General features: G+C 49.9%; 49 protein-coding genes (1 of these 49 only partly in view). 35 read left to right on the plus strand and 14 right to left on the minus strand.

Annotated features, from left to right (window positions below; all coding sequences use genetic code 11):
* Window positions 1-488 precede the first annotated feature (488 nt).
* The 20 genes from leuO to lpxC all read left to right on the plus strand — a co-directional run bounded on the left by leuO (window position 489) and on the right by lpxC (window position 23,672).
* Window positions 489-1,433, plus strand: coding sequence for a transcriptional regulator LeuO (gene leuO, locus GC128_RS14650; protein ID WP_151994942.1), 945 nt, complete (start codon window positions 489-491; stop codon window positions 1,431-1,433).
* Between the two features lie 411 nt (window positions 1,434-1,844).
* Window positions 1,845-3,569, plus strand: a complete 1,725-nt coding sequence (gene ilvI / locus GC128_RS14655; RefSeq protein WP_151994943.1) for an acetolactate synthase 3 large subunit — start codon at window positions 1,845-1,847, stop codon at window positions 3,567-3,569.
* 2 nt (window positions 3,570-3,571) lie between these two features.
* A complete protein-coding gene (gene ilvN, locus GC128_RS14660; RefSeq protein WP_034460956.1) occupies window positions 3,572-4,063 on the plus strand; it encodes an acetolactate synthase small subunit in 492 nt (163 codons plus the stop codon).
* A gap of 175 nt (window positions 4,064-4,238) precedes the next feature.
* On the plus strand, window positions 4,239-5,243 hold the full coding sequence (cra, locus tag GC128_RS14665; RefSeq protein WP_064516171.1) for a catabolite repressor/activator: 1,005 nt from the start codon (window positions 4,239-4,241) through the stop codon (window positions 5,241-5,243).
* A gap of 563 nt (window positions 5,244-5,806) precedes the next feature.
* Window positions 5,807-6,265, plus strand: a complete 459-nt coding sequence (mraZ, locus tag GC128_RS14670) for a division/cell wall cluster transcriptional repressor MraZ (RefSeq protein WP_151994944.1) — start codon at window positions 5,807-5,809, stop codon at window positions 6,263-6,265.
* Between the two features lie 3 nt (window positions 6,266-6,268).
* Entirely contained in the window at window positions 6,269-7,210 is a 942-nt protein-coding gene (gene rsmH / locus GC128_RS14675; protein ID WP_064516175.1) for a 16S rRNA (cytosine(1402)-N(4))-methyltransferase RsmH, read from the plus strand.
* Window positions 7,207-7,572, plus strand: a complete 366-nt coding sequence (gene ftsL, locus GC128_RS14680) for a cell division protein FtsL (protein ID WP_134187112.1) — start codon at window positions 7,207-7,209, stop codon at window positions 7,570-7,572. The genes rsmH and ftsL overlap by 4 nt, the downstream gene beginning before the upstream one ends.
* A 15-nt stretch (window positions 7,573-7,587) precedes the next feature.
* Complete coding sequence (locus GC128_RS14685; protein ID WP_064516179.1) at window positions 7,588-9,354, plus strand: peptidoglycan glycosyltransferase FtsI; 1,767 nt, start codon at window positions 7,588-7,590, stop codon at window positions 9,352-9,354.
* On the plus strand, window positions 9,341-10,828 hold the full coding sequence (murE, locus tag GC128_RS14690; RefSeq protein ID WP_151994945.1) for a UDP-N-acetylmuramoyl-L-alanyl-D-glutamate--2,6-diaminopimelate ligase: 1,488 nt from the start codon (window positions 9,341-9,343) through the stop codon (window positions 10,826-10,828). The genes GC128_RS14685 and murE overlap by 14 nt, the downstream gene beginning before the upstream one ends.
* Complete coding sequence (gene murF, locus GC128_RS14695; protein ID WP_151994946.1) at window positions 10,825-12,183, plus strand: UDP-N-acetylmuramoyl-tripeptide--D-alanyl-D-alanine ligase; 1,359 nt, start codon at window positions 10,825-10,827, stop codon at window positions 12,181-12,183. Before murE ends, murF begins: the two co-directional genes overlap by 4 nt.
* On the plus strand, window positions 12,177-13,259 hold the full coding sequence (gene mraY / locus GC128_RS14700) for a phospho-N-acetylmuramoyl-pentapeptide-transferase (RefSeq protein WP_151994947.1): 1,083 nt from the start codon (window positions 12,177-12,179) through the stop codon (window positions 13,257-13,259). The genes murF and mraY overlap by 7 nt, the downstream gene beginning before the upstream one ends.
* Before the next feature lie 2 nt (window positions 13,260-13,261).
* Window positions 13,262-14,578: a UDP-N-acetylmuramoyl-L-alanine--D-glutamate ligase gene (murD, locus tag GC128_RS14705; protein WP_151994948.1), complete on the plus strand. Its 1,317-nt coding sequence runs from the start codon at window positions 13,262-13,264 to the stop codon at window positions 14,576-14,578.
* Complete coding sequence (gene ftsW, locus GC128_RS14710) at window positions 14,578-15,822, plus strand: cell division protein FtsW (protein ID WP_064516187.1); 1,245 nt, start codon at window positions 14,578-14,580, stop codon at window positions 15,820-15,822. The genes murD and ftsW overlap by 1 nt, the downstream gene beginning before the upstream one ends.
* A complete protein-coding gene (gene murG, locus GC128_RS14715; RefSeq protein ID WP_151994949.1) occupies window positions 15,819-16,886 on the plus strand; it encodes an undecaprenyldiphospho-muramoylpentapeptide beta-N-acetylglucosaminyltransferase in 1,068 nt (355 codons plus the stop codon). The genes ftsW and murG overlap by 4 nt, the downstream gene beginning before the upstream one ends.
* 67 nt (window positions 16,887-16,953) lie before the next feature.
* Window positions 16,954-18,429, plus strand: coding sequence for a UDP-N-acetylmuramate--L-alanine ligase (murC, locus tag GC128_RS14720; protein ID WP_151994950.1), 1,476 nt, complete (start codon window positions 16,954-16,956; stop codon window positions 18,427-18,429).
* Entirely contained in the window at window positions 18,422-19,342 is a 921-nt protein-coding gene (locus GC128_RS14725) for a D-alanine--D-alanine ligase (protein ID WP_151994951.1), read from the plus strand. The genes murC and GC128_RS14725 overlap by 8 nt, the downstream gene beginning before the upstream one ends.
* Window position 19,343: 1 nt before the next feature.
* Window positions 19,344-20,180 (plus strand): cell division protein FtsQ, encoded by an 837-nt coding sequence (gene ftsQ / locus GC128_RS14730; protein ID WP_151994952.1) that lies wholly within the window; start codon window positions 19,344-19,346, stop codon window positions 20,178-20,180.
* Window positions 20,181-20,182: 2 nt separating this feature from the next.
* Complete coding sequence (ftsA, locus tag GC128_RS14735) at window positions 20,183-21,439, plus strand: cell division protein FtsA (protein ID WP_034460940.1); 1,257 nt, start codon at window positions 20,183-20,185, stop codon at window positions 21,437-21,439.
* Window positions 21,440-21,502: 63 nt separating this feature from the next.
* Window positions 21,503-22,654 (plus strand): cell division protein FtsZ, encoded by a 1,152-nt coding sequence (ftsZ, locus tag GC128_RS14740; RefSeq protein ID WP_064539921.1) that lies wholly within the window; start codon window positions 21,503-21,505, stop codon window positions 22,652-22,654.
* 100 nt (window positions 22,655-22,754) lie between these two features.
* Window positions 22,755-23,672: a UDP-3-O-acyl-N-acetylglucosamine deacetylase gene (gene lpxC, locus GC128_RS14745; protein ID WP_034460936.1), complete on the plus strand. Its 918-nt coding sequence runs from the start codon at window positions 22,755-22,757 to the stop codon at window positions 23,670-23,672.
* 8 nt (window positions 23,673-23,680) lie between these two features.
* On the opposite strand, the gene GC128_RS14750 is transcribed toward lpxC, so the two are convergent.
* Entirely contained in the window at window positions 23,681-24,199 is a 519-nt protein-coding gene (locus GC128_RS14750) for a DUF721 domain-containing protein (RefSeq protein ID WP_034460935.1), read from the minus strand.
* Between the two features lie 22 nt (window positions 24,200-24,221).
* Here GC128_RS14750 and secM point away from each other — a divergent pair, with 22 nt between their 5' ends.
* The 3 genes from secM to mutT all read left to right on the plus strand — a co-directional run bounded on the left by secM (window position 24,222) and on the right by mutT (window position 27,955).
* Window positions 24,222-24,728: a secA translation cis-regulator SecM gene (gene secM, locus GC128_RS14755; protein WP_151994953.1), complete on the plus strand. Its 507-nt coding sequence runs from the start codon at window positions 24,222-24,224 to the stop codon at window positions 24,726-24,728.
* 67 nt (window positions 24,729-24,795) lie between these two features.
* Window positions 24,796-27,501, plus strand: a complete 2,706-nt coding sequence (secA, locus tag GC128_RS14760) for a preprotein translocase subunit SecA (RefSeq protein ID WP_151994954.1) — start codon at window positions 24,796-24,798, stop codon at window positions 27,499-27,501.
* Between the two features lie 64 nt (window positions 27,502-27,565).
* Window positions 27,566-27,955: an 8-oxo-dGTP diphosphatase MutT gene (gene mutT, locus GC128_RS14765; protein WP_151994955.1), complete on the plus strand. Its 390-nt coding sequence runs from the start codon at window positions 27,566-27,568 to the stop codon at window positions 27,953-27,955.
* Here the strand turns inward: mutT and yacG are convergent.
* The 3 genes from yacG to coaE are packed head-to-tail and all read right to left on the minus strand — an operon-like array spanning window position 27,952 to window position 29,522.
* The gene (gene yacG, locus GC128_RS14770) at window positions 27,952-28,149 is read right to left on the minus strand and encodes a DNA gyrase inhibitor YacG (RefSeq protein ID WP_034460927.1); all 198 of its coding nucleotides are present in this window, start codon (window positions 28,147-28,149) and stop codon (window positions 27,952-27,954) included. The genes mutT and yacG overlap by 4 nt on opposite strands.
* Window positions 28,150-28,158: 9 nt before the next feature.
* Window positions 28,159-28,902, minus strand: coding sequence for a cell division protein ZapD (gene zapD, locus GC128_RS14775; RefSeq protein WP_151994956.1), 744 nt, complete (start codon window positions 28,900-28,902; stop codon window positions 28,159-28,161).
* Entirely contained in the window at window positions 28,902-29,522 is a 621-nt protein-coding gene (coaE, locus tag GC128_RS14780; protein ID WP_151994957.1) for a dephospho-CoA kinase, read from the minus strand. The genes zapD and coaE overlap by 1 nt, the downstream gene beginning before the upstream one ends.
* 309 nt (window positions 29,523-29,831) lie before the next feature.
* Here coaE and GC128_RS14785 point away from each other — a divergent pair, with 309 nt between their 5' ends.
* Window positions 29,832-30,875, plus strand: a complete 1,044-nt coding sequence (locus GC128_RS14785; protein ID WP_151994958.1) for a GMP reductase — start codon at window positions 29,832-29,834, stop codon at window positions 30,873-30,875.
* A 39-nt stretch (window positions 30,876-30,914) separates the two neighbouring features.
* Here GC128_RS14785 and hofC read toward each other — a convergent pair whose 3' ends face one another.
* From hofC to nadC, 4 genes are all read right to left on the minus strand, one after another.
* Entirely contained in the window at window positions 30,915-32,120 is a 1,206-nt protein-coding gene (gene hofC / locus GC128_RS14790; RefSeq protein WP_151994959.1) for a protein transport protein HofC, read from the minus strand.
* Complete coding sequence (gene gspE, locus GC128_RS14795) at window positions 32,113-33,492, minus strand: type II secretion system protein GspE (RefSeq protein ID WP_151994960.1); 1,380 nt, start codon at window positions 33,490-33,492, stop codon at window positions 32,113-32,115. Before gspE ends, hofC begins: the two co-directional genes overlap by 8 nt.
* A 3-nt stretch (window positions 33,493-33,495) precedes the next feature.
* A complete protein-coding gene (gene ppdD / locus GC128_RS14800) occupies window positions 33,496-33,945 on the minus strand; it encodes a prepilin peptidase-dependent pilin (RefSeq protein ID WP_151994961.1) in 450 nt (149 codons plus the stop codon).
* Window positions 33,946-34,133: 188 nt separating this feature from the next.
* On the minus strand, window positions 34,134-35,024 hold the full coding sequence (gene nadC / locus GC128_RS14805) for a carboxylating nicotinate-nucleotide diphosphorylase (RefSeq protein ID WP_151994962.1): 891 nt from the start codon (window positions 35,022-35,024) through the stop codon (window positions 34,134-34,136).
* 82 nt (window positions 35,025-35,106) lie between these two features.
* On the opposite strand from nadC, the gene ampD reads away from it, so the two are divergent.
* Both ampD and ampE read left to right on the plus strand, forming a co-directional pair.
* Complete coding sequence (gene ampD / locus GC128_RS14810; protein WP_151994963.1) at window positions 35,107-35,670, plus strand: 1,6-anhydro-N-acetylmuramyl-L-alanine amidase AmpD; 564 nt, start codon at window positions 35,107-35,109, stop codon at window positions 35,668-35,670.
* A complete protein-coding gene (ampE, locus tag GC128_RS14815; protein WP_151994964.1) occupies window positions 35,667-36,521 on the plus strand; it encodes a beta-lactamase regulator AmpE in 855 nt (284 codons plus the stop codon). The genes ampD and ampE overlap by 4 nt, the downstream gene beginning before the upstream one ends.
* A gap of 18 nt (window positions 36,522-36,539) precedes the next feature.
* On the opposite strand, the gene GC128_RS14820 is transcribed toward ampE, so the two are convergent.
* From GC128_RS14820 to aroP, 3 genes are all read right to left on the minus strand, one after another.
* A complete protein-coding gene (locus GC128_RS14820; protein WP_151994965.1) occupies window positions 36,540-37,496 on the minus strand; it encodes a glycoside hydrolase family 43 protein in 957 nt (318 codons plus the stop codon).
* A gap of 10 nt (window positions 37,497-37,506) precedes the next feature.
* The gene (locus GC128_RS14825; protein ID WP_151994966.1) at window positions 37,507-38,907 is read right to left on the minus strand and encodes a glycoside-pentoside-hexuronide (GPH):cation symporter; all 1,401 of its coding nucleotides are present in this window, start codon (window positions 38,905-38,907) and stop codon (window positions 37,507-37,509) included.
* 176 nt (window positions 38,908-39,083) lie between these two features.
* Window positions 39,084-40,445, minus strand: coding sequence for an aromatic amino acid transporter AroP (gene aroP, locus GC128_RS14830; protein WP_134187047.1), 1,362 nt, complete (start codon window positions 40,443-40,445; stop codon window positions 39,084-39,086).
* Between the two features lie 548 nt (window positions 40,446-40,993).
* On the opposite strand from aroP, the gene pdhR reads away from it, so the two are divergent.
* The 4 genes from pdhR to lpdA all read left to right on the plus strand — a co-directional run bounded on the left by pdhR (window position 40,994) and on the right by lpdA (window position 48,099).
* On the plus strand, window positions 40,994-41,758 hold the full coding sequence (pdhR, locus tag GC128_RS14835) for a pyruvate dehydrogenase complex transcriptional repressor PdhR (protein ID WP_151994967.1): 765 nt from the start codon (window positions 40,994-40,996) through the stop codon (window positions 41,756-41,758).
* A gap of 149 nt (window positions 41,759-41,907) precedes the next feature.
* On the plus strand, window positions 41,908-44,571 hold the full coding sequence (gene aceE, locus GC128_RS14840; RefSeq protein WP_064516237.1) for a pyruvate dehydrogenase (acetyl-transferring), homodimeric type: 2,664 nt from the start codon (window positions 41,908-41,910) through the stop codon (window positions 44,569-44,571).
* A 15-nt stretch (window positions 44,572-44,586) separates the two neighbouring features.
* Complete coding sequence (gene aceF / locus GC128_RS14845; protein WP_151994968.1) at window positions 44,587-46,473, plus strand: pyruvate dehydrogenase complex dihydrolipoyllysine-residue acetyltransferase; 1,887 nt, start codon at window positions 44,587-44,589, stop codon at window positions 46,471-46,473.
* 201 nt (window positions 46,474-46,674) lie between these two features.
* Window positions 46,675-48,099 carry a dihydrolipoyl dehydrogenase gene (gene lpdA, locus GC128_RS14855; RefSeq protein ID WP_034460910.1) on the plus strand — a complete coding sequence of 475 codons (1,425 nt, stop codon included), beginning with the start codon at window positions 46,675-46,677 and terminating at the stop codon, window positions 48,097-48,099.
* 49 nt (window positions 48,100-48,148) lie between these two features.
* On the opposite strand, the gene GC128_RS14860 is transcribed toward lpdA, so the two are convergent.
* Both GC128_RS14860 and GC128_RS14865 read right to left on the minus strand, forming a co-directional pair.
* A complete protein-coding gene (locus GC128_RS14860) occupies window positions 48,149-48,997 on the minus strand; it encodes a DUF2950 domain-containing protein (protein ID WP_151994970.1) in 849 nt (282 codons plus the stop codon).
* Between the two features lie 12 nt (window positions 48,998-49,009).
* Entirely contained in the window at window positions 49,010-50,734 is a 1,725-nt protein-coding gene (locus tag GC128_RS14865) for a DUF3300 domain-containing protein (RefSeq protein WP_151994971.1), read from the minus strand.
* Between the two features lie 204 nt (window positions 50,735-50,938).
* Here GC128_RS14865 and GC128_RS14870 point away from each other — a divergent pair, with 204 nt between their 5' ends.
* The 4 genes from GC128_RS14870 (at window position 50,939) to yacL (ending at window position 56,708) form a co-directional block, all read left to right on the plus strand.
* On the plus strand, window positions 50,939-51,658 hold the full coding sequence (locus GC128_RS14870) for a GntR family transcriptional regulator (RefSeq protein ID WP_151994972.1): 720 nt from the start codon (window positions 50,939-50,941) through the stop codon (window positions 51,656-51,658).
* A 255-nt stretch (window positions 51,659-51,913) separates the two neighbouring features.
* The gene (locus GC128_RS14875; protein ID WP_151994973.1) at window positions 51,914-53,344 is read left to right on the plus strand and encodes a 6-phospho-beta-glucosidase; all 1,431 of its coding nucleotides are present in this window, start codon (window positions 51,914-51,916) and stop codon (window positions 53,342-53,344) included.
* A 248-nt stretch (window positions 53,345-53,592) separates the two neighbouring features.
* A complete protein-coding gene (acnB, locus tag GC128_RS14880; RefSeq protein ID WP_151994974.1) occupies window positions 53,593-56,190 on the plus strand; it encodes a bifunctional aconitate hydratase 2/2-methylisocitrate dehydratase in 2,598 nt (865 codons plus the stop codon).
* Window positions 56,191-56,342: 152 nt separating this feature from the next.
* Window positions 56,343-56,708 carry a protein YacL gene (yacL, locus tag GC128_RS14885; RefSeq protein ID WP_151994975.1) on the plus strand — a complete coding sequence of 122 codons (366 nt, stop codon included), beginning with the start codon at window positions 56,343-56,345 and terminating at the stop codon, window positions 56,706-56,708.
* 85 nt (window positions 56,709-56,793) lie between these two features.
* Here the strand turns inward: yacL and GC128_RS14890 are convergent, their stop codons facing one another.
* The gene (locus GC128_RS14890; protein WP_134187024.1) at window positions 56,794-57,141 is read right to left on the minus strand and encodes a YacC family pilotin-like protein; all 348 of its coding nucleotides are present in this window, start codon (window positions 57,139-57,141) and stop codon (window positions 56,794-56,796) included.
* A 144-nt stretch (window positions 57,142-57,285) separates the two neighbouring features.
* Between GC128_RS14890 and cueO the strand changes: the two genes are divergently transcribed.
* Window positions 57,286-57,671 carry the start of a multicopper oxidase CueO gene (gene cueO, locus GC128_RS14895; protein WP_151994976.1) on the plus strand. 1,192 nt of this gene lie beyond the right edge of the window, so 386 of the gene's 1,578 nt are visible here — the first part of the coding sequence; it begins with the start codon at window positions 57,286-57,288; its stop codon lies beyond the right edge, outside the window.

Genomic DNA, 57,671 nt, shown 5'->3' on the forward strand with positions numbered 1-57,671 from the left:
GACTGTTTACCGTTTTATGTAAAAATGAAATCGTCAGAAACAATTAAAAATAATATGTTTATTACCATCGTCATTCATCATAATTATGATTTGCGAGGGTTAATCAAGGCAAGAATCCTATTTTAGGAATTTATCTCCTTTCCTTATCACTCGATTCTCAGTAGAACTATTGTTTCCGACCAACGATGTCATCCATGGTTGATATATAATTCATTAGGTGAATCATTGTGCGATAAGTCATTTTGTGATTTCATTAGCATGTTCAGGAAATCAACTGACACAAAAAGTTATATACATCTTTATAGTTATACCAGACTTGTCAGTAGCTGAAGCCGTGTTGGCGTGTCAGGAAACGTGAATTAAAAATTTTATTTTTAAATAATGTTTTCAATTGTATTGATCAGCATGTTCTGCTTAGCAAGTGATAATAGGGATAGCCCGCAGAGTTAATCTGTGAAAAAGGACGAACCATCTTAGTGGAGTTTGCCATGTCTGATAATTATGTAGAACAACCAACAGTTCATGATGGGTTTAAACCTCAACTACGTTCTGTTGATTTAAATTTATTAACTGTATTTGATGCTGTTATGCAAGTGCAGAATATTACCCGTGCTGCTCAAACCCTGGGGATGTCTCAGCCCGCAGTGAGTAATGCGGTAGCCCGGTTGAAAATAATGTTCAATGATGAGCTATTCGTACGTTATGGCCGAGGCATACAGCCTACGGCTCGCGCCTTCCAACTGTTTGGCTCCATTCGCCAGGCATTGCAACTGGTACAAAATGAGTTACCAGGAGCAGGTTTCGACCCGAGCAGCAGTGAAAGGGTGTTTAACATTTGTGTTAGCAGCCCTTTAGATAATTTTTTAACCTCTGTTATCTTTAATAATGTGAAACGCTTTGCGCCAGGTATTCAGTTACTCTTTAAATCGTCTTTAAATAAAGATATTGAACACCAATTACGTTATCAGGAAACAGAGTTTGTTATTAGCTATTCTGAATTTCGTCGACCTGAGTTCACATGTATTCCACTATTTGAAGATGAAATGGTTCTGGTGGCGAGTAAGAAAAATCCACGCTTAGTTAAACCATTAACTGAAGAAGACGTTTATAACGAAAAACATGCGGTTGTTTCTCTGGATCGCTTTGCATCATTCAGTGCACCATGGTATCAAACAGCAGATAAACTGGCCTGTATTGCTTATCAAGGGATGGCAATGATCAGCGTTTTAAATATTGTGTCGCAGACTCAACTGGTTGCGATAGCACCACGCTGGTTAGCTGAGGAGTTTTCTGACTCGCTGAATTTACAAACATTCACACTGCCGCTTAAAGAAAATACAGCTACTTGTTATTTATCGTGGCATGAAGCAGCAGGGCGCGATAAAGGGCATCAATGGATGGAAAAATTACTGACTACAGTGTGCAGTAAGTAGATTTAGAATCCTTGTCTGAGTAATCCGGATGGTTAAAACTATCCGGTTATCCTTCTTTTATTAGCCTTTGTAGTTTTTTCTTCTTTAGTTGTTTTTGTGCTTTCTCTCCAGAACAAATGATAAATCGTGCGCTAATTAGATTTATCCTGCAAAGCCACCATCCATGGTATTTTCATTCATAATTTCTGCTTATGGTCAGAGCTTAACTCTGCCACTCGAGGGTTTTGTAGTGTTCGCAAGAAAATCCTTGTTTGAGGCTTGAAGATTGGCAATTGATTGCCAGATTTTCAACGGTTATGTTAGGTAACTATCAATAATAAAAAGACATATGCAGGGCGCAACAACCTGCCTCAACGACTTAGCCGAAATGATTTCGGTGGTCGGTCAAACACGTAAGCCTGGAGGCAAACCATGGAGATGTTGTCAGGAGCCGAGATGGTCGTCCGATCGCTTATCGATCAGGGCGTTAAACATGTATTCGGTTACCCGGGAGGCGCAGTACTCGATATCTATGATGCGCTTCATACTATTGGCGGCATTGATCACGTGCTGGTACGCCATGAACAAGCGGCAGTGCATATGGCTGATGGCCTGGCGCGTGCAACCGGTGAAGTGGGGGTCGTGCTGGTGACATCCGGTCCAGGTGCTACAAACGCAATCACCGGCATTGCTACGGCTTACATGGACTCCATTCCAATGGTGGTACTTTCTGGTCAGGTTGCAACATCGCTGATTGGCTATGATGCATTCCAGGAATGCGACATGGTGGGGATTTCGCGCCCGGTCGTGAAACACAGCTTTTTAGTTAAACAAGCAGAAGACATTCCTGGCATCATCAAGAAAGCCTTCTGGCTTGCAGCAAGTGGCCGCCCAGGGCCGGTTGTGGTCGATTTGCCAAAAGACATCATGAGTCCGGCAAATAAGTTCCCTTACAGTTACCCCGAAAAAGTCAGTATGCGTTCTTATAATCCGACCACTCAGGGTCACAAAGGGCAGATTAAGCGCGCATTGCAAACCTTGCTGGCGGCGAAAAAGCCGGTCATGTATGTCGGTGGCGGTGCGATCACTTCTGCCTGTCATGATGAGTTGCTTGAGCTAGCCCAGAAGCTCAATATTCCGGTCGTCTCCTCGTTAATGGGTCTTGGTGTGTTTCCAGGGACTCATCGGCAGGCATTAGGCATGCTGGGGATGCACGGAACTTATGAAGCTAACATGGTGATGCACAACTCTGACGTGATTTTCGGGGTTGGTGTGCGCTTTGATGACCGCACCACCAACAATCTCGCGAAGTACTGCCCGAATGCGACAGTGCTGCATATTGATATTGACCCAACTTCTATTTCTAAAACTGTCGGTGCGGATATTCCTATTGTTGGCGATGCGCGTCAGGTTTTACAGCAAATGTTGGAGCTGATGGCGCAGGAAGATACATCGCAGTCCTGCGATGATATCCGTGACTGGTGGCAACAGATTGAGCAATGGCGTGCGCGCCAGTGTCTGGAGTTTGACAGAACAAGCGATAAGATTAAGCCGCAAGCGGTTATTGAAACTATCTATCGTCTGACCAAAGGTGAAGCTTACGTCACCTCTGATGTCGGTCAGCACCAAATGTTTGCTGCACTTTATTACACCTTTGATAAACCTCGCCGTTGGATTAACTCTGGCGGTCTCGGCACTATGGGCTTTGGTCTGCCAGCCGCACTGGGTGTGAAGCTGGCATTGCCAGACGAGACCGTAGTTTGCGTTACGGGCGATGGCAGTATTCAAATGAATATCCAGGAACTCTCTACCGCGCTGCAATATGGTTTGCCGGTATTGGTGCTTAACCTCAACAACCGTTATCTCGGTATGGTGAAACAGTGGCAGGACATGATTTATTCTGGCCGCCATTCTCAATCCTATATGGAGTCATTACCTGATTTTGTGCGCGTTGCGGAAGCTTATGGGCATGTAGGGATCAACATTAACGAGCCGCATGAGCTGGAAAGCAAGTTGATCGAAGCGCTGGAGGCCGTGCGTAACCAGCGTCTGGTATTTGTCGACGTCGCAGTTGATGGCACTGAGCATGTGTACCCGATGCAGATCCGTGGCGGTGGTATGGATGAGATGTGGTTAAGCAAAACGGAGAGAACCTGATTATGCGCCGGATATTATCTGTATTACTTGAAAATGAGTCCGGGGCGCTGTCCCGTGTAATAGGCTTATTTGCTCAGCGCGGTTACAACATTGAAAGCCTGACCGTGGCTCCAACTGACGATCCCACACTATCTCGCATGACTATCCAAACGGTTGGTGATGCGAAAGTGCTGGAGCAGATTGAAAAGCAGCTGCATAAACTGGTAGATGTCCTGCGTGTCAGCGAACTGGTGCAAGGGGCGCATGTCGAGCGTGAAATCATGCTGGTAAAAGTGCAGGCGAGTGGTTACGGGCGTGAAGAAGTGAAACGCAACGCGGAAATCTTTCGTGGGCAAATCATTGATGTCACACCAACGCTCTACACGGTTCAACTGGCAGGGACTAGCGACAAACTGGATGCATTCCTGAATACCATTCGTGAGGTGGCTAAGATCGTGGAAGTCGCACGCTCAGGTATTGTAGGCGTATCGCGTGGCGATAAGATTATGCGCTAGCCTGTAAAGGCGGCTAAATAATAAACCCGGTAAAACACGTACCGGGTTTTTTTTTGCAAATAGCGCAGCAACTGCCAGCAAAAGCGGTTGCCCGAGGTATTATTCTGCGCTTAGATGATAAAAATGAAACCATGACCAGGGTATGGTTATGGAAATCCTAAATTAAGGGGCTACTGTGAAATTGGATGAAATCGCGCGCCTGGCTGGAGTTTCGCGCACTACGGCGAGCTACGTCATCAACGGTAAGGCAAAACAGTATCGCGTTAGCGATAAGACCGTTGAGAAAGTCATGGCAGTTGTACGCGAACATAACTACCACCCGAATGCTGTGGCTGCAGGATTGCGTGCCGGGCGCACGCGTTCTATCGGATTAGTTATTCCAGACCTTGAGAACACAAGCTATACCCGTATCGCCAACTATCTGGAGCGCCAGGCTCGTCAACGTGGATATCAGTTGCTCATCGCGTGCTCGGAAGACCAGCCTGATAATGAAATGCGTTGTATTGAGCACCTGCTACAACGTCAGGTTGATGCGATCATTGTTTCAACGTCACTGCCGCCTGAACATCCATTCTATCAACGCTGGGCGAACGATCCTTTTCCAATCATCGCGCTCGATCGTGCATTAGATCGCGAAAATTTCATTAGCGTAGTCGGTGCAGACCAGGAAGATGCGGAAATGCTGGCCAGTGAGCTGCGTACTTTCCCTGCTGAAACGGTTCTTTATCTTGGCGCATTGCCGGAGCTGTCAGTTAGCTACTTGCGCGAACAAGGTTTCCGCACCGCGTGGAAAGATGATCCACGTGAAGTACACTTCTTATATGCCAACAGTTATGAGCGTGAAGCCGCAGCGCAGCTTTTTGACAAGTGGTTGGAAACTCACCCAATGCCGCAGGCTCTATACACGACGTCTTTTGCATTATTACAAGGTGTTATGGATGTAACATTGCGCCGTGAAGGGCATTTGCCGTCAGAGTTAGCAATTGCGACTTTCGGTGACAATGAGTTGCTTGATTTCCTGCAATGTCCAGTATTGGCTGTTGCGCAGCGCCACCGTGATGTGGCTGAACGAGTACTGGAATTAGTATTGGCAAGCCTCGATGAGCCACGTAAACCTAAGCCTGGATTAACCCGTATTCGTCGTAATCTATATCGTCGTGGCAGTTTAAGCCGCCACTAACAAGAGATGGCAGTTACGGCTGCCATTCTTAATTAAGAATAATCTCGTTTTATTTCTATTAGTTATTCACGTAATTATTTTTGATTGATAATAGATACTTCTCTTAATTCCAGAATCGATATAATTCCCTCTTCTGAATTATTTTGTTACATAGCAGTGTGTAAAAGTGCCCGATAATTAAACAATAGTTCTCAGTGACCATTCAAACTAACCCGCAGCCCGCGTTTCGCCTGCATCTGGCGCTGTTATCCTGCAGAGAAATACCTTAAAATGCCGACCGCGTCGCAAACTGAACACTTCATATTTTACCTTGCAGGTTTTCAGTCGATTTAACGATATTTATGCTTATTGATCTTTTTTCTTTCAAATATTCATAACGTTAATTTTGCATCGTGGATGTAGCGCCTTTTCTCGCCAGTCATTTATCAATCGCTTAGGAGATGAAAATTATTTCCATTAGCGTTGAGCTTGCTTGACAAGGTTTTCCTCCGCTCCGTAAACTCCTTTGGGTGGGATTTTGTGGGTCAAAGTGGTGGAAAGGGGAATTTAAGGGTGAGGCTGGCATGTTCCGTGGGGCAACATTAGTCAATCTCGACAGCAAAGGGCGGCTTGCCGTACCTATCCGTTACCGGGATGCGCTTGTCGAAACCTCTGAAGGTCAGATGGTTTGTACCATCGACATCCATCACCCATGCCTGCTGCTTTATACCCTTCCCGAGTGGGAAATTATTGAACAAAAGCTAGCTCGTCTGTCGAGCATGAACCCTGTTGAACGCCGCGTGCAGCGATTATTACTGGGGCATGCCAGTGAATGTCAGATGGATAGCGCCGGGCGATTATTGCTAGCACCTGTTTTACGCCAATACGCTGGGCTAACCAAAGAAGTGATGCTGGTTGGGCAGTTCAATAAGTTTGAACTGTGGGATGAAACGACCTGGCATCAACAGGTCAAGGAAGACATCGACGCTGAGCAGGCTACGACAACCACCTTGTCGGACCGTCTGCAGGACTTGTCACTATAAATAATGATGGAAAATTTTAAACATACTTCAGTCCTGCTTGATGAGGCCGTGAATGGTCTCAACATTCGTCAGGATGGCATCTACATTGATGGCACGTTTGGCCGCGGTGGTCACTCTCGCCTGATTCTTTCCCAACTGGGACCAGAAGGGCGCCTGCTGGCAATCGACCGAGACCCTCAAGCGATTGAGGCTGCCAGGGCAATTGATGATCCGCGCTTCTCTATCATTCATGGGCCTTTCTCTGAATTAGCTGAATACGCACGCGAACGCGACTTGCTGGGCAAAATCGACGGCATCCTGTTGGATCTTGGCGTCTCTTCCCCGCAACTTGATGATGCAGAACGCGGCTTCTCGTTTATGCGTGATGGCCCGTTGGATATGCGTATGGACCCGACTCGTGGCCAGTCAGCTGCGGAATGGTTGCTCAGTGCTGAAGAAGCAGATATCGCCTGGGTGATTAAAACCTTCGGTGAAGAAAAGTTTGGCAAACGTATTGCGCGCGCCATTATCGAGCGCAACCGTGAACAGCCAATGACACGCACTAAAGAACTTGCGACGGTTGTAGCTGCAGCAATGCCGGTTAAAGACAAATTCAAACACCCGGCCACGCGTACTTTCCAGGCTATTCGTATCTGGATCAACAGCGAACTTGATGAGATCGAAAAGGCACTGAAAGGCTCGATTGAAACGCTCGCAACGGGTGGCCGCCTGTCAATTATCAGTTTCCACTCTCTGGAAGACCGAATTGTTAAGCGCTTTATGCGTGAAAACACCCGTGGTCCACAGGTTCCTGCTGGTATCCCAATGACTGAAGCCCAGTTGAATAAGCTTGGTGGCAGATATTTAAAATCAATTGGCAAAATGATGCCCGGCGATGAAGAAGTGGCGGAAAACCCGCGTGCGCGTAGTTCGGTTCTGCGTATCGCTGAAAGGACGAACGCATGATCAGCAGAGTGGCAGAAGCCCTGAATAAAGTTACTGGCCAGTTGAGCAGTGGCGAGCGGCATGCTCTACCAACAGTGATTGGTGGTGATTTGTTGCGTCATGGGAAACTACCGCTGATTTTGTTCACCGCCATTATCGTTACCGCCATTTTTGTTGTGACTACCGCTCACCACACCCGACTGCTCACCGCTCAGCGTGAGCAAATGGTTGTGGAACGTGATGCGCTGGATATCGAATGGCGAAATCTGATTTTGGAAGAAAATGCACTGGGCGATCATAGCCGGGTGGAGCGGGTCGCAACGGAAAAGCTGCAATTGCAGCATGTTGACCCATCGCAGGAAAACATTGTAGTTCAGCAATAAGGAATCGCGTGGCAGATGAGAGCAGCGGCAAAAACGCTTAAACCGAAACGCCAGGAAGAACAGGCCAACTTTGTAAGTTGGCGTTTTGCGTTGCTTTGCGGTTGCATTTTGCTGGCGCTGGTTTTCTTGCTGGGGCGCGTTGCCTGGCTGCAAATCATTGCGCCAGATATGCTGGTTCGCCAGGGAGACATGCGCTCTTTGCGTGTGCAGGAAGTCTCTACTTCTCGTGGCATGATTAGCGATCGCGCTGGTCGCCCATTGGCAGTAAGCGTGCCAGTGAATGCGATTTGGGCCGATCCGAAAGAGCTGCATGATGCAGGTGGTATTACGCTGGATAACCGCTGGAAAGCGCTGGCGGATGCTTTGAAAATCCCTCTTGATCAACTGGCTTCCCGTGTTAACAGCAACCCGAAAGGCCGATTTATTTATCTCGCTCGTCAGGTAAACCCTGATATTGGCGATTACATCAAAAAACTGAAACTTCCCGGTATTCATTTACGCCAGGAATCTCGCCGTTACTACCCTTCAGGCGAAGTAACCGCTCACCTTATTGGCTTCACTAACGTGGATAGCCAGGGTATCGAGGGCGTTGAAAAAAGCTTCGACAAATGGCTGACCGGCCAACCGGGCGAGCGCGTCGTGCGCAAAGACCGTTTCGGGCGCGTCATTGAAGATATTTCTTCAACCGATAGTCAGGCCGCTCATAACCTCGCGTTGAGTATTGATGAGCGCTTACAGGCGTTGGTTTATCGCGAGCTAAACAATGCTGTGGCCTTCAACAAAGCAGAATCGGGCAGTGCGGTGCTGGTTGATGTGAGCACTGGCGAAGTGTTAGCGATGGCAAACAGCCCATCCTATAACCCAAATAATTTAAGTGGAACCCCGAAAGACGTGATGCGTAACCGTACCATTACGGACGTTTTCGAGCCGGGTTCTACAGTGAAACCGATGGTGGTCATGACTGCGCTGCAACGTGGCGTGGTTCGTGAAAATACCGTTCTGAATACCGTGCCGTACCGCATTAATGGTCATGAGATCAAAGATGTGGCGCGCTACAGCGAATTGACCCTTACCGGGGTGCTACAGAAGTCGAGTAACGTCGGGGTTTCTAAACTGGCGTTAGCGATGCCCTCCTCAGCGTTGGTAGATACTTACTCACGTTTTGGATTGGGAAAAGCGACCAACTTGGGGCTGGTCGGAGAACGCAGTGGCTTATATCCGCAAAAACAACGGTGGTCTGACATAGAGAGGGCCACCTTCTCTTTCGGCTACGGGCTAATGGTAACCCCGTTACAGTTAGCGCGAGTCTACGCAACGATTGGCAGCTACGGCGTGTATCGCCCACTGTCAATTACGAAGGTTGATCCCCCTGTTCCAGGTGAACGTATCTTCCCTGAACAGTTGGTTCGTACCGTCGTTCATATGATGGAAAGTGTGGCATTGCCTGGTGGTGGTGGCGTTAAAGCGGCCATCAAAGGCTACCGCATTGCAATTAAGACCGGTACGGCGAAAAAAGTCGGGCCGGACGGAAAATACGTCAACAAATACATTGCTTACACCGCGGGCGTAGCGCCAGCAAGTAACCCTCGATTTGCGCTGGTTGTGGTGATTAACGACCCACAAGCAGGGAAGTATTACGGTGGTGCCGTCTCTGCACCAGTGTTCGGTGCCATTATGGGCGGCGTTCTGCGCACCATGAATATCGAACCGGATGCTCTGGCGACAGGTGAAAAAAGTGAATTTGTAATTAATCAAAATGAGGGATCAGGTGGCAGATCGTAATTTGCGCGACCTTCTTGCTCCGTGGGTGCCACAAGCGCCGGAGAGAGCTCTGCGAGAAATGACACTCGATAGCCGCGTGGCGGCATCGGGCGACCTTTTTGTAGCTATAGTCGGTCATCAGGCGGACGGGCGTCGATATATCCCGCAGGCAATAGCGCAAGGTGTAGCCGCTATCGTTGCTGAAGCTGAAGGCGAAGCAGTAGATGGTGAAATCCGTGAAATGCACGGTGTGCCGGTTATTTATCTGAGCCAGTTGCATCAACGACTTTCTGCTTTGGCAGGGCGTTTTTACAACGAACCCTCAAGTGCATTACGCCTGGTTGGCGTGACGGGCACAAATGGCAAAACGACTACCGCTCAGTTGCTAGCACAGTGGAGCCAGTTCTTAGGCGAAACCAGTGCCGTTATGGGTACTGTGGGCAACGGTTTACTCGGCAATGTGAAACCGACCGAAAACACCACTGGTTCTGCTGTTGACGTGCAGCACGTACTGGCGACCCTGGCTGATGAAGGGGCGAGCTTTGCAGCGATGGAAGTTTCCTCACACGGGCTGGTTCAGCATCGTGTTTCCGCATTGAAATTCGCTGCCAGCGTGTTCACCAATCTCAGCCGAGATCACCTGGATTACCATGGTGATATGGCAGGCTATGAAGCTGCGAAATGGTTGCTGTTCTCCGAACATGATTACGGCAATGCAATCATTAATGCTGATGATGAAATCGGACGCAATTGGTTAGCGCGCTTGCCTGACGCTGTTGCCGTTACGATGGAAAACAATTTGCAGCCCGGCTGTCGTGGACGGTGGTTGAAAGCAACCAACGTGCATTATCACGATGGCGGAGCAACTATCCAGTTCAGCTCTTCATGGGGCGATGGCGAAATTGAAAGCCGCCTGATGGGCGCGTTTAACGTTAGCAACTTGCTGCTGGCGCTGGCCACTCTGTTAGTGCTGGATTACCCACTCGAAGAACTGCTGAAAACGGCTCCAAGCCTGCAACCTGTTTGCGGTCGCATGGAAGTTTTCGCAGCTCCTGGTAAGCCGACGGTTGTAGTGGATTACGCCCATACGCCAGATGCGCTGGAAAAAGCCCTGCAAGCCGCGCGTTTACATTGTAGCGGCAAGCTGTGGTGCGTGTTCGGTTGCGGCGGCGATCGCGATAAAGGCAAGCGTCCTATTATGGGTGGCATCGCTGAGCAATACGCCGATGTGGTTATGGTCACTGATGACAACCCTCGCACTGAGGAGCCAAAGGCGATTGTTGCCGATATTCTTGTCGGTATGCTGGATGCGGGACGTGTGCATGTGGTTTCTGGTCGTGCTGAAGCCGTCACTAATGCAGTTATGCAAGCGCAAGAAAATGATGTGGTTCTGGTGGCCGGGAAAGGTCATGAGGATTATCAAATTGTGGGTGTACGCCGTCTGGACTACTCCGATCGTGTCACTGTCGCCCGTCTGTTGGGGGTTGTGGCATGATCCGCGTTTCCTTGAGCCAACTTGCCACTGTCCTTAAGGGAGAGTTGCATGGTGCTGACACCGATATCATTGATGTCACTACCGACACGCGCAAATTAACGCCGGGCTGTCTGTTCGTCGCACTGAAAGGTGAGCGTTTTGATGCTCATGACTTTGCGCAAGATGCCGTGAATGGTGGGGCAGGAGCGTTATTGGTTAGCCGCAAGTTAGCTATCAATGTTCCACAGCTAGTAGTTGCCGATACGCATCAGGCATTTGGCGAGCTCGCAGCATGGGTGCGCCAGCAAGTTCCAACCCGTATTGTCGCGCTGACCGGTTCTTCCGGCAAAACCTCTGTAAAAGAGATGACCGCCGCTATTTTGCGTGAGTGTGGTAACACCTTATATACAGCTGGCAATTTGAATAACGATATTGGCGTGCCGATGACGTTGTTACGCCTGACGCCAGAACATGAATATGCGGTTATTGAACTCGGTGCGAATCACCAGGGTGAAATCGCCTGGACTGTGAATCTCACACGCCCGGAAGCTGCATTGGTCAATAACCTGGCAGCTGCACACCTGGAAGGGTTTGGGTCGCTTGCCGGTGTTGCGAAAGCAAAAGGTGAAATCTTCACTGGTTTGCCTGAGAACGGCATCGCTATTCTCAACGCAGATAACAATGATTGGCTGAACTGGCAAGAAGTGATTGGTGAGCGCAAAGTATGGCGTTTTTCACCTAATGCCACAGGTAGTGATTTTACTGCAACCAATGTGCACATCACCGCGCATGGCACCGATTTCACCATCAAAACACCAGCGGGTGACGTTGATGTTACGCTGCCACTTCCTGGTCGCCATAACATTGCTAATGCGCTGGCTGCGGCCTCACTTGCGATGTCGGTGGGGGCTTCTCTGGAAGCAGTTAAAACCGGTCTGGCGGGTCTTAAAGCCGTTCCTGGGCGTCTGTTCCCGATTCAACTTTCTGAAAACCAACTGCTCCTCGACGACAGTTACAACGCCAATGTGGGGTCGATGACCGCTGCAGCACAGGTGCTGTCTGAAATGCCGGGTTACCGCGTGATGGTGGTCGGTGATATGGGTGAGTTGGGTGCAGAGTCTGTTGAGTGCCATCGTCAGGTGGGTGAAGCAGCAAAAGCGTCAGGCATCGATTGCGTACTAAGCGTGGGCACACTGAGCGAAACAATCAGTACTGCCTCTGAAGTTGGCGAACATTTTACCGATAAGCCTTCTTTAATTGTGCGCCTGAGGGCGCTACTCGCTGAGCATTCAATGATTACCATTTTAGTTAAGGGTTCACGTAGTGCCGCCATGGAACAGGTAGTACACGCATTACAGGAGAATGGAACATGTTAGTTTGGCTGGCCGAACACTTGGTCAAATATTATTCCGGCTTTAACGTCTTTTCCTATCTGACGTTTCGCGCCATTGTCAGCCTGCTGACTGCTCTGTTCATCTCGTTATGGATGGGGCCGCGTATGATTGCTCGTTTGCAGCAACTCTCCTTCGGCCAGGTTGTGCGTAACGACGGCCCGGAATCTCACTTCAGCAAACGCGGTACACCAACGATGGGCGGGATTATGATCCTCACTTCTATCGTTATCTCCGTGTTGATGTGGGCATATCCATCAAATCCTTATGTCTGGTGTGTGTTGTTCGTGCTGATTGGTTACGGGGTGATTGGCTTTATCGATGACTACCGCAAAGTGGTGCGTAAAGATACTAAGGGTCTGATTGCACGCTGGAAATACTTCTGGATGTCGATTATCGCGCTGGCTGTAGCTTTCACGATGTACAGCGTAGGTAAAGGAACGCCAGCCACCGAGCTGGTTGTGCCGTTCTTTAAAGACGTAATGCCGCAGCTTGGTCTTTTCTATGTGCTACTGGCGTACTTCGTTATCGTCGGTACTGGCAACGCAGTAAACCTGACCGATGGCCTGGACGGGCTGGCGATTATGCCAACCGTGCTGGTGGCTTCAGGTTTTGCGCTGGTTGCCTGGGCGACCGGTAACATTAAGTTTGCAGAATATCTGCATATTCCTTATCTGCGTCATGCCGGGGAACTGGTCATCGTCTGTACGGCGATTGTTGGTGCTGGGCTTGGTTTCTTGTGGTTCAACACCTATCCAGCGCAAGTCTTTATGGGCGATGTTGGCTCACTGGCTCTGGGCGGTGCGCTCGGTACTATCGCCGTGCTGCTGCGTCAGGAATTCCTGTTAGTGATTATGGGCGGCGTGTTTGTGGTTGAAACGCTGTCAGTCATCTTGCAAGTCGGCTCCTTCAAATTGCGAGGACAACGTATTTTCCGCATGGCGCCTATTCATCACCATTACGAATTGAAAGGCTGGCCTGAGCCGCGAGTTATTGTGCGCTTCTGGATTATTTCGCTGATGCTGGTCCTGATTGGCCTGGCTACCCTGAAGGTGCGTTAACTATGACTGATTACCAGGGTAAAAATGTCGTCATTATCGGATTGGGCCTCACGGGCCTGTCTTGCGTGGACTTTTTCCTTGCGCGTGGTGTTACGCCACGTGTGATGGACACCCGCATTTCACCGCCGGGTCTGGATAAACTGCCTGAATCGGTGGAGCGACATACTGGCTCACTCAACGAAGACTGGTTGTTAGCGGCTGACTTGATTGTTGCCAGTCCTGGTATCGCGATTGCCCATCCTGCTTTGAGTCGTGCGGCTGATGCGGGCGTAGAAATTGTGGGTGATATCGAACTCTTTTGCCGTGAAGCACAAGCGCCGATTGTGGCGATTACTGGCTCGAATGGTAAAAGCACCGTCACCACTTTAGTCGGTGAAATGGCTAAAGCAGCTGGTGTGAATGTGGGTGTAGGTGGAAATATCGGCCTGCCCGCGTTAATGCTGCTGGAGCCAAATCGTGAGCTTTACGTGCTTGAGTTATCCAGCTTTCAGTTAGAAACCACCTTTAGCCTGAAAGCTGCTGCAGCGACGATTCTTAACGTCACTGAAGACCATATGGACAGGTATCCGTTTGGTCTGCAGCAGTATCGTGCAGCCAAATTACGTGTTTATGAAAACGCCGCTGTCTGTGTAGTCAACGCCGATGATGCGCTGACGATGCCTGTGCGTGGTGCAGATGAACGCTGCATCAGCTTTGGCGTCGACGTAGGTGACTATCACCTTAATCACCAGCAAGGCGATACCTGGCTGCGGGTGAAAGGCGAGAAAATACTGAACACTAAAGAAATGAAAGTGGTTGGTCGTCATAACTACACCAACGCACTTGCTGCACTTGCGCTGGCTGATGCAGTAAAACTTCCGCGATCCAGTAGCCTAAAAGCACTTACAACATTTACCGGTCTTGCTCATCGCTTCCAGCTTGCCTGGGAACGTAACGGCGTGCGCTGGATTAACGATTCTAAAGCAACCAATGTTGGCAGCACTGAAGCGGCGCTAAATGGCTTGAAAGTTGAAGGTACGCTGCATCTGTTGTTAGGGGGTGACGGCAAATCTGCTGATTTCTCTTCACTTGCTCAATACCTGCAAGGCTCTGCAATTCGTCTTTACTGTTTTGGCCGCGATGGTGCTGAACTTGCTGCATTGCGTCCGGATGTTGCTGAGCAAACTGAAACGATGGAACAGGCGATGAAATTAATCGCTTCTCGTGTCAAGACCGGTGATATGGTTCTGCTTTCCCCTGCTTGTGCAAGCCTTGATCAGTTCAAAAACTTTGAGCAACGTGGTGACCAATTCACCTTACTTGCGAAGGAGCTTGGCTGATGCGCTTATCTCTCCCTCGCCTGCGTATGCCTCGCGTGCCTGGATTTGCCATTCTGGCCTGGTTGGGTTCGGCGCTTAAAGGCTGGGTGATGGGCACCAAGGAAGCAGATTCCAATAACATCGTGATGTATGACCGCACGTTGTTATGGCTGACTTTCGGGTTAGCAGCTGTCGGTTTCATTATGGTGACATCTGCATCTATGCCAGTAGGGCAGCGCCTGGCCAATGATCCCTTCCTGTTTGCGAAACGCGACGGGTTGTACATCATTCTGGCGTTTGCTCTGGCAATGGTGACATTGCGCCTGCCGATGGATTTCTGGCAGCGTCACAGTACCGCAATGCTGTTGCTCTCTATCGCTATGCTGTTGATTGTACTGGTTGTCGGTAGCTCGGTTAACGGTGCATCACGCTGGATTGCTTTCGGCCCGTTGCGTATTCAGCCAGCTGAGTTCACTAAGCTGTCGTTGTTCTGTTATCTCGCCAACTATCTGGTTCGTAAGGTTGATGAAGTGCGTAATAACCTGCGCGGCTTCCTCAAACCGATGGGCGTGATTCTGGTATTAGCCGTGCTGCTGCTGGCGCAGCCTGACCTTGGTACGGTGGTTGTGCTGTTTGTTACTACGCTTGCGATGCTGTTCCTGGCGGGAGCCAAACTCTGGCAGTTCCTGGCGATTATCGGTATGGGTATCTCAGCCGTTATTCTGCTGATCCTTGCTGAACCGTATCGTATCCGCCGCGTAACGTCATTCTGGAATCCATGGGATGACCCATTTGGTAGTGGTTACCAGCTAACACAGTCTCTGATGGCATTTGGCCGCGGCGAATTGTGGGGGCAGGGCTTAGGTAACTCGGTTCAAAAACTTGAATATTTACCAGAAGCACATACCGACTTCATCTTCTCGATTATCGGAGAAGAGCTGGGATATATCGGTGTGGTACTAGCTTTATTGATGGTATTCTTCGTGGCTTTTCGTGCGATGTCCATTGGCAAACGTGCATTAGAAATGGACCAGCGTTTTGCGGGCTTCTTAGGTTGCTCAATTGGAGTCTGGTTTAGTTTCCAGGCACTGGTAAACGTGGGTGCAGCAGCGGGTATGCTGCCAACGAAAGGCCTGACATTACCACTGATCAGTTACGGTGGTTCGAGTCTATTAATTATGTCTACAGCAATCATGATGTTGCTGCGTATCGATCATGAAACACGTCTGGCCAAAGCGCAGGCGTTTACGAAGGGTGTGCGATGAGTAATCAAACCCGGCGGTTAATGGTGATGGCAGGCGGGACTGGCGGGCATGTGTTCCCGGGTCTTGCAGTGGCTCATCATTTAATGGCTCAGGGCTGGCAAGTACGCTGGCTCGGAACCGCCGATCGTATGGAAGCTGACTTAGTTCCTAAGCATGGGATTGAGATCGATTTTATTCGTATTTCAGGCTTACGTGGCAAAGGCCTGAAAGCAATGTTGCTGGCGCCGGTTCGTATTTTCAATGCCTGGCGTCAAGCGCGGGCCATCATGAAAGCCTATCGTCCGGACGTGGTTCTGGGGATGGGTGGTTATGTGTCAGGTCCTGGTGGTCTGGCGGCATGGTCACTGGGTATTCCGGTGGTGTTGCATGAGCAAAACGGTATTGCCGGGTTAACCAACAAATGGCTGTCAAAGATCGCTAAAAAAGTGATGCAGGCGTTTCCGGGGGCATTCCCAAATGCTGACGTAGTGGGCAACCCGGTACGTACCGATGTGCTGGCTTTACCATTGCCACGAGAACGTTTTGCCGGGCGAGAAGGCCCTGTGCGGGTATTAGTTGTTGGTGGTTCTCAGGGCGCGCGCGTGCTGAACCAGACCATCCCGCAAGTTGCCGGTCGCCTGGGCGATGCTGTCACCATTTGGCACCAGAGTGGCAAAGGTGGCGAAGAGTTTGTAAAGCAAGGTTATGCAGACGCAGGACAGTCGCAGCATAAAGTAACCGAATTTATTGATGATATGGCCGCCGCGTATGCGTGGGCCGATGTCGTGGTCTGTCGCTCCGGTGCATTAACCGTTAGTGAAGTCGCGGCCGCAGGGTTACCTGCACTGTTTGTTCCCTTCCAGCACAAAGACCGGCAGCAATACTGGAATGCGCTGCCGTTGGAAAAAGCTGGAGCGGCAAAAATACTGGAGCAACCGCAGTTTACCGTGGATGCCGTTACCCAAACTCTCGCCGGGTGGGACAGAGCAACGTTATTGGCAATGGCCGAGCGTGCGCGTGCTGTATCCATTCCTGATGCCACAGAGCGGGTAGCAAAAGAAGTGAGCGCCGCAGCACTGGCGTAATCATTGTGGGTGGCTGTGTTGCCCATGAATATTTGAAGTAATGGCGTTTGACGCTGCAGGTTAGAGAATGAATACACAACAACTGGCGAAACTGCGTTCTATCGTGCCCGAGATGCGTCGCGTCCGGCACATTCACTTTGTTGGCATCGGCGGCGCCGGTATGGGCGGTATTGCCGAAGTTTTAGCTAACGAAGGTTACCAGATTAGTGGGTCTGATCTGGCTCCGAACCCGGTCACTCAACAGTTGTCGGCGCTGGGCGCCACGATTTATTTCAACCATCGCCCGGAAAACGTGCTTGATGCGAGCGTTGTGGTGGTTTCCACAGCTATCTCTATGGATAACCCGGAAATTGTTGCAGCTCATGAAGCACGTATTCCTGTTATTCGTCGTGCCGAAATGCTGGCCGAGCTGATGCGCTTCCGCCATGGCATCGCGATTGCCGGTACGCACGGTAAAACGACCACTACGGCGATGATTTCTAGTATTTATGCAGAAGCAGGCCTCGATCCTACTTTTGTGAATGGCGGCCTGGTTAAAGCGGCAGGAACACATGCGCGTTTAGGTCACAGCCGTTACCTGATTGCAGAAGCAGATGAGAGTGATGCGTCATTCCTACACCTGCAACCAATGGTTTCTGTGGTCACGAATATCGAAGCTGACCACATGGACACTTACCAGGGTGACTTCGAGAACTTAAAGCAGACGTTTATTAACTTCCTGCACAACTTACCGTTCTACGGCTTAGCTGTAATGTGTGTCGATGATCCGGTGATCCGCGAGTTGTTGCCGCGCGTAGGTCGCAAAATCACTACATACGGTTTTAGCGAAGATGCGGATGTGCGCATTGAAAGTTATCTGCAGAAAGGGGCTCAGGGCCACTTCACTATTTCGCGTCAGGATAAACCTGCGTTGCACGTTACCCTGAATGCACCTGGCCGCCACAATGCATTAAATGCGGCTGCTGCGGTGTCTGTTGCCACAGAAGAAGGTATTGATGATGCCGATATTCTGCGTGCCCTGGAAAGCTTCCAGGGAACCGGACGTCGCTTTGATTTCCTCGGCGAATACCCGCTAGCAGAAGTGAATGGTAAAGAAGGCAGCGCCATGCTGGTGGATGACTACGGTCACCATCCGACAGAGGTCGATGCAACCATTAAGGCGGCGCGCGCGGGCTGGCCGGATAAAAACCTGGTCATGATTTTCCAGCCACACCGTTTCACTCGTACCCGTGATTTGTACGATGACTTTGCTAACGTATTGTCGCAAGTGGATTCATTGCTGATGCTGGACGTTTATTCTGCTGGCGAAGCTGCAATTCCCGGTGCTGATAGTCGTTCACTTTGCCGCACCATTCGTGGCCGTGGAAAAGTGGACCCGATTCTGGTCCCAGATGCCAGTCAGATCGCTGACGTTTTAGCACCCGTTTTGTCGGGAAATGACTTGATCCTGGTGCAAGGTGCAGGAAATGTTGGGAAAGTTGCCAGAAACCTGGCTGAATTTAAATTGCAGTCCCACACTAAGGAAGGAGACCAACATGGCTGATAAAATCGCTGTCCTGCTGGGCGGTACTTCCGCTGAACGTGAGGTGTCATTGCAATCAGGTGCTGCAGTACTTGCAGGTCTTCGAGAAGCAGGAATTGATGCACACGAAGTCGATCCTAAAAACACGCCAGTGACCGAGCTAAAAGCGCTGGGTTTTGACAAAGTATTTATTGCCTTACATGGTCGTGGCGGGGAAGACGGAACGCTGCAAGGATTGCTGGAATTCTTAAAGTTGCCGTACACCGGTAGCAGCGTGATGGCCTCTGCTGTCACTATGGATAAATTGCGTACCAAATTGCTGTGGAAAGGTGCAGATTTACCGGTTGCTCCGTGGGTTGCGTTAACTCGTCGTGATGTTGAAGCGGGCATTCATGCAACCACAATTGAACGCATCGCAAGCTTAGGGCTACCTGTCATCGTTAAGCCAAGCCGTGAAGGCTCAAGCGTTGGTATGTCTAAGGTTGATAACGTTGCAGTACTGCCCGCAGCGCTTGAATTAGCCTTCGAACATGACGAAGAAGTGCTCATTGAGAAATGGTTAAGTGGCCCTGAGTACACGGTTGCGATTCTTGGCGAAGAAATATTACCGTCAATTCGTATCCAACCCGCTGGAATTTTCTATGATTATGAGGCGAAGTATCTCTCTGATGAGACACAATATTTCTGCCCGAGCGGTTTAATTGAGCAGCGCGAGCAAGAATTGCAGGCTTTAGTGCTGCAAGCCTGGCAAGTTTTGGGCTGCAGTGGCTGGGGGCGCGTAGACGTCATGCTAGATAGCGACGGTCAGTTTTATCTGCTTGAGGTTAATACCTCTCCGGGTATGACCAGCCATAGTCTTGTGCCAATGGCAGCACGTCAGGCAGGTATGACGTTCTCTCAACTGGTAGTGCGTATTCTGGAGTTGGCAGACTGATATGTCGCAAGCAGCTCTGAATACGCGTAATCGCCAGGAAGAAGAAGAAACCAGTTCTCGTCGCAGTAATGGTGGGCGACTGGCCGGGATAATTTTCCTGAGCGCAGTACTCTTTACGGTATTTATCGGCGGCTGGATTGTGGTCGGCTGGATGGAAGATGCTCAGCGCCTGCCGCTATCGAAGTTGGTGGTTACTGGTGAACGGCATTACACCCGTAACGATGATATTCGTCAGTCAATTCTGGCACTTGGGCCCCCTGGCACCTTTATGACCCAGGATGTGAATATCATCCAGCAGCAAATTGAACGCTTGCCATGGATTAAGCAGGCGAGTGTAAGAAAGCAGTGGCCCGACGAATTGAAGATTCATCTGGTTGAATATGTGCCCATCGCGCGCTGGAATGATCAGCATATGATTGATGCGCAAGGAAATTCGTTTAGTGTTCCTGCAGAACGTTCTGCAAAGCAGACTTTACCTATGTTATCCGGGCCAGAAGGCAGTGAAGGTGAAGTGTTGGAAGGCTTCCGCGACATGGGTGCAGTGTTGGCAAAGGATAAATTTACGTTGAAAGAAGCGGCGATGACCGCTCGTCGCTCCTGGCAATTGACGTTGAATAATGGCATTAAGCTCAACTTGGGCCGGGGCGATACGATGAAACGCTTGAGTCGCTTTGTGGAACTTTACCCTGTTCTGCAGCAGCAAGAGCAAGCCGACAACAAAAGGATTAGTTATGTCGACTTGCGTTATGACTCAGGCGCGGCAGTAGGCTGGCAGCCTGCTCCCGTAACAGAACAACCTAATCCTAATCAGCAACAGAATCAGGCACAGGCAGAATAACAATGATCAAGGCGACGGACAGAAAACTGGTAGTAGGACTGGAGATCGGTACCGCAAAGGTTGCCGCTTTAGTAGGGGAAGTTCTGCCTGACGGTATGGTCAATATTATTGGCGTGGGCAGTTGCCCATCGCGTGGTATGGACAAAGGTGGCGTAAACGATCTTGAGTCAGTCGTTAAATGCGTTCAACGTGCGATAGACCAAGCCGAGTTGATGGCTGATTGCCAGATATCTTCGGTCTACCTTGCGCTGTCAGGTAAGCATATTAGCTGTCAAAACGAGATTGGTATGGTGCCAATTTCTGAAGAAGAAGTGACGCAGGAAGACGTTGAGAACGTTGTTCATACCGCAAAGTCGGTGCGCGTACGTGACGAACATCGTGTTTTGCATGTAATCCCGCAAGAATACGCGATTGACTACCAGGAAGGCATCAAAAATCCTGTAGGTTTATCGGGTGTCCGAATGCAGGCTAAAGTGCACTTGATTACTTGCCACAACGATATGGCCAAAAACATCGTCAAAGCTGTTGAACGATGTGGTCTTAAAGTTGACCAACTGATTTTTGCAGGTCTTGCAGCGAGCTATGCAGTATTGACCGAAGATGAACGTGAATTAGGGGTCTGCGTAGTCGATGTCGGTGGTGGTACTATGGACATCGCGGTTTACACTGGCGGCGCATTACGCCACACCAAAGTTATCCCTTATGCCGGGAATGTGGTGACCAGTGATATCGCATATGCTTTCGGCACTCCGCCGAGTGATGCTGAAGCCATTAAAGTGCGCCATGGGTGCGCGCTGGGTTCGATAGTAGGTAAAGACGAAAACGTTGAAGTGCCAAGCGTAGGTGGACGTCCACCGCGTAGCCTACAACGCCAGACGCTTGCAGAAGTTATCGAGCCTCGTTATACCGAATTATTGAACCTGGTAAACGAAGAGATTTTGCAGTTACAAGAACAACTTCGCCAGCAAGGTGTGAAGCACCACCTGGCCGCTGGGATTGTTCTGACAGGTGGTGCCGCGCAAATCGAAGGGCTGGCTGCCTGTGCACAACGGGTGTTCCATACGCAAGTACGTATCGGGCAACCGCTTAATATTACAGGCCTGACTGATTATGCCCAGGAGTCTTATTACTCCACAGCAGTCGGCTTGCTGCACTACGGGAAAGAAACACATCTCAGTGGTGAAGCAGAAGTGGAAAAACGAACCTCTGTCGGCTCATGGATTAAACGAATCAACAGCTGGCTGAGAAAAGAGTTTTAATTTTTATAAGAGACCAGACAAAATTAGCGGTCTCAGGCGACAGGCACAAAACGGAGAGAAACTATGTTTGAACCTATGGAACTGACCAACGACGCGGTGATTAAAGTCATCGGCGTCGGTGGTGGCGGCGGTAATGCCGTTGAACACATGGTGCGTGAACGCATCGAAGGTGTTGAATTCTTTGCAGTGAATACTGATGCTCAAGCGTTACGTAAAACTGCTGTAGGCCAGACTATCCAGATTGGTAATGGTATTACCAAAGGTCTGGGAGCTGGAGCGAACCCTGAAGTGGGTCGTACCGCTGCGGAAGAAGACCGCGACGCGTTACGTGCGGCCCTTGAAGGCGCAGACATGGTATTTATCGCTGCAGGTATGGGCGGTGGTACAGGTACAGGTGCTGCACCTGTAGTTGCAGAGGTTGCTAAAGATCTGGGCATTCTGACCGTTGCTGTTGTGACTAAGCCATTCAATTTCGAAGGCAAGAAGCGCATGGCATTCGCGGAGCAGGGTATTGCTGAGCTCTCTAAGCACGTCGACTCCTTGATCACCATCCCTAACGACAAATTGTTGAAAGTGCTGGGCCGTGGTATTTCTTTGCTTGACGCTTTTGGCGCAGCAAACGATGTGCTCAAAGGCGCAGTGCAGGGTATCGCAGAACTGATTACTCGTCCGGGCCTGATGAACGTCGACTTTGCTGACGTGCGCACCGTAATGTCCGAAATGGGTTATGCCATGATGGGCTCTGGTGTTGCAAGTGGCGAAGACCGTGCTGAAGAAGCGGCAGAAATGGCGATTTCCAGCCCACTGTTGGAAGACATCGATCTGTCCGGCGCTCGTGGCGTTCTGGTCAACATCACCGCTGGCTTCGACCTGCGTCTGGATGAGTTCGAAACTGTGGGTAACACCATTCGTGCGTTCGCATCTGATAACGCGACTGTGGTTATCGGTACTTCTCTGGACCCAGAGATGAACGACGAACTGCGTGTAACTGTTGTTGCAACCGGTATTGGCATGGACAAACGTCCAGAAATTACCCTGGTTACTAACAAGCAGACTCAGCAACCAGTTATGGATCGCTACCAACAACACGGTATGGCTCCGCTTCAGCAAGAGCAGAAACCTGTTGCCAAGGTAGTTAATGACAATACGCCACAAACGACGAAAGAGCCTGATTATCTGGATATTCCAGCGTTTTTGCGCAAGCAAGCTGATTAAGAATAAACCGGAATTTGGGGAACTGCGCTCTTTGTGCTAAACTGGCCCACCGATTGTGATATACACTTCGGTTGGATAGTTAATTTGGCGAGATTATACGATGATCAAACAAAGGACTCTTAAACGTATCGTTCAGGCGACTGGTGTCGGTTTACATACCGGCAAGAAAGTCATGCTGACGTTACGCCCTGCGCCGGCAAATACCGGGGTCATCTATCGTCGCACTGACTTGAATCCTCCGGTAGATTTTCCGGCAGATGCCAAATCTGTGCGTGATACCATGCTCTGTACTTGCCTGGTGAACGAGCACGATGTGCGGATTTCTACCGTTGAGCATTTGAATGCCGCCCTTGCGGGATTAGGTATTGATAACATCATTATTGAAGTCAATGCCCCTGAAATCCCAATCATGGACGGTAGTGCAGCGCCATTCGTCTACCTGCTGCTTGATGCTGGGATTGACGAATTAAACTGTGCGAAGAAATTTGTACGCGTTAAAGAAACAGTGCGCGTTGAAGACGGCGACAAATGGGCTGAATTCAAGCCGTATAATGGTTTCTCGTTGGATTTTACCATCGACTTTAACCATCCGGCGATTGATGCCAGCACCCAACGCTACAGCATGAACTTCTCTGCTGACGCGTTTATGCGCCAGATTAGTCGTGCTCGTACCTTCGGTTTCATGCGTGATATCGAATATCTGCAGTCCCGTGGTTTGTGCCTGGGCGGTAGCTTCGATTGTGCCATCGTTGTTGACGATTATCGCGTACTGAACGAAGACGGCTTGCGTTTTGAAGATGAATTCGTTCGTCACAAAATGCTCGATGCAATTGGTGACTTGTTCATGTGCGGCCACAACATTATCGGCGCGTTTACCGCCTATAAATCTGGTCATGCGCTGAATAACAAATTGCTTCAAGCGGTTCTGGCGAAGCAGGAAGCCTGGGAATGGGCAACCTTCGAAGACGATGCTGAGCTCCCGCTAGCGTTCAAAGCACCAAAAATGGTTCTGGCATAACACCAGAATTATTTATTGCGACTGGTTTCATTGGTACTCTCTCCGGCCAATGATGCCAGTCGTTCTATTATTGCCTTCAGTTTCTCAGGGCTACGTTCAGCCACCATTCTTAATGCCTCTGCACTTTGCTGACTCAGAACTCTGTTAACCCCTTCAGTTTTCCCCTTCACTGTTTGAATGCTGTTTTCTTGTACTGATTCTTGCCCAATTGCAGCCAGTGATGGATTAATCCTGATGTCGATTGATGTCAATGATGGTAATATTTGTGCACGTAATGCACTCAGTAGCGTGGCTTGTTCATAGCGTAAACGCATCAACCAGCTAGCATTTGCAGTTTCAAGTACGAGAATGCCTTGTCGGAAATTTGCTACCCGGCACCAGGGATGTAGTTGAGCGGGTAATATCCCTTTCACAGCCCTGTTGAGCCTAAGTAGTGCAGTTGCGCGTTGTTGCACGTTTTGCAACACGCTTTCGGCTCCAGCATCATCGAACAAATGATCTAAAGATTGTGGGCGACTATCACGCATACATAATGCTCCGGCGGATAAAGTGATTGGTATTCTAAATTGTTGGCGACAGTTTGGCAGACGTTATTTCTGGCCGCATCTCTTATTAGGGATGGTCGCGGCGAGTTTTGGTATGCCTGCTCTCAGCCAAAATACCGAGCCAACAGCCCCTGCTGAAACATCCACCAGCAGCCACGATTACCTCAACAAGGTCAGCTTCAATAGTCTGGCATTATTGCAGGAAAGTACCCGCCGACCATCATTTAGTGTCGATTACTGGCATCAGCATGCAATTCGAACTGTAATTCGTCACCTTTCTTTTGCAATGGCACCGCAAACGCAGCCAGCAGCACAAGAGAATTTGCCACTTCAGGCACATAAACTCGCTTTACTGGACACGCTCAGTGCGCTGCTCACTCAGGAAAGCAAACCCCCAGTTATTGTGCGTAATACTGCACTTTGGCAATCGCCAGCTGTCGAGACTTTTAGTCCTGCCATTTGGATAAGCCAGGTCCAGGGTATCCGCGCTGGCCCACAACGCCTCAGCTAACTCCATTTCCTTTAATTATAACGTTATTTTTAGCTCTGCCCTGACGGTAGGCGTTTGAGAATTAATTATGCTAATCAAATTATTAACTAAAGTTTTCGGTAGCCGTAACGACCGCACCCTGCGTCGTATGCGTAAAGTTGTCAATCTTATCAATAGCATGGAACCGGAAATTGAAAAACTTTCCGATGATGAATTAAAAGCAAAAACTGGCGAATTCCGTGCGCGCCTTGAGAAAGGTGAAGTGCTGGAGAATCTGATCCCAGAAGCTTTTGCTGTTGTTCGTGAGGCGAGTAAACGTGTATTCGGCATGCGCCACTTCGACGTGCAGTTGCTCGGCGGTATGGTTCTGAACGAACGTTGTATCGCAGAGATGCGTACTGGTGAAGGTAAAACACTGACGGCTACTCTGCCTGCATACCTGAACGCCTTAAGTGGCCGTGGTGTTCACGTTGTTACCGTGAACGACTATCTGGCTCAGCGTGATGCTGAAAACAACCGTCCGCTGTTCGAATACCTGGGCTTGAGCGTTGGCATCAACTTGCCAAACATGCCTGCACCAGCAAAGCGTGAAGCTTATGCAGCAGACATCACTTACGGCACCAACAACGAATACGGCTTTGACTACCTGCGCGACAATATGGCATTCAGCCCTGAAGAACGCGTTCAGCGTAAACTGCACTATGCATTGGTGGATGAGGTTGACTCAATTCTTATCGATGAAGCGCGTACGCCGCTGATTATCTCCGGCCCTGCTGAAGATAGCTCCGAAATGTACCGTAAAGTAAACAAAATCATCCCGAGCCTGATCCGTCAGGAAAAAGAAGATTCTGATACTTTCCAGGGTGAAGGCCACTTCTCTGTGGACGAAAAATCTCGTCAGGTAAACATTACTGAACGTGGTCTGGTACTGGTTGAAGAGTTGCTGGTTCAGGAAGGCATTATGGAAGAAGGCGAGTCTTTGTACTCCCCAACTAACATTATGCTGATGCACCACGTGACTGCTGCACTGCGTGCGCATGTTCTGTTCACCCGTGACGTTGACTACATCGTTAAAGATGGCGAAGTCATCATCGTTGATGAACACACCGGTCGTACCATGCAAGGTCGCCGCTGGTCTGATGGCCTGCATCAGGCTGTTGAAGCCAAAGAAGGCGTGGACATTCAGAACGAAAACCAGACGCTGGCATCCATCACCTTCCAGAACTACTTCCGTCTATATGAAAAACTGGCGGGTATGACGGGTACTGCGGATACCGAAGCGTTCGAATTCAGCTCTATCTACAAGCTCGATACCATCGTTGTGCCAACTAACCGCCCAATGATTCGTAAAGACATGCCTGATCTGGTCTACATGACTGAAGCAGACAAGATTGTCGCAATCATTGAAGATATTAAAGAGCGTACTACTAACGGTCAGCCTGTGCTGGTCGGTACCATTTCAATCGAGAAATCCGAAGTGGTTTCTGCTGAATTGACCAAAGCGGGAATCAAACACAACGTTCTGAATGCCAAGTTCCACGCTAACGAAGCGGGTATCGTTGCTCAGGCCGGTTATCCAGCCGCCGTGACCATCGCAACCAACATGGCAGGCCGTGGTACGGATATCGTGTTGGGTGGTAGCTGGCAGGCAGAAGTTGCTGAGCTTGAAGACCCAACTCCTGAGCAAATCGCGCAGATTAAAGCTGAGTGGCAGATTCGTCATGATGCGGTTCTGGCATCGGGTGGCTTGCACATCATTGGTACTGAGCGTCACGAATCTCGCCGTATCGACAACCAGCTCCGTGGCCGTTCCGGTCGCCAGGGTGATGCGGGTTCATCTCGTTTCTACCTGTCCATGGAAGATTCACTGATGCGTATTTTCGCATCGGATCGTGTTTCAGGCATGATGCGTAAACTCGGTATGAAACCGGGCGAGGCGATTGAACACCCATGGGTTACTAAGGCAATTGCTAACGCCCAGCGTAAAGTTGAAAGCCGTAACTTCGATATCCGTAAACAGCTTCTGGAATATGATGATGTGGCCAACGATCAGCGTCGCGCGATCTACAGCCAGCGTAACGAATTGCTGGATGTGAGCGACGTTAGCGAAACCATCAACAGCATCCGCGAAGACGTCTTTAAAGTGACTATCGACGCACACATTCCACCGCAATCACTGGAAGAAATGTGGGATGTTGAAGGTCTGGAAGAGCGCCTGAAAAACGACTTTGATCTCGAGCTGCCAATTAAAGAGTGGCTGGATAAAGAGCCGGAGCTGCATGAAGAAACACTGCGTGAGCGTATTTTGCAAAACGCTATCGAAGTGTATCAGCGTAAAGAAGAAGTGGTTGGCGTTGAAATGATGCGTCACTTCGAAAAAGGCGTCATGTTGCAGACACTGGATTCACTGTGGAAAGAGCACCTTGCGGCGATGGATTACCTGCGCCAGGGTATCCACTTGCGTGGCTATGCGCAAAAAGATCCTAAGCAAGAATACAAGCGTGAATCTTTCGCCATGTTTGCATCAATGCTTGAAGCGCTGAAATATGAAGTGATCAGTACGCTCAGCAAAGTGCAGGTTCGTATGCCTGAAGAAGTAGAGGCAATGGAGCAACAGCGTCGTGAAGAAGCCGAACGTTTGGCGCAGATGCAACAGTTGAGCCATCAGGATGCTGACACACTTGCTGCTGAAGAGTTGGCTGCGGAAACAGGTGAGCGCAAAGTGGGCCGTAACGATCCGTGCCCATGCGGTTCTGGTAAGAAATTCAAACAGTGTCATGGCCGTTTAAGCTAAGAACGTAATTGTCGATAAAGGCGCAGCTTGCTGCGCCTTTTTTCTATGGAGCAGCTGCACAAAAATGAAACAACTCGAAATCGCCGTTGGCATAATCCGCAATCAAGCGGGTGAAATTTTCATTACTCAAAGAGCGGCTGATGCGCATATGGCCAATAAGCTTGAGTTTCCCGGTGGGAAGATTGAAGCCGATGAAACGCCTGAACAAGCATTAGTCCGTGAGCTTCAGGAAGAAACAGGTATTACAGCCACTGATTTCACGCTGTTTGATAAACTGGCTTACCAGTTCCCGGATAGGCATATCACACTGTGGTTTTTCATGGTGGAAAGCTGGGAAGGCGAGCCGTGGGGAAAAGAAGGGCAACCGGGTCAATGGATTGCGCAAAATGCGCTGGTGGCGTCAGATTTTCCACCAGCTAATGAACCGGTAATTAGCAAACTACAGCAAGATTAACGCAGATCTTCTTCACTCCAGTCGTCGCTTTCTGATAAATCGCCGCTGCTAGGAATTCGTTTTTCCTCGGCGGCCCATTCACCTAAGTCAATCAACTGGCAGCGTTTGCAGCAAAATGGGCGATATGGGCTGGTTTCATCCCAGATGACAACTTTACCGCAGCCCGGGCAATTCACTTTTATTGTTTCAGTCATATTCGCTCCTTAACAGCACGCCAGCTCAAAATCGAGACGTTCAGGGATGAGTCCATTTTCGCTATCCAGCGGTAAGAAACGGATCGCAAAACGGCTCTTATGACCAGAAACCTGCGGATAAAGCTGGTACGAAAGATCCAGCTGTAAACGCAGCAAATCGGCGTCATCCCCGTTATTCTGATAAAAACCATTCAGGCTGGTTTGTTTACGTAATGGCGCGGAATTACGAATAATATCGAGTACCAGATCCAGCGCTTGCTTTAACGGCTGCAACGTCGCAAGCCAGCTATTAATTTGTGCATCACGTTGATCCTGGGGTGAATACAGCCAGATGTGCAATGTTGGCAAATCAAAACTACAGCACCCGCCAGGAATACTCAGACGCTGGCGAACCAGGGCAATCAAACGGTCTTCACGTAATGCCTGCCCCAGGCGAGGAGCGGCCATTAAAACACCGCCGCGTTCTTTGAGTTGGCTACGCAGTGAATCAATTCGCTGCATATCTACACCCGGAACTTCAGACCAGTTCAATAACTTACGCTGCTGGCGTTCCAGTTCTTTAAGAATATCTGTGCGAATCTCACCGCGCTCAAAGACATCGAGCAGGTCACCGATATTGCGGAAAAAATGAAGTGCTTTGGCCGTTTCGTCTACCGGTAATGAACTTTCGAGTTGTTGGATTAAGAACTCGATACGCAACCAGGTACGCATTTTTTCATTAAGTGGGTGCTCAAAAAGAATCTGGGTGCTCATTATTCGTTATCCTGCTGTGCGGCCTGGGCCGCCAGTTCCAGATACTGGCGGTGCAGACGGTCAACATGTGCGGCCACCTTGTCGGGGGCACCATCATTATTAATTACATCATCGGCGGCGCTTAAGCGTGCCTCGCGTGTCGCCTGTGCTGCAAGGATTTGCAGCACATGTTCGCGACTAACTTTATCGCGCGCAATAGTACGTGCGATTTGCACTTCTGGCGAGACATCAACAACCAGAACACGATCGGCCTTTTGTTGTAGGTTATTCTCAATTAACAACGGAACAACCCACAAAATGTAGGGAGAAAGAGCCTGGTTGATTTCAGCTTGGGTTCGCTGATGGATAAGTGGGTGTAGCAGGGCATTGAGCCATTTTTTCTCCTCAGCGGAAGAAAAGATCTTTGCGCGAAGAGCTCGACGGTTGAGAGTGCCATCCGGAAGGAGGATCTCATCACCAAAATGGTCAGAAATAATGCGAAGAGCGGGCTGACCTGGCTCTACGACCTGACGCGCAATCACATCAGCATCTACAACGGTAATACCTAAGCGGGAAAAGTTATCGGCGATAGTACTCTTACCACTGCCAATGCCACCCGTTAATGCAACCGTATAAACCATAAGAGTCGGACCCTGAAGCGATTTTATATTTCTAAGGTAAATTTTAACGATTGTAGCGTAAAAAAGACTGTTTTCGCAGTCTTGCGGCTGCATTAATAGTGCGTATGATAGCGTCACTGGAATTGGTAGTTATACCCGCCATACTTCAAGCCGCAGATGTGTTGGCCGCACTCATAAACCCCAGTTACTTACTCAAGTAAGCTCCCGGGGATTTGCTCCCTTGCGCCTTTCTGCAACTTGAATTATTCAGGATATAGATTGCTGATTGCGTTCACGCGTCCTTCGCCATTCGACCCAGGAATCTGCAACATGCGTATTGAAGAAGATTTGAAGTTAGGTTTTAAAGACGTTCTTATCCGCCCGAAACGTTCCACACTGAAAAGCCGCTCTGATGTAGAACTCGAGCGCCAGTTCACTTTCAAACACTCCGGTATTGCATGGTCAGGTGTTCCGATCATCGCTGCTAACATGGACACCGTTGGTACATTCGGCATGGCCCAGGCATTGGCCTCGTTTGATATCCTCACCGCCGTTCATAAGCACTACTCTGTTGAAGAGTGGAGCAACTTCGTTAAGTCTGCTTCAGACGACACCCTGAAGTTCGTGATGGTTTCAACCGGTACATCAGACGCTGATTTCCAGAAGACCAAACAGATTCTTTCTTTGAACCCAGCGCTGAAATTTATCTGTATCGATGTGGCTAATGGCTACTCCGAACACTTCACTCAGTTCGTTTCTAAAGCGCGTGAAGCATGGCCGGACAAAGTTATCTGTGCAGGTAACGTTGTTACTGGTGAAATGTGCGAAGAGCTTATCCTTTCCGGTGCGGACATCGTTAAAGTTGGTATCGGTCCAGGCTCTGTGTGTACTACTCGTGTGAAAACAGGTGTTGGTTACCCACAGCTTTCTGCTGTTATTGAATGTGCTGATGCTGCTCATGGCCTCGGTGGTCAGATTGTTAGTGACGGCGGTTGTACTATGCCGGGCGATGTTGCTAAAGCATTTGGCGGCGGCGCAGATTTCGTGATGCTGGGCGGTATGCTGGCTGGTCATGACGAAAGTGGTGGCACAATCGTTGAAGAAAACGGCGAGAAATTCATGCTGTTCTACGGTATGAGCTCCGAATCTGCAATGACCCGCCATGTTGGTGGAGTTGCACAGTACCGTGCAGCAGAAGGTAAAACCGTTAAGTTGCCATTGCGTGGCCCTGTTGAAAATACTGCCCGCGATATTATGGGTGGCCTGCGTTCTGCATGTACTTACGTTGGTGCTTCTCGCCTGAAAGAGTTGACCAAGCGTACTACGTTCATTCGTGTGAATGAGCAGGAAAACCGCGTTTTCAATAGCCTCTAAGCTATCAGCGACATACGGCGTGGCATTTTCGCTACGCCGTCATCCCGCGCTCATTGCATCTCCTAACTGAAAAATAGGCAGATACATCGCGATGACCAGCGTTCCAATGATAATCCCCACAACTAACATCATTACTGGCTCCAGAGCGGCGGCAAGATTGTCTGCCAGTTCCTCGGTATGGTTATGATGCCAACACGCTAGCTTCTCGAGCATTAAATCCAGGGCGCCTGACTCTTCTCCTATTCGTATCAATTGGCAACACAATGGTGTGAAGCGCTCGCTTTGTGAGAGTGTTTGCCACAGTGGGATTCCTTGAGTCACCTGGTGGTTTATTTGCACAATAACCTTCTTCCACATTAGTTGCGGCAAAGTGGTTTCTACAGCTTTAAGCCCTTGCAGCAAGGGAATTCCTGCCTGCTGGGAAAGGGATAGCGTGGTATAGATTTGGCTAAGGATTTGCCCACGCCATAGCGGAGCGAGCAATGGGGTTTGCAGCATCAGACGTTGTTCGTACTCTTGCCAGTGAGGTTTCTTTATTCGCAAATAATAGCCAAAGGCCGTGAGTATAAGAGTGGCTAACAGCCACCATGCTCCCTGTGTTGTTACCCAGTTTGATGCTGCCATTACCGCCACTGTAATAGCGGGTAAGGGGGCATTAAATGAACGATAAATATTGGCAAATTCAGGCAGTACAAAACTCATCATCCCGATAGTCACCAGTAGTGCTATCGCTACGATAAACAGTGGATAACGCAGGGCTTTCATGACCTTTTTACGCAGCTGGTACAGTTTTTCTTGTTGAGCTGCCAGCTTTAGGCAGCACTCGTCTAGCTTTCCGGTTAGCTCACCGATATGAATCAGAGCGATGAACAACGGCGGGAAAATCCCAGGCCATTGTTGTAAGGCGGCAGAAAAAGAGATGCCATTAGAAACGCGATGCCCGATGTCCTTAAGTAATGCCCGCCATTCACCAAAAGGGTGTTGCTGCGCAATAAGTATTAGTCCGTCAGACAAGGATATTCCCGCCTGAAGCAACGTCGCCAACTGGCGGAATACCTGTATTTTTTGCTGAATATGCCAGCAACCTCGGCGGGTGTGCGATATTTTCCGCAATTGTAAAAGCTGGAGGTCCGAAGTGATTAACTGTTCGCTGACAGATTCCGCATCATCCGCAAGCACATCCCCTTGTTGAATTTGCCCGTGTTGATCGACTGCTTTCCAGTGCCAGAGTACAAACTTAGTCATGAGGAACACCAAGCACCCGATATAGTTCTTCGAGAGTGGTTAGCCCTTGTTCAACAGCCTGGCAGCCACTTTCAAATAGCGTCATCATGCCTTGTTGTCTTGCCAGCGTTTCGATTTCATAGGCTGGCATGCCGGCAATAATTGCTGATTGAAGTGCTGTATCGATAAGCAAAATTTCAAATAATGCACTTCGTCCGTAGAACCCTCCATAACAGCGTTCACAGCCAGTTGCTTGCCAACGAGGCAAAGGAGTTGCCCAAAGCGATGTGGGTAGGATGATGTCTTCGGGGAGTTGTTCTTTACAGTGTGGGCAGAGTTTACGTACCAGGCGCTGTGCAACGACCATATTCAGTGCAGATGCTAACATCCATCGCGCGACTCCCATTTGTTCGAGGCGAACGACAGTCTCGGTCGTGGAATTGGTATGCAGTGTTGAAAGTACCAGATGCCCTGTTTGCGCTGCTTTAATGGCTATTTCTGCCGTATCGCCATCACGAATTTCACCCACCATGATGATATCCGGATCCTGACGTAGTAAGGCGCGTAAAACACTTTGAAAATTAAGCCCTGCCTTAGTGTTAATTTGCGTTTGATTAAGACCTTGCATGGGGATTTCTATCGGGTCTTCAACACTACATAGATTGGCTGAGACTTGGTTGAGTATCTTTAATGCACTGTAAAGCGTGATTGTTTTCCCACTCCCAGTGGGGCCTGTGACGAGAATCATGCCCTGGGGATTGGCTAAAGCGCTTTGAAAGCGAGAGCTATCCTCTGGTGACATGCCTAACTCCGATAGCTCAAAGGTTTGCTCTGTTTGTGCCATCAAACGTAAGACAACTTTTTCACCGTGATACACCGGCAGGGTCGCTATGCGAAATGAACATTTGCACTGTTCAATCTCGATCTCCATTTGCCCATCTTGAGGAAGGCGGCGTTCTGCTATATCCAGATTTCCCAATACCTTAAGCCGTGCGGTTAGCGGTGCAGCCAGATGCGCTGGCAGCAGGGGTTGCAGTTGCAGCACGCCATCAACGCGAAAACGAATTTGATACCCTTGCTCTACCGGTTCGAAGTGAATGTCTGATGCCCTGAGTTGCAGGGCTTTGTGGAGTGTATCTTGCAACAGTTGAACCACTGGAGCCGTATTCTCAAGAGGTTCCTCTGCGCTAACAGACGGCCGTGAGTGCCTTGCTTTTTCCAGCTGTTCAACTGGCCAGTATTCAACATTGGCAGGCTTATCACAGATAAAACGCAATGCTTCAAAAAACTGTACGGGTGGGTTTGGTGCAATAGCGATATGCAGCAATGGAGCTTCAGAAAGCAATATCGCCTGATATTGGTTACACAGTGCGAGAATCTGCTGATTTGCCATGGTTTAATTTCCCGCTTGTTTATTATCAAAACGGAAGACTTCTTCGCAGGTTTGTTGAAGAGAATTATTACTGGCAGCGCTACAGGTTCGTGACCAGCCTTCGATTCCTTCTACATCACTCCAGCGTGGAGACAGGGAAATGGTCAGCCCGTTGAGACTTTCTTGCCCCGCAAGCGTAACAGCACCTTGTTCGATGCTCATGCTGCTTACATAGCGGGTGGTTTTCGGTGAAGGGATACTATTACTCCCCGCGTCACATTCGCTAACTCCGCCCCTTTCAATCGCGCAAAGTTCAATGGCGGTACGGTAGGGCAGGAAGGTTTGCAACACGTCAGTCAGAGCCGCTTTACGCAGGTAGTTTTGATAGGTGGGAATACCGATGGCGCTAAGAATCGCAATAATACCGATGACTACCATCAGCTCAATAAGTGTGAATCCTTGTTGTTTGTTCATATGCCGCTCCTGTTTGAGATAGCGGCACTTTGCGTCGTTTGAATTCTTCAGGCGAGTGCGAGTGTAAACATCAGGATGTTGTCTTCCAAAATATTTTAGGTATTTGCAGAGACGGCAATAAAAATGCGAGCGATACCGTAACGGGAAGAAAGAGGCAGATGATTTTTAGCTCATCTGCCTGGCAGAAATTAGCGGAAACGCATGGAGAGATCGAGCGCGCGGACATGTTTAGTCAGTGCGCCAACAGAGATAAAGTCGACACCCGTTTCAGCAAATTCACGGATAGTTTCTTTAGTTACGTTTCCTGAAACTTCCAGACGTGCTTTACCATTGGTGATAGCGACAGCTTTACGCATGTCTTCAACGTTGAAGTTATCGAGCATGATAATGTCAGCTCCGGCATGCAGCGCCTGTTCCAGTTCATCAAGAGATTCGACTTCAACCTCAACAGGCACATCTGGATGGAACCAAAAGGCTTTTTCTATCGCCTGGCGAATGGAACCTGAGGAGATGATGTGGTTCTCTTTAATCAAAAATGCGTCGGACAGACCTAAACGGTGGTTGCTACCACCGCCACACAGTACTGCGTATTTCAACGCGGTACGAAGGCCCGGCAGAGTTTTACGGGTATCGAGCAATTGCGTGTTTGTGCCTGCCAGCAAATCAACATAGGTGCGCACTTCGCTTGCCACACCAGACAGCGTTTGCACAAAGTTAAGCGCGGTGCGCTCGCCAGTTAATAGCACGCGTGATAATCCAGTTAATTCGAAAAGTGGTTGGTCAGCGGCAACGAGATCGCCATCTTCAACATGCCAGGTCACTTTGACATCCCCGCCAAGTTGGATGAAAACCTCTTCGACCCAACGTTTACCACAGAACACGCCATCTTCACGGGTGATGATTACGGCATGTGAACGGTGATCTGCATCCAGGAGCTGCGCAGTGATATCGTTATTGGGGTTGACGTCACCACCAAGATCTTCACGCAAAGCCTGAGAAACAGCTGCTGGAATATCAAGGTTAATACGGTCGAGAAGCTCGTCACGTCGGCGGTCTGGGTTATAACGGCGAGGAGGCATGATAAAACTCCGAAATGGCTTAGTTAATGTCGAAACATGCTACATTGATGCGACCTCAAGTACCACTCTAAGGAGACCGTGGATGCAGCTAAAAGACGGCTGGCTGGTGGGTGTTAAACATGTCCCATCCCCACATTTCGATTGCCGACCAGAGGATGAAACACCTTCCTTGTTGGTGGTGCACAACATCAGTTTACCGCCAGGCGAATTTGGTGGACCGTGGATTGATGCGTTGTTTACCGGAACACTTGATTCGCAAGCTCATCCGTACTTCGCGGGTATCGCACATTTACGAGTTTCAGCACATTGTCTTATTCGTCGTGATGGCGAAATCGTTCAATATGTAGCTTTTGATAAACGCGCCTGGCACGCAGGGGTTTCTTTGTATCAGGGGCGTGAACGCTGTAACGATTTTTCGATTGGTATTGAGTTGGAGGGGACAGATACGCTGCCCTATACTGATGAGCAATATCAACAGCTTGCTGCGATTACAGATGTGCTGGTGAACGTTTATCCGGCAATTGCTGACCATATGACGGGACATTGCGATATTGCACCGGAGCGTAAAACCGACCCAGGTCCTGCATTCGACTGGTCGCGTTTTCGCTACTTGGTAGAGGTAACGCCGAATAAGGAGATGGAATGACGCTGTTTACATTACTGCTGGTGATGATTTGGGAACGGTTATTTAAGCTGGGCGAACACTGGCAGCTAGATCACCGCCTTGAAGTGCTTTTCCGGCGAGTAAAAAACTTTTCGTTATTACGTACCATTCTGATGACCGCCCTATGTATGTTGGTGGTTTTCCTCTGTATTCGCGCGTTGCAAGGTTTATTCTTCAACGTACCGCTGCTCGTTTTCTGGATTGCACTCGGCGTGTTGTGTATTGGCGCAGGGCAGGTTCGACTGCATTACCATGCGTATTTGCAAGCAGTGAGCCATGGCGATAGTCACGCGCGAGATGCGATGGCGAGTGAACTGACGCTGATTCACGGTGTTCCACCCGATTGTGACGAGCGTGAGTATCTGAAAGAGCTGCAAAATGCGCTGTTGTGGATTAACTTTCGTTTTTATCTCGCACCGCTTTTCTGGTTTATCGTCGGCGGTGTTTGGGGGCCGGTAACACTTGCGGGTTACGCTTTTTTGCGTGCGTGGCAGACGTGGCTTGCGCGCCATCATTCTCCGCAAGAGCGTTTGCATTCCGGTATTGATACCATTTTACATGTGCTGGATTGGGTGCCTGTGCGTCTGTTTGGTGTGGCATATGCACTACTGGGACATGGAGAAAGGGCGCTTCCTGCGTGGTTTGCGTCGTTAGCCGATCGCCATACTTCGCAGTATCAGGTATTGACCAGGCTGGCTCAGTATTCGCTAGCCCGAGAGCCACATCTCGATAAAATCAAAACGCCGAAGGCGGCGGTTTCGATGGCGAAGAAAACATCATTAGTTGTTTTAGTCGTTGTCGCGTTGCTGACTATTTACGGCACTCTGGTTTAAGCCAGAGCGCCGCATAAGTTAGCGATTATCAGCAGGCGGTATGCCAAACACTGGCATACCGTTTTCATCCCATTCGAGTGTTTTCAGGCGCGTATGGCGATTCGGGTCATACAGCGGGTCACCTTCGATTTCCGTGTAGTTCCGCGCGTGATACACCAGCACATCTTTCCCATCTTTAGTTTTGGTAAAACTGTTGTGCCCCGGCCCAAACTGCTTGTTCTCGTAGCTGGTGGCAAACACAGGCTGTGGTGATTTATGCCAGTTAGCAGGGTTAGTTGGGTCAGCATGCAGGTCGATCCACAACAAGCCGATGCAGTAGTTTTCATCGGTGGCGCTGGCGGAATAGCTGACAAACAGCTTATCGCCGTGAACCACGACCGCTGGCCCTTCGTTAACCAGAAAACCTCTGCATTCCCAATCCAGTTCGGGCTTACTCAACATCACAGGTGTGCCTTTGATGGCCCAGGGTGTTTCCAGCTCGGCAAGATAGATATTGGAGTTACCTGCAATATCAGGATCTTTCTGCGCCCATAAATACCATTGCTTGCCCTGATGCTTAAAGGTGGTGGCATCAAGACAGAAGCTGTCGAATTGCGTTTTTACCTGGCCTTTTTCAACCCATTTCCCGGTGAGCGGGTCTGCATCCGCACACTCCAGTGCAAACATGCGGTGCTGGAACATATTTAACTGATCCAGTGCCTGTGTGTGGGTGGCAGCGAAATAGATGTACCACTTACCGTCGATATGATGCAGCTCTGGTGCCCAGATAAGCTCGCTCATTGGGCCATGATTGGGTTTGCGCCATACTACGGTAGGTTGCGCTTCTGGCAGCTCGCTTATTGTGTCCGCGCGGCGGATCTCCAGCCTGTCGTACTCTGGTACTGACGCAATAAAGTAGTAGCAATCTTCATGTAGCAAAATAAACGGATCGGCGCGCTGCTCAATAAATGGATTAGGCCATTGCTCCTGATTCATAGGGCTTTCCTTACAGTTTGGCTTCAACAGGTTTGCTGTCGTGGTATTCATTCAATTCCCGGTAGTTGATGCGGCGCTTTTCAAGGTCTGCCTGAATGCGCTGCATTAATTCACGGTCAACTTTCAACAAACGCACAACGCCTGCGGTAATCAGGTAGCCAACGCCAGGGATGATGGTAAACAGCATCACAATACCGTTAATTGACTCAGGGCTTTGCTGTTTGGCTCCGGCATCGTAGCCGTACCAGGAAAGCAGGAAACCAACCATTGCGCCTGCAATCGCAAGCCCCAACTTCAGAAAGAACAAGTTACCGGAGAAGCTGATGCCGGTGATGCGTTTACCTGTTTTCCACTCGCCGTAATCGTCAACGTCGGCCATCAGTGACCAGTGCAGCGGTGACGGGATTTGGTGCAGGATGTTAAGCAGGAAGTACATCACCACAATCAGCGTGGTGGCGTGCGGGTCGAGGAAGTAGAAACCGCAGGAGAAAATCGCCAGCACGATGTTAGTCCAGAAGAACACTTTCAGTTTGCAGATACGGTCGGTTAGCACTTTTGCCAACATGCTGCCGCCCATCATGCCAACCACGCCGAGGCTGATAAACAATGTGGCGAAACTGGTGCTTTGGCCCATCACCCAGGTGACGTAATACATGGTTGCCGCCATGCGGATGAAGCCAGGGCAGACGTTGCACAACGTCAGAAGCAGGATGCGCACCCACTGGTCGTTTTTCCACACATCTTTCAAATCTGCTTTTAAGTCGTCATTGCTTGGCACCGCCGGGCGAACACGTTCTCTGACTGTCGTGAAGCAGAACAGGAACATGAACATGCCGAGTACTGCCAGCACGCCCATTGCCATTTGGTAGCCTTTGGCTTTGTCGCCGCCGCCAAACCAGTCAACCATCGGCAGCAGGGAAAGCGAGAGAATCAACGTTGCGATGCCAACCATCACAAAGCGATACGACTGGCAGGCCACGCGCTCTTTTGGGTCGTTGGTAATCACGCTGCCCAATGAGCAATAAGGAATGTTGATTGCGGTGTAGGTTAATGAAAGCAGGAAGTAAGTGACGAAGGCATAGATAACTTTGCTGCTATAGGCCCAGTCCGGGGTGGTAAACATCAGGTAACTGAAGAAGGCAAACGGGGCCGCCATCCACAAAATCCATGGACGAAAACGCCCCCAGCGCGACTGAGTTCTGTCTGCAATCGCCCCCATAATAGGATCGGTTACCGCATCGATTACCCGGATGGAAAGTAGCATTACGCCGACTAACGCCGGGGCGAGCCCAAAGATATCGGTATAAAAATAGTTAACAAACAACATAATGGCGCCAAAGATAATGTTACATCCGGCGTCCCCCATTCCGTAGCCAATCTTTTCTTTCACAGATAATTTGCTGCTTTCCATAGAAAATGCTCCTGACCAGAATATGGACAAGAGTATTGAGCTATTGGAGAAAATTTGCGTGTCTGTAATCCGCCACAGAGATGGACAATACTGTCATTGTTAAGAATATGTGAAGCAGATAACAAAGCGCCCCGATAAGCGATGGCTCGTCGGAGCGCTTTGAGCAGAAGGGAGAGTTAAGCTTTAACGCTCTTCAGGTTCTTCTGTTTGATAAAATAACCGATACCGAGAACGACCACCCATACTGGAATCAGCCATACGGAGATAGCCATTCCTGGAGTTATCGCCATAATCACCAATACTGCCGCCATAAACAGCAGGCAGACGTAGTTACCCAATGGATAGAACAGGGCAGGGAAACGCGTTTTCACGCCCTGTTGTTGTTTAGCACGGCGGAACTTCATATGCGCCAGGCTAATCATCGCCCAGTTGATGACCAGTGCAGACACCACCAGTGCCATCAGCAGGCCAAAGGCTTCCGCTGGTGCCAGATAGTTGATCAGTACACACAGTGCGGTGAACAGCGCAGATACCAAAATGGTATTCACTGGAACGCCACGTTTATCAACTTTCTGCAGTGCTTTCGGTGCGTTGCCTTGTTGAGCCAGGCCAAACAGCATACGGCTGTTGCAGTAAACACAGCTGTTATAAACAGACAGCGCGGCGGTAAGAACCACAACGTTCAGTGCGTTAGCAACAAAGGTGTCACCCAGTTCGTGGAAGATAAGTACGAACGGGCTGGTATCAGCGGTAACGCGAGTCCATGGCATCAGAGACAACAGCACAGCCAGGGAACCCACATAGAAAATCAGAATACGGTAGATAACCTGGTTGGTTGCTTTCGGAATGCTAACCTGTGGGTTATCTGCTTCCGCAGCCGTAATCCCAACCAGCTCCAGACCGCCGAATGAGAACATGATAATCGCCATCATCATCACAAGCCCGGTCCAGCCGTGTGGCAGGAATCCACCTTGTTCCCATAAGTTGCGCACTGTCGCCTGTGGGCCTGCGTGATCGCTAAACAGCAACCATGCGCCAAACACGATCATAGCGACAACCGCGATGACTTTAATAATCGCGAACCAAAACTCCATCTCACCAAACACTTTTACATTAGTGAGGTTAACGGCATTGATGACGACGAAAAAGACTGCGGCAGATGCCCAGGTTGGGATCTCCGGATACCAGAACTGAATGTATTTACCCACTGCAGTAAGTTCTGCCATGGCAACGAGTACATACAGTACCCAGTAGTTCCAGCCAGAAGCAAAACCTGCGAATCCGCCCCAGTATTTGTAAGCAAAATGGCTAAATGAGCCCGCTACCGGCTCCTCAACGACCATTTCACCTAACTGGCGCATGATCAAGAAGGCAATAAAGCCTGCAATCGCGTAACCAAGAATAATCCCCGGCCCGGCAGATTGGATGACAGACGCACTGCCCAGAAACAGGCCTGTCCCAATAGCTCCACCTAGCGCGATGAGCTGGATATGGCGGTTTTTAAGGCCGCGTTTCAGCGTGTCGCCTTGTTCCATCATTTAACCTCGTGTGGTCATTTTCAGGGCGCTGGCCGCGCCTCTGTAAGTTTGTAATTCCGTAATGTGTAGTCTTTATTTTACGGTTTTTAATTCCAGTATTTTGCGCATTGGACTACCGCAGCGCAAAGAATAGTGGTAAGTGCCAGTGTTTGCACCTGCTTTCTATTATTGCCGTGACGAGTTGAATAAAAAGAAACCAGTTGTTCTTCCGCCCGAATTATTTATTCCGCCTGTTATTTATCCACGTTAAGCGAATTCGTTGAATTAATATTCATATTTTAAACTGATGAATCGGTTCAGATTGCAAGAAAAGGCACTTTTTGCTGTTTCGTAAACGTTAAATACGTCTGTGTGTGAGTAAATGTGACATTTGTGCAAAGTTACAGCTTTGAAACGTCATTTCTGTAATGTTGTTAAAATGTGCCTGGTTTAATGATTTCAATCAAAACCAATATGGACAGAAGGTGAATACTTTGTTACTTTAGCGTCAAGAATGTGAAATTGGTCATACCAATTGACTACAGGCTAATGGCAGATATAGGGAACACATGGCCTACAGCAAAATCCGCCAACCAAAACTATCCGATGTGATTGAGCAGCAGTTGGAGTTTCTCATCCTCGAGGGAACCTTGCGTCCCGGCGAAAAACTCCCACCAGAGCGCGAATTGGCAAAACAATTCGACGTTTCTCGTCCTTCACTACGCGAGGCCATTCAGCGTCTCGAAGCGAAAGGGCTCCTGCTTCGTCGTCAGGGCGGCGGTACTTTTGTCCAAAACAGTCTTTGGCAAAGTTTAAGCGACCCTCTGGTCGAACTGCTGTCTGACCATCCTGAATCCCAGTTTGATCTGCTTGAAACCCGCCACGCACTTGAGGGTATCGCTGCCTATTACGCTGCATTGCGTGGTACAGACGAAGACCTCAAACGTATTAGCGACTGCCATGTTGCCATTCAACAAGCGCAAGAGTCCGGCGACCTGGATGCAGAGTCCGATGCGGTTATGCAGTATCAAATAGCTGTAACCGAAGCTGCCCACAATGTGGTGCTACTACACTTGTTGCGCTGTATGTCACCAATGCTCGAACAAAACGTTCGTCAGAATTTTGAATTGCTCTATGCGCGCCGTGAAATGCTGGCGCAAGTGAGCAGCCATCGCGCCAGCATTTTTGCGGCGATTATGGCTCGTCAGCCGGAGCAGGCGCGCGAAGCGTCGCACCGTCACCTGGCATTTATCGAAGAAATATTGCTGGATCGCAGCCGCGAACAGAGTCGTCGAGAACGTTCTCTGCGGCGCTTACAGCAACGTAAGGAATGAGAGCCCGAAATTTCTGGTTCTTTTAAGCGCCACTATTTAGAGCGCGGCAACTAAACGCAGAACCTGTCTTATTGTGTTTTTCCAAGGAAAATACAATGGGACAGGTTCCAGATAATCAACGTATTAGACACAGATAAGGAATACCACCCATGTCAGAACGTTTCCCAAATGACGTGGATCCGATCGAAACTCGCGACTGGCAACAGGCGATCGAATCGGTCATCCGTGAAGAAGGTGTTGAGCGCGCACAGTACCTGATTGATCAGTTACTGAGCGAAGCCCGTAAAGGTGGAGTAAAAATCGCAGCAGGTTCTGCTGCCCGCCAGTACGTAAACTCCATCGCCGTTGAAGATGAACCGGAATACCCGGGGAATCTGGAGCTGGAACGCCGTATTCGTTCTGCTATCCGTTGGAACGCCATCATGACCGTCCTGCGTGCGTCTAAAAAAGACCTCGATCTGGGCGGCCATATGTCCTCTTTCCAGTCTTCTGCAACCGTGTATGACGTGTGTTTCAACCACTTCTTCCGCGCACGCAATGCGAAAGATGGCGGCGATCTGGTGTACTTCCAGGGCCACATCTCCCCAGGCGTTTACGCACGTGCTTTCCTTGAAGGCCGCCTGACTGAAGACCAGATGAACAATTTCCGTCAGGAAGTTCACGGTAATGGTTTGTCCTCTTATCCGCACCCGAAATTGATGCCTGAATTCTGGCAGTTCCCGACCGTATCTATGGGTCTGGGTCCAATCGGTGCAATCTATCAGGCTAAATTCCAGAAATACCTGGAACACCGTGGCCTGAAAGACACCTCCGCACAGCGCGTTTACGCGTTCCTGGGCGACGGCGAGATGGATGAGCCAGAATCTAAAGGTGCGATCACTATCGCAACCCGTGAAAAACTGGACAACCTGTGCTTCATCATCAACTGTAACTTGCAGCGTCTTGATGGCCCAGTAACCGGTAACGGCAAAATCATTAACGAACTGGAAGGTATCTTCGCGGGTGCTGGCTGGAACGTGATCAAAGTGATTTGGGGCTCTCGTTGGGACGAACTGCTGCGTAAAGATACCAGCGGTAAGCTGCTGCAGCTGATGGGCGAAACCGTTGACGGTGACTATCAGACCTTCAAATCCAAAAACGGCGCTTACGTTCGTGAGCACTTCTTCGGTCGTTATCCAGAAACTGCTGCACTGGTTAAAGATATGTCCGACGATGAGATTTGGGCACTGAACCGTGGCGGCCACGATCCGAAGAAAATCTACGCTGCACTGAGAAATGCACAAGAAACCAAAGGCAAAGCAACTGTCATCCTGGCGCATACCGTTAAAGGTTATGGCATGGGTGAAACTGCCGAAGGTAAAAACATCGCGCACCAGGTTAAGAAAATGAACATGGACGGCGTGCGTTATGTCCGCGACCGTTTCAATGTGCCAGTGACCGATGCTGAAATTGAAAAACTGCCGTACATCAAGTTCGAAGAAGGCAGCGAAGAGTACAAATATCTGCATGGTCAGCGCGAAAAACTGAACGGCTATCTGCCGACTCGTCTGCCAAAATTCACCGAGAAACTGGAACTGCCTACCCTGGCTGACTTCAGCTCTCTGTTAGAAGAGCAGAACAAAGAAATCTCCACCACTATCGCTTTCGTTCGTGCCCTGAACGTGATGCTGAAGAACCCGTCTATCAAAGACCGTCTGGTTCCAATCATTGCCGATGAAGCGCGTACTTTCGGTATGGAAGGTCTGTTCCGTCAGATTGGTATTTACAGCCCGAACGGCCAGCAGTACACCCCGCAGGACCGTGAGCAGGTTGCTTACTATAAAGAAGACGAGAAAGGTCAGATCCTGCAAGAAGGTATCAACGAGCTGGGCGCAGGTTCTTCCTGGCTGGCGGCGGCGACTTCTTACAGCACCAACGATCTGCCAATGATCCCGTTCTACATCTACTACTCCATGTTCGGTTTCCAACGTATTGGCGACCTGTGCTGGGCAGCGGGTGACCAACAGGCGCGTGGCTTCCTGGTCGGTGGTACTTCCGGTCGTACGACTCTGAACGGTGAAGGTTTGCAGCACGAAGATGGCCACAGCCATATTCAGTCTCTGACTATCCCTAACTGTATCTCTTACGATCCATCTTACGCTTACGAAGTTGCAGTCATCATGCATGACGGCCTGGTGCGTATGTACGGTGAAGCACAAGAGAACATTTACTACTACATCACCACGCTGAATGAAAACTACCACATGCCAGCCATGCCTGAAGGCGCGGAAGAAGGCATCCGTAAAGGTATCTACAAACTGGAAACAGTTGAAGGTAGCAAAGGTAAAGTTCAGCTGATGGGCTCGGGCTCTATCCTGCGTCACGTTCGTGAAGCAGCGCAGATACTCGCGAAAGACTACGGCGTTGGCTCTGATGTATTCAGCGTAACTTCCTTCACTGAACTGGCGCGTGATGGCCAGGATTGTGAGCGCTGGAACATGCTGCACCCAACTGCAGAACCACGTGTACCGTACGTTGCTCAGGTACTGAGCGATGCACCAGCCGTGGCATCTACTGACTATATGAAACTGTTCGCTGAGCAGATCCGTAACTTCATCCCGGCAAGCGATTACCGCGTACTGGGCACTGATGGCTTCGGTCGTTCAGACAGCCGCGAAAACCTGCGTCACCACTTCGAAGTGGACGCGTCTTACGTGGTTGTTGCAGCACTTGGCGAACTGGCTAAACGTGGCGAAATCGATAAGAAAGTGGTAGCTGACGCTATCATCAAATTCAACATCGATGCAGATAAAGTCAACCCGCGTCTGGCATAAGAGGTAAAGAATAAAATGGCTATCGAAATCAAAGTACCGGACATCGGTGCAGACGAAGTTGAAGTTACCGAAATCATGGTGAAAGTGGGCGACAAGGTTGAAGTTGACCAGTCCATCATCTCCGTGGAAGGTGACAAGGCTTCAATGGAAGTCCCCTCTCCGCAAGCAGGCGTGGTCAAAGAGATCAAAGTTGCGGTTGGTGACAAAGTTGAAACCGGCAAACTGGTTATGATTTTCGAATCCGCCGAAGGTGCAGCGCAAGCTGCCCCTGCTCAGGCAGAAGAGAAGAAAGAAGCAGCGCCAGCAGCAGCTCCGGCAGCCGCCGCAGCAGCAAAAGAAGTGAACGTGCCTGACATCGGCGGTGACGAAGTAGAAGTTACCGAGATTATGGTTAAAGTTGGCGACAAAGTAGAAGCAGAACAAAGTCTTATCACCGTTGAAGGTGACAAAGCTTCTATGGAAGTCCCGGCACCGTTCGCAGGCGTTGTAAAAGAAATCAAAATCAACACAGGCGACAAAGTGTCTACCGGTTCTCTGATTATGGTCTTCGAAGTAGCGGGCGCTGCGCCAGCTGCAACCGAAGCCAAAGCAGAAGCGGCTCCGGCAGCGGCACCAGCGGCATCTGGCTCGAAAGAAGTGAACGTGCCGGATATCGGCGGTGACGAAGTTGAAGTGACTGAAGTGATGGTTAAAGTGGGCGATAAAGTTGCCGCTGAACAATCACTGATCACCGTAGAAGGCGACAAAGCTTCTATGGAAGTCCCGGCTCCGTTCGCGGGTGTTGTTAAAGAAATCAAAATCAATACTGGCGACAAAGTGTCTACCGGTTCCCTGATTATGGTCTTTGAAGTGGAAGGTGCTGCACCAGCTCCTGCCGCTAAGCAAGAAGCAGCAGCTCCGGCTCCTGCGGCTACGGCGCAAAAACCAGCTGCGGCTCCTGCGAAAGCGGAAGGCAAAACTGAATTCGCTGAAAACGACGCATACGTTCATGCCACACCACTGATTCGCCGCCTGGCGCGTGAGTTCGGTGTGAACCTGGCGAAAGTGAAAGGGACAGGCCGTAAAGGTCGTATCCTGCGCGAAGACGTTCAGGCTTACGTGAAAGACGCGGTTAAGCGTGCAGAATCTGCACCAGCTGCGGCTACCGGCGGCGGTCTGCCTGGCATGCTGCCATGGCCGAAAGTTGATTTCAGCAAGTTCGGCGAAATCGAAGAAGTTGAACTGGGCCGTATCCAGAAAATCTCTGGTGCGAACCTGAGCCGTAACTGGGTGATGATCCCGCACGTTACGCACTTCGACAAAACTGATATCACCGATCTGGAAGCGTTCCGTAAGCAGCAGAACGACGAAGCTGCCAAGCGTAAGCTGGATGTGAAGTTCACGCCTGTCGTGTTCATCATGAAAGCGGTTGCTGCTGCTCTTGAGCAGATGCCACGCTTCAACAGTTCTCTGTCTGAAGACGGCCAGAAGCTGACGCTGAAGAAATACATCAACATCGGTGTGGCGGTTGATACGCCAAACGGTCTGGTTGTTCCGGTATTCAAAGATGTGAACAAGAAGAGCATCTCTGAGCTGTCCCGTGAACTGATGGCGATTTCTAAGAAAGCTCGCGATGGCAAGCTGACTGCTGGCGAAATGCAGGGCGGTTGCTTCACCATTTCAAGCCTGGGTGGTATCGGGACGACTCACTTCGCGCCAATCGTTAACGCGCCGGAAGTGGCCATCCTCGGTGTCTCCAAGTCTGCTATCGAGCCGGTCTGGAATGGTAAAGAGTTCACTCCGCGTCTGATGATGCCAATGTCTCTTTCCTTCGACCACCGCGTGATCGACGGTGCTGATGGTGCGCGCTTTATCACCATCATCAACAACACGCTGGCCGACATTCGCCGCCTGGTGATGTAAGCCAAAAAGCCGGCCTTGCGGTCGGCTTTTTTCTGATAATCTCGTGATGTAGTTCGAGATTATCTGATGCAAAGGACAATTCGTTTGCCGTTTGTTGTTTCAAAATTGTTAACAATTTTGTAAACTGCGTGCGGATAGAACGTCCCGGTGGCAATGGGCGTTAAAGACCAGGGACCGCCGGAAATAAATTAAGAGGTCATGATGAGTACTGAAATCAAAACTCAGGTCGTCGTACTTGGGGCAGGCCCGGCAGGTTATTCTGCTGCATTCCGTTGCGCTGATTTAGGTCTGGAGACCATCATTGTCGAGCGTTACAGCACCCTTGGTGGTGTTTGTCTGAACGTTGGCTGTATCCCTTCTAAAGCCTTGCTGCACGTTGCTAAAGTTATCGAAGAAGCAAAAGCTTTGGCTGAGCACGGCATCGTTTTCGGCGAGCCGAAAACTGACATCGACAAAATTCGTACCTGGAAAGAAAAGGTTATCAACCAGTTGACTGGTGGCCTGTCCGGTATGGCAAAAGGTCGTAAAGTTAAAGTGGTGACTGGCCTGGGTAAATTTACCGGCGCTAACACCCTGGTTGTTGAAGGTGAAAATGGTCCAACGACTATCACTTTTGATAACGCAATTATCGCGGCAGGTTCTCGTCCGATTCAGTTGCCATTCATTCCGCATGAAGATCCACGCGTATGGGATTCTACCGACGCACTGGAACTGAAAGCCGTACCAAAACGCATGCTGGTTATGGGTGGCGGTATCATCGGTCTGGAAATGGGTACTGTGTACCATGCGCTGGGTTCAGAGATTGACGTGGTTGAAATGTTCGACCAGGTTATCCCGGCTGCCGACAAAGACGTTGTTAAAGTCTTCACCAAGCGTATCAGCAAGCAGTTCAACCTGATGCTGGAAACCAAAGTGACTGCCGTTGAAGCCAAAGAAGATGGCATCTACGTCACCATGGAAGGCAAAAAAGCTCCTGCTGAACCACAGCGTTACGACGCGGTTCTGGTTGCTATCGGCCGCGTACCTAACGGTAAGCTGCTGGATGCGGGTGCTGCTGGCGTAGAAGTTGACGACCGTGGCTTCATCCGTACTGACAAGCAAATGCGCACTAACGTGCCGCACATCTACGCTATCGGCGATATCGTCGGCCAGCCAATGCTTGCTCACAAAGGTGTTCACGAAGGCCACGTTGCCGCTGAAGTTATCGCTGGCATGAAGCACTACTTCGACCCGAAAGTGATTCCTTCAATCGCGTACACCGAACCAGAAGTTGCATGGGTAGGTCTGACCGAGAAAGAAGCGAAAGAGAAAGGCATCAGCTACGAAACCGCCACCTTCCCGTGGGCTGCTTCTGGCCGTGCTATCGCTTCTGATTGCGCAGACGGTATGACCAAACTGATTTTCGACAAAGAAACTCACCGTGTTATCGGTGGTGCGATTGTCGGGACTAACGGCGGCGAGCTGTTGGGCGAAATCGGTCTGGCTATCGAAATGGGTTGTGACGCTGAAGACATCGCGCTTACCATCCACGCGCACCCGACTCTGCACGAGTCTGTTGGTCTGGCTGCTGAGATCTTCGAAGGTAGCATCACCGACCTGCCAAACCCGAAAGCGAAGAAGAAGTAATCGCCTGAAGGTAAAGAAAAAAGCGGCTTAGGCCGCTTTTTTTATTGGGTTATTGCTGCTCTTGCTGCCAGCTTTCATCTGGGTTGAACTGTGTTATCTCTTTCACTTTTTCATCCGTCTGCTCGCCCAAATCCTTCTGATACACCAGCCCCCGGTTATTCACCATAAAAGTGGTCACCCCCGTTTCGCCATATTCAACAGGCCAGGCGACTAACGCAAAGCCATCAGCCATTTTCCCGTCAGTGATATAGTTCTTTTCGCCCCCCGGAGCATGAGCCCCCTGTGCGGTCAGTATGCGGAAATGATAGCCGTGATAACCCATACCAGGTTGCTCAGGGCTGAAGCTTGGGCCGAGTGGGCTTGGCTCTTCACCGGGTGTCGCCGGCCAGTACAAGCCATCTTTCTTACCTTCGCTGCTGACAAATTTCTGTGCGTATTGTTGGTCGAGCTGATAGTAATCTTGCTGCGCCGCTACATAGGCATTTATCGCCTGAATTGCGGACAGTTCGTTAAGGCCGATGGTACGCGTGTGTATTTCATCTGCGGCGCGTTTCATATCGAAATGCCAGCCAGCTTCAGTTTTCACGATAGGGATCGGCAACTGCCAGTTTTCCTGCCCGACGTTCAAATGGGCCGTTTCACCTTTCTCCTCGATGTTATGACTCACTTTCCAGTCACGAACAAAACGGGCGACAGCTTCCGGGTCGGCTTTTTCATCCGGCAGATAGTGACGCCAGTTATCGCCCAGCACCTCGGTCAGCGCGGCTTCATCCTGGCTTATCACAGCATTGGCAAACGAGTTGGCCGCAAGCTCAGGCGTGGTGAATTGCTGTTGGGCCTGAACAAAAGCAGGCAGCATAAGCATTACTAATGCACTTAACTTCATACGATTTTTCATGATGCCTCCTTATTAACGGCGATGAATTTCACGACTACCCGAGCTACGTTCTCTGGACCCGCTACGTTGTTCGCGGTTTGCCGATGATCGATTCAAACTTTGCTGCCCACGCAGGTTTTGCGCCTGCCAGGAAGGAGAGCGGCTGTCATTCCCGCTAAACGCGTTCGGGCGTGATGCCGCGCGCTGTGTCTGGCCGAGATTGTTGCTGCTGCGGTGTTGTTGAGCCGTTTCGCGACGCTGTTGCTGCTGCTGCGACGTCTGGCGCTGCTCTTGCGCTTTCACATTGTCGCGACGCTGCTGCTGTTGCGCTGTTGGGTTATTCAACTGAGTTTTAGCGGTGTCCCGGCGTTGTTGTTGAGTGGTGGATTGATTGAACTGTTGTTTTGCTGCATTGCGGCGAGAATCCGTATTTTGCGAATCATAACCGCGGTAGTTGTTGCGTTGGGCTATCTGGTTCAATTGTTGCGATGAAGCCTTACGTTGCGCATCGCGGGAAGCCAACTGCGGAGCTGCCGCATCAATTCTGCCTTTGTTTTGCTGTAACTGTGTGGCTGCGGCTTGCCGCTGGGCATCACGGTTAACGGGCGCGCTTCTTTGCGTAGCACTTAAACCGCCTGCGACGTTGGTCTGATGGTAGCGCTGGGCAACGTTGCTGTTGTTATACGGAACGCCATTGCGATAAGTCGGGTTGTGCTGCCAGCCCACATTACGACCTTGTAGGTTTTGCCCGGAAATTCGGTTGAATTTATTGACGTCAATGTTGATGTTATTGTCGCCGTTGCGCTCATACCCGCCGCCACCATGGTAATCATGGTGATAATCGTCATCATCCCAGTCCAGGTTACTAAACAGAGCGTAAGTAGTCGCAATACCCAGGCTGAATCCCAGACCATTGACAAAACTGTTGCCGAACTGTTCTCCCGGAGGGGGCGGAAGATAGGTCGGTGGATACGCGGTGTTCGGCCAGGTACCGTATACCGTCGATGGGTTATAGCTCGGAACATAAACCACTTGTGGATCGGTCGGCTCGATTTTTATCACTGTTTCTGCTGGTGCTGCTGCTACGGTTTTGGATGAAGATGAGCTGCTACCGGCAGGCGCGGCCACCGTCGTATTTTGGTTAACCGTGACTGGCGCAGTAGTGACTGTTTGCTGTGGAGTGGTTTTCAATGAGCCAGTTTGTTGTGCCAGCAAACGTAATTTCTGCACTGAATCCATCACATCTTTAGGTTGCGCTAAAAATGCATCCCCCAGATTTTGCACCCATTCCGGGTTTTCACCCATCAGAGCTAATAGCGGCGGGAAGGCCACGAGAGATTTTACACTCGGGTCCCACGGCTGGTTGGCGACAGCCTGGATGGCGGTGTCACCTTGTTGCTTCGGATTATCACGTGACCATTGCACCGCCTGCACTACGTTTGCGGGATACGTCGACGCCATCAAGACTTGTGATAAAAGTTGATCAGGATAGAGCGCAATCGGTGCAACCCATTGGTCGAGCTGCGCCGTAGTGTAAGTTGGTGGTGCGACTGATGCGGTAGTTGCCGCAGGCGCTGGTGTCGCAGTCGGAGCTGGAGCAGTTGGCGTTACTGGGGCTGCTGGAACTGGTTGTACAGTCTGAGCCGCAGGAGTCGGTTCACTCGTCGTCTGGCTTTTTACATACAGAACACCAGACGCCGCTAGAATTCCGGCACTGCAAATAATGGCAAGAATATGAGGCTTGAATGGCAACTTCATTTAACTTCTCCTGGTATTCAGAAGTAGAGAGCTGTGCCGGGAAGTGGCAATTCTGGCGAGTATAGATAGCTGATAGTTTAATTTTTGACTTAAACGGTGATTCTTGCCGGGAATCTTGTCCGAAATCGTGAAATATTATTTCGAGTTGCGCAGAAGGCGCATTGGGAAAGTGATGTTCCCTGGAGTAGGTCTGGAGGTTCAAAAGTGGTTTACAAAGATGTGGTTAACTTACTAAAAAACAGAATTAGCAGTCCGACATACAGCATTGGCGATATTCTCCCTTCTGAAAAGGAGCTGGCGGAGTCCTTTAATGTTTCGCGAAATACATTGAGAAAGGCGCTAAAAGTCCTCGAACAGGAAGAGCTGGTTGAGCGCAGACATGGCTCCGGAACTTATCTGCGCAACAAGCATTTCCAGGCGTTCGTCACCCATCTCGATAGCTTTACGGAAATCGCCCGCAGCGAAGGGAAAAAACCGACTAGTCAGGTGCTGAGATTTGAGTTGCTGGAAGCATCAGAGGAAATCGCCACTCGCTTGCAGCTAGCAGTGGGTGAACCGGTCTATTACTCCAAGCGTTTACGCCACATTGATGATGTGCCGATGCAACTTGAGGAAACCTGGCTTTCCGTTAATCGCTTCCCCGATCTGACGGTAAACCACATGAAGAAATCAAAATTTTCCTACATTGAAGACGAATGTAACGTCATTATTCAGGGCTGCTACGAGTCGTTTCAACCCGTTCTGCCTTCCCCTGACATCGCCAAAATGCTGCATATCAGCGTCCGTGATCCCATTATTAAAATGGAGACGCAATCTATTGATGAGAGTAATAACCCCATCGATTATTCGATTCTCTATACCAATGTATTCGAGTTCCAGGTTAAATATTTCTTACCTCGTCGCATGAGTCAGCCAGAAAAATAATCCCCTCCAGGGGCGTTAATAGCGATCATCGATCACACTTCCTGGTAAAAAAGTTGTTCAGAAATCCCATAATAAATGCACCTCTTGGCAAGATGATCTGAGCGCAGGCTCAGAACCCCCGTGATTAGGCTCTTTTAAGAGGTGCAAAAGTGGTTTAAGGCCCCGCGGGCTGAGGTTTGCTAATTGAACGGGTGGTTCATAAGATTGATTTCATCATCATCTTCACACTCGTGCGTTCTCATTGAGGGAAAGAATATGTCCGGATTTAAAGATGGATTTCTGTGGGGCGGTGCGGTTGCAGCTCATCAACTGGAAGGTGGCTGGAAAGAGGGCGGGAAGGGGATAAGCGTTGCTGATGTCATGACTGCTGGCGCTCACGGTGTGCCACGCGAAATTACCGACGGCGTGCTGCCGGGCAAAAATTACCCTAACCACGACGCGATAGATTTCTACCACCGCTATAAAGACGATATTCAGCTGTTTGCCGAGATGGGCTTTAAATGTTTCCGCACCTCGATTGCCTGGACGCGTATCTTCCCGCTTGGTGATGAGTTGGAGCCTAATGAAGCAGGTCTGCGATTTTATGATGATTTGTTCGATGAGTGCCTGAAGCACGGTATCGAACCGGTGATTACCCTTTCGCATTTCGAGATGCCTTATCACTTAGTGACCGAATACGGCGGCTGGCGTAACCGTAAGCTTATAGACTTCTTCGTGCGTTTTGCCAAAGTGGTATTCACTCGTTACCAGCACAAAGTGAAGTACTGGATGACCTTTAACGAGATCAACAACCAGGCTAACTTCCACGAAGACTTTGCACCGTTTACCAACTCTGGCCTGAAGTATGAACCGGGCGAAGATCGTGAGCCGGTGATGTTCCAGGCCGCGCACTACGAGCTGGTCGCCAGCGCGCTGGCCGTGAAAGCAGCGCGTGAGATCAATCCCAATATGCTGGTTGGCTGCATGATCGCCATGTGCCCAATCTACCCATTGAGCTGTGCGCCTAACGATATGATGATGGCGATGAACGCCATGCACCGTCGTTACTGGTTTACTGACGTTCACGTGCGCGGCACGTATCCTAAACATCTGCTCAATTATTTTGAACGCCGTGGTTTCGAGCTGGATATCACCGATGAAGACCTCGCAGATCTGAAACAGGGCTGCGTCGATTACATTGGTTTCAGCTACTACATGTCGTTTGCCACCAAAGCCACCGACGACAACCCGCAGCTGGATTACGACGAATCCAAAAGCCTGGTTTCAAATCCGCACGTTAAAAAATCAGACTGGGGTTGGCAGATTGATCCGGTAGGGCTTCGCTACTCACTGAACTGGTTCTGGGATCATTATCAACTGCCGTTGTTTATCGTTGAAAATGGCTTTGGAGCGATTGATGTTCAGGGAAGCGATGGCGTGGTGGATGATCAGTACCGCATCGACTATATGTCTGCTCATATCGCCGAGATGAAAAAAGCGGTAGTTGAGGACGGCGTTGACCTTATGGGTTACACCCCGTGGGGATGTATCGACCTGGTTTCTGCAGGAACCGGTGAGATGAAAAAGCGTTATGGCTTGATCTACGTGGATAAAGATAACGAAGGTAACGGAACGCTTGAGCGCAGCCGCAAGAAATCTTTCGCCTGGTATCAGCAGGTGATTAAGACTAACGGCGAACAACTGTAACTCTTCTTATTTATTCTGTGTAAATGGTGGATGACGCTGCTTATCCACCTTACAAAACCCTCTCATTTTGCCCTTAACGATTCAGCAAGTATTTAATGTTGCTTTTTTGTAAACACATTCACCCCCCCTGAAAATCCTGCTATGCTGCCCGTCGCGGTACCGGGCATTTACCCTACAAACTGCTGTCTCACAGGAGCGTGAAGAGAATAGCCGGAACCGAAATGACAATGAGAGCGAGGAGAACCGTCGTGCTAGAAGAATACCGTAAGCACGTAGCCGAACGTGCTGCAGATGGGATTGTTCCAAAACCTTTAGAAGCATCCCAAATGGCCGCACTGGTCGAGCTGCTGAAATCCCCGCCAGCGGGTGAAGAACAATTCCTTTTAGATCTTATTACCAATCGTGTTCCGCCAGGCGTTGATGAAGCCGCCTACGTTAAAGCCGGTTTCCTGGCTGCTATCACCAAAGGTGAAGCCACTTCTCCGTTAATCTCCCCTGAGAAAGCTGTAGAACTGCTTGGCACTATGCAAGGCGGCTACAACATTCATCCGCTGATTGACGCGCTGGATAACGAAAAGCTGGCCGCGATTGCGGGCAAAGCGCTGTCTCACACGCTGCTGATGTTCGATAACTTCTACGACGTAGAAGAGAAAGCTAAAGCGGGTAACGTTCACGCGCAAAAAGTGCTGAAATCGTGGGCTGATGCCGAGTGGTTCCTGTCTCGTCCAAAACTGGCTGAGAAAATCACTGTTACCGTATTTAAAGTCACCGGCGAAACGAATACCGATGACTTGTCTCCAGCTCCAGATGCCTGGTCACGCCCGGATATCCCTCTGCACGCATTAGCGATGCTGAAAAACGCCCGCGAAGGTATCGAGCCGGATCAACCTGGTAGTGTTGGCCCAATCAAACAGATCGAAGCGCTGAACAAAAAAGGTTTCCCTCTGGCTTATGTGGGCGACGTTGTTGGTACCGGTTCTTCGCGTAAATCTGCGACTAACTCCGTGCTGTGGTTCATGGGCGATGACATCCCGAACGTGCCGAACAAGCGCGGCGGCGGTGTGGTGCTTGGTGGCAAAATCGCGCCAATCTTCTTTAACACTATGGAAGATGCCGGTGCGCTGCCAATCGAAGTTGACGTAAACGACCTGAATATGGGCGATGTTATTGACATCTATCCATACAAAGGCGAAGTGCGTAACCACGAAACCAACGAAGTTATCGCTAACTTTGAGCTGAAAACTGACGTGTTGCTGGACGAAGTCCGTGCTGGTGGCCGTATTCCGTTGATCATTGGTCGCGGTCTGACGACTAAAGCGCGTGAAGCGCTGGATTTGCCACGTAGCGAAGTGTTTGTTCAGGCTAAAGATGTAGTAGCCAGTACTCGCGGCTTCTCTCTGGCGCAGAAAATGGTTGGCCGCGCTTGTGGCGTGGAAGGCATTCGTCCTAACCAGTATTGCGAACCAAAAATGACTTCTGTTGGTTCTCAGGACACCACCGGTCCAATGACCCGTGATGAGCTGAAAGACCTCGCATGCCTGGGCTTCTCAGCTGACCTGGTAATGCAGTCCTTCTGCCATACTGCGGCTTATCCAAAGCCGGTGGATGTTAATACTCACCATACACTGCCTGACTTCATTATGAACCGTGGCGGCGTCTCGCTGCGTCCAGGCGATGGTGTTATCCACTCGTGGCTGAACCGTATGCTGCTGCCGGATACCGTCGGGACTGGCGGTGACTCGCATACCCGTTTCCCAATTGGGATCTCCTTCCCTGCGGGTTCTGGCCTGGTGGCGTTTGCTGCGGCAACGGGTGTGATGCCACTGGATATGCCTGAGTCTGTTCTGGTGCGCTTTAAAGGTAAAATGCAGCCGGGTATTACTCTGCGCGACTTGGTTCATGCCATTCCGCTTTATGCGATTAAACAAGGCCTGCTGACTGTTGAGAAGAAAGGTAAGAAAAACATTTTCTCTGGCCGCATCCTTGAAATCGAAGGTCTGCCAACGCTGAAAGTAGAGCAAGCGTTTGAGCTGACCGATGCTTCCGCTGAGCGTTCAGCTGCTGGTTGCACCATCAAGTTGGATCGCGAGCCGATCGAAGAGTATCTGAGCTCTAACATTGTGCTCCTGAAGTGGATGATCGCAGAAGGTTACGGCGATCGTCGTACGCTTGAGCGCCGTATCCAGGGCATGGAAAAATGGCTGGCCGATCCTCAGTTACTCGAAGCCGATGCTGATGCGGAATACGCAGAGATCATCGAAATCGATCTGAATGACATCAAAGAGCCAATTCTTTGTGCGCCAAACGATCCTGATGACGCGCGTCTGCTGTCTGATGTCGCCGGCGAGAAAATCGATGAAGTATTTATCGGTTCTTGCATGACCAACATCGGCCACTTCCGTGCGGCGGGTAAACTGCTCGATAGCCACAAAGGCCAGTTGCCAACTCGCCTGTGGGTTGCGCCACCAACGCGTATGGATGCCGCTCAGTTGACTGAAGAAGGCTACTACAGCGTATTTGGTAAGAGCGGTGCGCGTATCGAAATCCCAGGCTGTTCACTGTGCATGGGTAACCAGGCGCGTGTGGCAGACGGTTCAACCGTGGTTTCAACGTCTACCCGTAACTTCCCTAACCGTTTAGGCACTGGTGCGAACGTGTTCCTGGCTTCCGCAGAACTGGCAGCAGTGGCATCACTGCTGGGCAAACTGCCAACGCCTGACGAGTACCAGACCTTTATGGCGCAGGTCGATAAGACGGCGGTTGATACTTACCGTTACCTGAACTTCGACAAACTTTCTCAGTACACCGAGAAAGCTGACGGCGTGATTTTCCAGACTGCGGTATAACATTTACCCAATCTGCGACAAGGGAGGCTTAGGCCTCCCTTTTTATTTGCCACGCTCGTGCCTGAACGCTGTTTTTCGACGACTTTGCTGCGATACTTACTCTATACGCTAAGGGGTACTGCATTTCCCCGGGCAGGGTAGAGGAAAACACCATGGAATATGAATTTTTGCGCGATGTCACCGGTTTGGTGAAAGTGCGTATGTCGATGGGTCATGAAGTCGTGGGCCATTGGTTTAACGAAGAAGTGAAAGATAATCTCGGCTTGCTGGATGAAGTAGAAGAAGCGGCAAACTCAGTCAAAGGCAGTGAACGCCAGTGGCAACGTGTCGGGCATGAATACACTGTGTTGCTCGATGGTGAAGAAGTGATGATTCGCGCTAATCAGCTGGAAATTTCAGGTGATGAAATGGAAGAAGGGATGAACTACTACGATGAAGAGAGTTTGTCATTCTGCGGCGTCGAGGATTTTATGCAGGTTGTGAACGCATACCGAGAGTTTATCGCACAGAACCGATAGCTTGTTTTCAAAGCAGTGTCCCAAAAGCCTGTGTGACGACTTTTGGGACGGCATAACTTTCCGCAAAGGGCTGTGGAAGTTCGGGCTATTTCACGTAGGCGAGCAAGCTGAGCGAGTCCCGGGCAAGGGATTTGCATTTCTTGGCAGTCGGAATGGCAATACCGCTTAAATCACGATAGCTATCTTCGCCAAGCGCCTTCATGTTGAAGGTGTCGTAGTTGCTCAAATCCCACTGGTTTTGCTGGGCAAAAAAGACCAATGCGCGGCGAATTTGTCCGTTAGGCAGGTTTTGGTAGCCACAATCATTTTTCAGGAACACAAATACCGCAGTAAGATCGGCCATATCTTCTGCTTCAGACTCGCTAAGTGCCTGACTGCTGGTGGAAAAAGCCAGCAACAAACCCAGCATTAACGCCCTAACTCCCATCTTCATCACATCTACCACTTTTTATCAGATACGAAACGGTAACACAGTTAAATGAGACACGACGAGAATTATTATCTGCTCTAAACTTGACCTTCCTGTAAGGGCAGGGTTTATGCTTAATGGCACGCCTGCAACCTAAAGGAATTGAATATGCATCGCCGTGATTTTTTAAAATATTCTGCTGCCATTGGTGCGTTTAGCGCCTTACCGCTCTGGAGTAAAGCGGCACTGGCCGCTGATAGACCCGCACTACCGATCCCCGGAATTCTCGCCCCTGATGCAAAGAATAGCATTCGTTTAGCTGTGCAAGCGGGCAAAAGCACATTCAATGGAAAAACTGCAACGACCTGGGGCTATAACGGCAACTTGCTAGGACCTGCTTTGCAACTGACTCAGGGCGAAGAGGTCACCGTTGAGATTAATAATAACCTCGCAGAAGAAACCACGGTTCACTGGCATGGTTTAGAAGTTCCCGGTGATGTTGACGGTGGGCCACAAGGCGTAATTGCCGCAGGTGGTAAACGCTCCGTGAAATT

The sequence above is a fragment of the Buttiauxella massiliensis genome (assembly GCF_902500225.1).
Lineage (GTDB): Bacteria > Pseudomonadota > Gammaproteobacteria > Enterobacterales > Enterobacteriaceae > Buttiauxella > Buttiauxella massiliensis.

Excerpts from the sequence above, each read along its gene's own strand:
- leuO (WP_151994942.1), top strand. The coding sequence starts at position 489 with ATGTCTGATAATTATGTAGAACAACCAACAGTTCATGATGGGTTTAAA.
- ilvI (WP_151994943.1), top strand. The coding sequence starts at position 1,845 with ATGGAGATGTTGTCAGGAGCCGAGATGGTCGTCCGATCGCTTATCGAT.
- ilvN (WP_034460956.1), top strand. The coding sequence starts at position 3,572 with ATGCGCCGGATATTATCTGTATTACTTGAAAATGAGTCCGGGGCGCTG.
- mraZ (WP_151994944.1), top strand. The coding sequence starts at position 5,807 with ATGTTCCGTGGGGCAACATTAGTCAATCTCGACAGCAAAGGGCGGCTT.
- rsmH (WP_064516175.1), top strand. The coding sequence starts at position 6,269 with ATGATGGAAAATTTTAAACATACTTCAGTCCTGCTTGATGAGGCCGTG.
- ftsL (WP_134187112.1), top strand. The coding sequence starts at position 7,207 with ATGATCAGCAGAGTGGCAGAAGCCCTGAATAAAGTTACTGGCCAGTTG.
- GC128_RS14685 (WP_064516179.1), top strand. The coding sequence starts at position 7,588 with ATGAGAGCAGCGGCAAAAACGCTTAAACCGAAACGCCAGGAAGAACAG.
- murF (WP_151994946.1), top strand. The coding sequence starts at position 10,825 with ATGATCCGCGTTTCCTTGAGCCAACTTGCCACTGTCCTTAAGGGAGAG.
- mraY (WP_151994947.1), top strand. The coding sequence starts at position 12,177 with ATGTTAGTTTGGCTGGCCGAACACTTGGTCAAATATTATTCCGGCTTT.
- murD (WP_151994948.1), top strand. The coding sequence starts at position 13,262 with ATGACTGATTACCAGGGTAAAAATGTCGTCATTATCGGATTGGGCCTC.
- ftsW (WP_064516187.1), top strand. The coding sequence starts at position 14,578 with ATGCGCTTATCTCTCCCTCGCCTGCGTATGCCTCGCGTGCCTGGATTT.
- murG (WP_151994949.1), top strand. The coding sequence starts at position 15,819 with ATGAGTAATCAAACCCGGCGGTTAATGGTGATGGCAGGCGGGACTGGC.
- murC (WP_151994950.1), top strand. The coding sequence starts at position 16,954 with ATGAATACACAACAACTGGCGAAACTGCGTTCTATCGTGCCCGAGATG.
- GC128_RS14725 (WP_151994951.1), top strand. The coding sequence starts at position 18,422 with ATGGCTGATAAAATCGCTGTCCTGCTGGGCGGTACTTCCGCTGAACGT.
- ftsQ (WP_151994952.1), top strand. The coding sequence starts at position 19,344 with ATGTCGCAAGCAGCTCTGAATACGCGTAATCGCCAGGAAGAAGAAGAA.
- ftsA (WP_034460940.1), top strand. The coding sequence starts at position 20,183 with ATGATCAAGGCGACGGACAGAAAACTGGTAGTAGGACTGGAGATCGGT.
- ftsZ (WP_064539921.1), top strand. The coding sequence starts at position 21,503 with ATGTTTGAACCTATGGAACTGACCAACGACGCGGTGATTAAAGTCATC.
- lpxC (WP_034460936.1), top strand. The coding sequence starts at position 22,755 with ATGATCAAACAAAGGACTCTTAAACGTATCGTTCAGGCGACTGGTGTC.
- GC128_RS14750 (WP_034460935.1), bottom strand. The coding sequence starts at position 24,199 with ATGCGTGATAGTCGCCCACAATCTTTAGATCATTTGTTCGATGATGCT.
- secA (WP_151994954.1), top strand. The coding sequence starts at position 24,796 with ATGCTAATCAAATTATTAACTAAAGTTTTCGGTAGCCGTAACGACCGC.
- mutT (WP_151994955.1), top strand. The coding sequence starts at position 27,566 with ATGAAACAACTCGAAATCGCCGTTGGCATAATCCGCAATCAAGCGGGT.
- yacG (WP_034460927.1), bottom strand. The coding sequence starts at position 28,149 with ATGACTGAAACAATAAAAGTGAATTGCCCGGGCTGCGGTAAAGTTGTC.
- zapD (WP_151994956.1), bottom strand. The coding sequence starts at position 28,902 with ATGAGCACCCAGATTCTTTTTGAGCACCCACTTAATGAAAAAATGCGT.
- coaE (WP_151994957.1), bottom strand. The coding sequence starts at position 29,522 with ATGGTTTATACGGTTGCATTAACGGGTGGCATTGGCAGTGGTAAGAGT.
- GC128_RS14785 (WP_151994958.1), top strand. The coding sequence starts at position 29,832 with ATGCGTATTGAAGAAGATTTGAAGTTAGGTTTTAAAGACGTTCTTATC.
- hofC (WP_151994959.1), bottom strand. The coding sequence starts at position 32,120 with ATGACTAAGTTTGTACTCTGGCACTGGAAAGCAGTCGATCAACACGGG.
- gspE (WP_151994960.1), bottom strand. The coding sequence starts at position 33,492 with ATGGCAAATCAGCAGATTCTCGCACTGTGTAACCAATATCAGGCGATA.
- ppdD (WP_151994961.1), bottom strand. The coding sequence starts at position 33,945 with ATGAACAAACAACAAGGATTCACACTTATTGAGCTGATGGTAGTCATC.
- nadC (WP_151994962.1), bottom strand. The coding sequence starts at position 35,024 with ATGCCTCCTCGCCGTTATAACCCAGACCGCCGACGTGACGAGCTTCTC.
- ampD (WP_151994963.1), top strand. The coding sequence starts at position 35,107 with ATGCAGCTAAAAGACGGCTGGCTGGTGGGTGTTAAACATGTCCCATCC.
- ampE (WP_151994964.1), top strand. The coding sequence starts at position 35,667 with ATGACGCTGTTTACATTACTGCTGGTGATGATTTGGGAACGGTTATTT.
- GC128_RS14820 (WP_151994965.1), bottom strand. The coding sequence starts at position 37,496 with ATGAATCAGGAGCAATGGCCTAATCCATTTATTGAGCAGCGCGCCGAT.
- GC128_RS14825 (WP_151994966.1), bottom strand. The coding sequence starts at position 38,907 with ATGGAAAGCAGCAAATTATCTGTGAAAGAAAAGATTGGCTACGGAATG.
- aroP (WP_134187047.1), bottom strand. The coding sequence starts at position 40,445 with ATGATGGAACAAGGCGACACGCTGAAACGCGGCCTTAAAAACCGCCAT.
- pdhR (WP_151994967.1), top strand. The coding sequence starts at position 40,994 with ATGGCCTACAGCAAAATCCGCCAACCAAAACTATCCGATGTGATTGAG.
- aceE (WP_064516237.1), top strand. The coding sequence starts at position 41,908 with ATGTCAGAACGTTTCCCAAATGACGTGGATCCGATCGAAACTCGCGAC.
- aceF (WP_151994968.1), top strand. The coding sequence starts at position 44,587 with ATGGCTATCGAAATCAAAGTACCGGACATCGGTGCAGACGAAGTTGAA.
- lpdA (WP_034460910.1), top strand. The coding sequence starts at position 46,675 with ATGAGTACTGAAATCAAAACTCAGGTCGTCGTACTTGGGGCAGGCCCG.
- GC128_RS14860 (WP_151994970.1), bottom strand. The coding sequence starts at position 48,997 with ATGAAAAATCGTATGAAGTTAAGTGCATTAGTAATGCTTATGCTGCCT.
- GC128_RS14865 (WP_151994971.1), bottom strand. The coding sequence starts at position 50,734 with ATGAAGTTGCCATTCAAGCCTCATATTCTTGCCATTATTTGCAGTGCC.
- GC128_RS14875 (WP_151994973.1), top strand. The coding sequence starts at position 51,914 with ATGTCCGGATTTAAAGATGGATTTCTGTGGGGCGGTGCGGTTGCAGCT.
- yacL (WP_151994975.1), top strand. The coding sequence starts at position 56,343 with ATGGAATATGAATTTTTGCGCGATGTCACCGGTTTGGTGAAAGTGCGT.
- GC128_RS14890 (WP_134187024.1), bottom strand. The coding sequence starts at position 57,141 with ATGAAGATGGGAGTTAGGGCGTTAATGCTGGGTTTGTTGCTGGCTTTT.